The 57,671-nt window shown below is 43.9% G+C and carries 42 protein-coding genes, 2 tRNA genes and 2 pseudogenes (1 of these 46 running past the window's edge); 21 read left to right on the top strand and 25 right to left on the bottom strand.

Annotation, left to right across the window (positions count from 1 at the left end):
• Positions 1-310: the 3' portion of a hypothetical protein gene (locus QO187_RS07885; RefSeq protein WP_102094303.1), read on the top strand. Its footprint begins 410 nt before the window's first position; the window shows 310 of its 720 coding nt (coding positions 411-720); its start codon lies beyond the left edge, outside the window; it ends in the stop codon at positions 308-310.
• Positions 311-402: 92 nt separating this feature from the next.
• On the opposite strand, the gene QO187_RS07880 is transcribed toward QO187_RS07885, so the two are convergent.
• The 8 genes from QO187_RS07880 to rsmH all read right to left on the bottom strand — a co-directional run bounded on the left by QO187_RS07880 (position 403) and on the right by rsmH (position 10,817).
• Positions 403-639 carry a hypothetical protein gene (locus tag QO187_RS07880; protein ID WP_145990555.1) on the bottom strand — a complete coding sequence of 79 codons (237 nt, stop codon included), beginning with the start codon at positions 637-639 and terminating at the stop codon, positions 403-405.
• A gap of 659 nt (positions 640-1,298) precedes the next feature.
• A complete protein-coding gene (locus QO187_RS07875; RefSeq protein ID WP_102094305.1) occupies positions 1,299-2,246 on the bottom strand; it encodes a putative RNA methyltransferase in 948 nt (315 codons plus the stop codon).
• A gap of 135 nt (positions 2,247-2,381) precedes the next feature.
• Positions 2,382-3,500, bottom strand: coding sequence for a phospho-N-acetylmuramoyl-pentapeptide-transferase (mraY, locus tag QO187_RS07870; protein ID WP_057762045.1), 1,119 nt, complete (start codon positions 3,498-3,500; stop codon positions 2,382-2,384).
• A 3-nt stretch (positions 3,501-3,503) separates the two neighbouring features.
• On the bottom strand, positions 3,504-4,949 hold the full coding sequence (gene murF, locus QO187_RS07865; protein ID WP_371547921.1) for a UDP-N-acetylmuramoyl-tripeptide--D-alanyl-D-alanine ligase: 1,446 nt from the start codon (positions 4,947-4,949) through the stop codon (positions 3,504-3,506).
• A gap of 82 nt (positions 4,950-5,031) precedes the next feature.
• Complete coding sequence (locus QO187_RS07860; protein WP_371547919.1) at positions 5,032-6,747, bottom strand: UDP-N-acetylmuramoyl-L-alanyl-D-glutamate--2,6-diaminopimelate ligase; 1,716 nt, start codon at positions 6,745-6,747, stop codon at positions 5,032-5,034.
• A gap of 66 nt (positions 6,748-6,813) precedes the next feature.
• Positions 6,814-8,904, bottom strand: a complete 2,091-nt coding sequence (locus tag QO187_RS07855; RefSeq protein WP_371547917.1) for a peptidoglycan D,D-transpeptidase FtsI family protein — start codon at positions 8,902-8,904, stop codon at positions 6,814-6,816.
• A complete protein-coding gene (locus QO187_RS07850) occupies positions 8,901-9,383 on the bottom strand; it encodes a cell division protein FtsL (RefSeq protein WP_102092109.1) in 483 nt (160 codons plus the stop codon). The genes QO187_RS07855 and QO187_RS07850 overlap by 4 nt, the downstream gene beginning before the upstream one ends.
• 432 nt (positions 9,384-9,815) lie before the next feature.
• Positions 9,816-10,817: a 16S rRNA (cytosine(1402)-N(4))-methyltransferase RsmH gene (rsmH, locus tag QO187_RS07845; RefSeq protein WP_371547958.1), complete on the bottom strand. Its 1,002-nt coding sequence runs from the start codon at positions 10,815-10,817 to the stop codon at positions 9,816-9,818.
• Between the two features lie 400 nt (positions 10,818-11,217).
• Here rsmH and gltX point away from each other — a divergent pair, with 400 nt between their 5' ends.
• The 6 genes from gltX (at position 11,218) to QO187_RS07815 (ending at position 16,365) form a co-directional block, all read left to right on the top strand.
• Positions 11,218-12,741: a glutamate--tRNA ligase gene (gene gltX, locus QO187_RS07840; RefSeq protein WP_371547915.1), complete on the top strand. Its 1,524-nt coding sequence runs from the start codon at positions 11,218-11,220 to the stop codon at positions 12,739-12,741.
• 158 nt (positions 12,742-12,899) lie between these two features.
• Complete coding sequence (locus QO187_RS07835) at positions 12,900-13,265, top strand: hypothetical protein (protein WP_371547913.1); 366 nt, start codon at positions 12,900-12,902, stop codon at positions 13,263-13,265.
• A 122-nt stretch (positions 13,266-13,387) separates the two neighbouring features.
• Positions 13,388-13,463: transfer RNA gene (locus QO187_RS07830), tRNA-Ala, on the top strand.
• A gap of 159 nt (positions 13,464-13,622) precedes the next feature.
• Positions 13,623-13,698, top strand: a tRNA-Glu gene (locus QO187_RS07825).
• Between the two features lie 271 nt (positions 13,699-13,969).
• Complete coding sequence (locus QO187_RS07820) at positions 13,970-14,623, top strand: LysE family translocator (RefSeq protein WP_371547911.1); 654 nt, start codon at positions 13,970-13,972, stop codon at positions 14,621-14,623.
• A gap of 233 nt (positions 14,624-14,856) precedes the next feature.
• On the top strand, positions 14,857-16,365 hold the full coding sequence (locus QO187_RS07815; RefSeq protein ID WP_371547910.1) for a DUF5677 domain-containing protein: 1,509 nt from the start codon (positions 14,857-14,859) through the stop codon (positions 16,363-16,365).
• Between the two features lie 264 nt (positions 16,366-16,629).
• Here QO187_RS07815 and QO187_RS07810 read toward each other — a convergent pair whose 3' ends face one another.
• Together QO187_RS07810 and QO187_RS07805 are read right to left on the bottom strand one after the other, a co-directional pair.
• On the bottom strand, positions 16,630-19,467 hold the full coding sequence (locus tag QO187_RS07810) for an aconitate hydratase (protein ID WP_371547908.1): 2,838 nt from the start codon (positions 19,465-19,467) through the stop codon (positions 16,630-16,632).
• Between the two features lie 297 nt (positions 19,468-19,764).
• Positions 19,765-20,835 carry a DUF3025 domain-containing protein gene (locus tag QO187_RS07805; protein WP_371547906.1) on the bottom strand — a complete coding sequence of 357 codons (1,071 nt, stop codon included), beginning with the start codon at positions 20,833-20,835 and terminating at the stop codon, positions 19,765-19,767.
• A 126-nt stretch (positions 20,836-20,961) separates the two neighbouring features.
• Here QO187_RS07805 and QO187_RS07800 point away from each other — a divergent pair, with 126 nt between their 5' ends.
• Together QO187_RS07800 and QO187_RS07795 are read left to right on the top strand one after the other, a co-directional pair.
• Entirely contained in the window at positions 20,962-21,678 is a 717-nt protein-coding gene (locus QO187_RS07800) for a hydrolase (protein WP_371547905.1), read from the top strand.
• A 59-nt stretch (positions 21,679-21,737) separates the two neighbouring features.
• Complete coding sequence (locus QO187_RS07795; protein WP_371547903.1) at positions 21,738-22,328, top strand: YchJ family protein; 591 nt, start codon at positions 21,738-21,740, stop codon at positions 22,326-22,328.
• A 24-nt stretch (positions 22,329-22,352) separates the two neighbouring features.
• Here QO187_RS07795 and QO187_RS07790 read toward each other — a convergent pair whose 3' ends face one another.
• From QO187_RS07790 to QO187_RS07780, 3 genes are read right to left on the bottom strand one after another with little or no spacing between them, the layout of a single operon-like run.
• A complete protein-coding gene (locus QO187_RS07790) occupies positions 22,353-23,273 on the bottom strand; it encodes a class II glutamine amidotransferase (protein ID WP_057762068.1) in 921 nt (306 codons plus the stop codon).
• Positions 23,274-23,603: a hypothetical protein gene (locus tag QO187_RS07785; protein WP_227526709.1), complete on the bottom strand. Its 330-nt coding sequence runs from the start codon at positions 23,601-23,603 to the stop codon at positions 23,274-23,276.
• 60 nt (positions 23,604-23,663) lie between these two features.
• Positions 23,664-24,827 carry a homoserine kinase gene (locus tag QO187_RS07780; RefSeq protein WP_102094318.1) on the bottom strand — a complete coding sequence of 388 codons (1,164 nt, stop codon included), beginning with the start codon at positions 24,825-24,827 and terminating at the stop codon, positions 23,664-23,666.
• A 185-nt stretch (positions 24,828-25,012) separates the two neighbouring features.
• Here QO187_RS07780 and hisF point away from each other — a divergent pair, with 185 nt between their 5' ends.
• The 7 genes and pseudogenes from hisF to glmS all read left to right on the top strand — a co-directional run bounded on the left by hisF (position 25,013) and on the right by glmS (position 32,807).
• The gene (hisF, locus tag QO187_RS07775) at positions 25,013-25,795 is read left to right on the top strand and encodes an imidazole glycerol phosphate synthase subunit HisF (protein ID WP_101205985.1); all 783 of its coding nucleotides are present in this window, start codon (positions 25,013-25,015) and stop codon (positions 25,793-25,795) included.
• Between the two features lie 185 nt (positions 25,796-25,980).
• Positions 25,981-26,499 (top strand): 6,7-dimethyl-8-ribityllumazine synthase, encoded by a 519-nt coding sequence (gene ribE / locus QO187_RS07770; RefSeq protein ID WP_102094319.1) that lies wholly within the window; start codon positions 25,981-25,983, stop codon positions 26,497-26,499.
• 215 nt (positions 26,500-26,714) lie between these two features.
• Positions 26,715-27,551, top strand: a pseudogene (nusB, locus tag QO187_RS07765) (transcription antitermination factor NusB); the annotation flags it as partial.
• Between the two features lie 29 nt (positions 27,552-27,580).
• Positions 27,581-28,612 (top strand): thiamine-phosphate kinase, encoded by a 1,032-nt coding sequence (gene thiL, locus QO187_RS07760; protein ID WP_102094321.1) that lies wholly within the window; start codon positions 27,581-27,583, stop codon positions 28,610-28,612.
• A gap of 3 nt (positions 28,613-28,615) precedes the next feature.
• Positions 28,616-29,197, top strand: a complete 582-nt coding sequence (locus QO187_RS07755; RefSeq protein ID WP_102094322.1) for a phosphatidylglycerophosphatase A — start codon at positions 28,616-28,618, stop codon at positions 29,195-29,197.
• Between the two features lie 206 nt (positions 29,198-29,403).
• Entirely contained in the window at positions 29,404-30,780 is a 1,377-nt protein-coding gene (glmU, locus tag QO187_RS07750; RefSeq protein WP_102094323.1) for a bifunctional UDP-N-acetylglucosamine diphosphorylase/glucosamine-1-phosphate N-acetyltransferase GlmU, read from the top strand.
• Positions 30,781-30,962: 182 nt separating this feature from the next.
• The gene (gene glmS, locus QO187_RS07745) at positions 30,963-32,807 is read left to right on the top strand and encodes a glutamine--fructose-6-phosphate transaminase (isomerizing) (protein ID WP_102094324.1); all 1,845 of its coding nucleotides are present in this window, start codon (positions 30,963-30,965) and stop codon (positions 32,805-32,807) included.
• A 305-nt stretch (positions 32,808-33,112) separates the two neighbouring features.
• On the opposite strand, the pseudogene QO187_RS07740 reads toward glmS, so the two are convergent.
• The 6 genes and pseudogenes from QO187_RS07740 to recG all read right to left on the bottom strand — a co-directional run bounded on the left by QO187_RS07740 (position 33,113) and on the right by recG (position 43,456).
• Positions 33,113-34,114: pseudogene (locus tag QO187_RS07740) on the bottom strand (NAD(P)-dependent alcohol dehydrogenase).
• Between the two features lie 279 nt (positions 34,115-34,393).
• Positions 34,394-35,329, bottom strand: coding sequence for a DMT family transporter (locus QO187_RS07735; RefSeq protein ID WP_371547898.1), 936 nt, complete (start codon positions 35,327-35,329; stop codon positions 34,394-34,396).
• Positions 35,330-35,418: 89 nt separating this feature from the next.
• Positions 35,419-36,129, bottom strand: coding sequence for a helix-turn-helix domain-containing protein (locus QO187_RS07730; RefSeq protein WP_371547897.1), 711 nt, complete (start codon positions 36,127-36,129; stop codon positions 35,419-35,421).
• 84 nt (positions 36,130-36,213) lie between these two features.
• Complete coding sequence (locus tag QO187_RS07725; protein WP_371547895.1) at positions 36,214-39,303, bottom strand: efflux RND transporter permease subunit; 3,090 nt, start codon at positions 39,301-39,303, stop codon at positions 36,214-36,216.
• Positions 39,300-40,607 carry an efflux RND transporter periplasmic adaptor subunit gene (locus QO187_RS07720; protein ID WP_371547893.1) on the bottom strand — a complete coding sequence of 436 codons (1,308 nt, stop codon included), beginning with the start codon at positions 40,605-40,607 and terminating at the stop codon, positions 39,300-39,302. The genes QO187_RS07725 and QO187_RS07720 overlap by 4 nt, the downstream gene beginning before the upstream one ends.
• A 497-nt stretch (positions 40,608-41,104) precedes the next feature.
• The gene (recG, locus tag QO187_RS07715) at positions 41,105-43,456 is read right to left on the bottom strand and encodes an ATP-dependent DNA helicase RecG (protein ID WP_371547892.1); all 2,352 of its coding nucleotides are present in this window, start codon (positions 43,454-43,456) and stop codon (positions 41,105-41,107) included.
• Positions 43,457-43,736: 280 nt separating this feature from the next.
• Between recG and QO187_RS07710 the strand changes: the two genes are divergently transcribed.
• The gene (locus QO187_RS07710; RefSeq protein WP_371547890.1) at positions 43,737-44,747 is read left to right on the top strand and encodes a patatin-like phospholipase family protein; all 1,011 of its coding nucleotides are present in this window, start codon (positions 43,737-43,739) and stop codon (positions 44,745-44,747) included.
• A 153-nt stretch (positions 44,748-44,900) separates the two neighbouring features.
• Here QO187_RS07710 and QO187_RS07705 read toward each other — a convergent pair whose 3' ends face one another.
• Complete coding sequence (locus tag QO187_RS07705) at positions 44,901-45,488, bottom strand: hypothetical protein (RefSeq protein ID WP_102093477.1); 588 nt, start codon at positions 45,486-45,488, stop codon at positions 44,901-44,903.
• 398 nt (positions 45,489-45,886) lie between these two features.
• Between QO187_RS07705 and argA the strand changes: the two genes are divergently transcribed.
• A complete protein-coding gene (gene argA, locus QO187_RS07700) occupies positions 45,887-47,209 on the top strand; it encodes an amino-acid N-acetyltransferase (RefSeq protein ID WP_102093478.1) in 1,323 nt (440 codons plus the stop codon).
• 138 nt (positions 47,210-47,347) lie between these two features.
• On the opposite strand, the gene QO187_RS07695 is transcribed toward argA, so the two are convergent.
• Positions 47,348-48,079 (bottom strand): FKBP-type peptidyl-prolyl cis-trans isomerase, encoded by a 732-nt coding sequence (locus tag QO187_RS07695; protein WP_057762133.1) that lies wholly within the window; start codon positions 48,077-48,079, stop codon positions 47,348-47,350.
• Positions 48,080-48,535: 456 nt separating this feature from the next.
• On the opposite strand from QO187_RS07695, the gene QO187_RS07690 reads away from it, so the two are divergent.
• Entirely contained in the window at positions 48,536-50,200 is a 1,665-nt protein-coding gene (locus QO187_RS07690) for a mechanosensitive ion channel (RefSeq protein WP_102093480.1), read from the top strand.
• Between the two features lie 132 nt (positions 50,201-50,332).
• Here QO187_RS07690 and QO187_RS07685 read toward each other — a convergent pair whose 3' ends face one another.
• Entirely contained in the window at positions 50,333-51,781 is a 1,449-nt protein-coding gene (locus QO187_RS07685; RefSeq protein ID WP_145990540.1) for a hypothetical protein, read from the bottom strand.
• 298 nt (positions 51,782-52,079) lie between these two features.
• Here QO187_RS07685 and QO187_RS07680 point away from each other — a divergent pair, with 298 nt between their 5' ends.
• Positions 52,080-52,862: an SDR family NAD(P)-dependent oxidoreductase gene (locus QO187_RS07680; protein WP_102093483.1), complete on the top strand. Its 783-nt coding sequence runs from the start codon at positions 52,080-52,082 to the stop codon at positions 52,860-52,862.
• Between the two features lie 179 nt (positions 52,863-53,041).
• Here the strand turns inward: QO187_RS07680 and QO187_RS07675 are convergent, their stop codons facing one another.
• The 3 genes from QO187_RS07675 to QO187_RS07665 all read right to left on the bottom strand — a co-directional run bounded on the left by QO187_RS07675 (position 53,042) and on the right by QO187_RS07665 (position 56,568).
• A complete protein-coding gene (locus QO187_RS07675) occupies positions 53,042-53,737 on the bottom strand; it encodes a lysophospholipid acyltransferase family protein (protein ID WP_228153185.1) in 696 nt (231 codons plus the stop codon).
• A 165-nt stretch (positions 53,738-53,902) separates the two neighbouring features.
• Positions 53,903-55,789, bottom strand: a complete 1,887-nt coding sequence (gene parE, locus QO187_RS07670; RefSeq protein WP_102093485.1) for a DNA topoisomerase IV subunit B — start codon at positions 55,787-55,789, stop codon at positions 53,903-53,905.
• Between the two features lie 110 nt (positions 55,790-55,899).
• Positions 55,900-56,568, bottom strand: coding sequence for a YqiA/YcfP family alpha/beta fold hydrolase (locus QO187_RS07665; RefSeq protein WP_102093486.1), 669 nt, complete (start codon positions 56,566-56,568; stop codon positions 55,900-55,902).
• A gap of 187 nt (positions 56,569-56,755) precedes the next feature.
• Between QO187_RS07665 and QO187_RS07660 the strand changes: the two genes are divergently transcribed.
• On the top strand, positions 56,756-57,016 hold the full coding sequence (locus QO187_RS07660) for a DUF1289 domain-containing protein (protein ID WP_102093487.1): 261 nt from the start codon (positions 56,756-56,758) through the stop codon (positions 57,014-57,016).
• Positions 57,017-57,671 lie beyond the last annotated feature (655 nt).

Here is a 57,671-nt window from a genome sequence, read left to right as displayed (position 1 = left end):
GAGTATACCTAAGATATCTACGGTGGGCGACTCAAGTCAACTCATCACTGAAAACGTATATGCTGACAGCAGTATGCGTCAGAAAACCGCCACCTATAAGCAGGACTGGTCGCTCACACAAGATACAAATAATACGGCGTGGCTCTGTATAAAAACCTCAGGTAATCTACTTTTAACTTCTGATGCTGCAGGTACGTCCTCAGAGTGCTATAAAATCAATGCCAAAGGCGATGTTTTGAGTAGCAAAGTCACACTCACTCAGCCTAATAAAAGCGGTACATCCAAATCAATGACATTTATCAGTCAGTAGCATTTACTCAATTAGTAACGATCAATAGTGTCATATAAACAAAAAAATAGCGCCTAATTAAGGCGCTATTTTTGGATGGTAGGATCATATTTCTACGAGCGACGGTCATGGTTGTTTTTATCGTGGCTGTTTTTAGCATGGACATTTTTGGCTGTTGCTTTGTGTTTAGCAGCCACTACATTCGCTTTGTGATGTGACTTTGCTGCCTTAGCTTTGGCATGCTTATAGTTATTACTCTCTTTATTGCTGCTGTGTTTTTGTTGCTGTACTTGAGCTGAATGATGCTTATCAAAATTAGGCGCGGCATTGGCCTGACCAACCATCGACAAACAAGCAGTAACGGCTAGAATCGAGCTAACTAGGGCGTGTCTTCAATTCACTCGATAGTTATCTAAATGGGCTAAAAATAGCTAAATTTTGCCAAACATCGTCAAATCGCTAGTTAATATCCCGATATTATCTGCACCATTTTCCTCGCTTGACGGCAATTTATCTCATTTTTATCACCATTTTTGAAATGAAGACACGCCCTAGTATCTTTTTCATAATTTTATTCCTTTGAATTCATATTTAGAGTAGTTATAGATAATTCACTTAGTGTTAAATGAACTATCGTGATAAAGCTTTACTCTATCGACAAAGAGAATGATAAATGATTCTAGTATTAAGTAGATTTATGAAACTTGAAGAAAGGTTGCGATTGTTACGAGGGCATGCGCAATCAAAGGCATGTTAGGTATTGGCGTAATGTTTGGTTAAGTGACAGCGTATTTACGCTTTATCGGTAAGCATCGTAAACAGGATATTTATAAAAACGCGAACGACTAGCTGATTGATAAAGAATGCAAATACGGAAACGGTTAGCTAAATTTCCTGATATCAATATTTCTGGTATTCGAAAAACCTAACTCATTAGAAGTTTCTGGTTAATGTTTAACACGAGCATAGCAATACCCCATACTGCTATGCTCTAAATGTGCTAAATGTGCTAAACAGACGTTTTCTGCAAAATATAAACCACAAACTTTGCCTCTGTGCTAAATGCTTCTTTCTCTACTGCTGCCAGTAGTGCTTGTCTTTTCTCACTGCGGGCACGGTACGCATAAGGTGTCATCGTCATCAAATCAGCCAAATCCTCTGCGGATAACGTCAGCTCTGTACTGACACGGCAGGTCTCAACCAACGTAAAATATGGTGCCAATTCTTGTAAGAATTTATCAGAATCATGCTCACGCACATCATCAAATAACGCATCACGCATCGTTGCCAAATGCCCGACATCAGGCTTGGCAATGATCAGATAGCCACCATCCATCAATACATTATCAAACGCCTCGGGCAAAATAGGGCTAAAAATACTGCTAATGCCCGTCATACTGTGCGGGCGTAATGGTAAATGTGCAGCACTGGTCACTAATGGATAGACTGCTGTCGTTTTGGCAGTATCTTCTTGGCGCGGCTGATACCAGAGACGACCTATCGCTTTGCTTACTTTAGCCAACTCAACCACTGCAGGCTTACTGATGTCAGCGGCTATCAGCGTATCTATAACATCCGAGCCCATTTGCGCCATTGCCTGCGTGTAGTAGCCTTCTCCGCAGCCAATATCAAGCCAACTGACTGGCTTGCTATCTTGCTTGTTTATGAACTCATCGTTAGACAGTAACTCTGCCATTTTTTGACTAATTAAGTTTTGAAGCGGTGCATAGTGCCCATGATTCAAAAATCGTTTACGCGCAGTGATAGATTCTTGGCTATCTCCGGGGGCTTTGGACTTTTTCTGTTGTACTGGCAGCAGGTTGACATAGCCTTGACGCGCAACATCAAAGGGATGTGAAGTCTGTTTAGAGTGCAAACTACCATCACAGCGCCAAGTATCTGCAGCAGGCTGTAGCGGTGACTGACAAAGTGGACAAATAAATAACGACACGGGCATCTCAAAGTGATAGCAATATGCTTCGCATTTTAACAAAATTCATGGGTCCTGAGCGACAAAAAGCCGCCTCAATCACGATTGAAACGGCTTTTTGGAGTTTTGCAAATATCTATATAGATATTTGGCGGTTATAGCTTAACGCAGTTTTAGCGTCATTAGCCCAAGGATGACAAGAATAATGGCAATAATCCAAAATCTAGCTACCACTTGCGTTTCTTTCCAGCCAATTTCCTCAAAATGATGATGCAGCGGTGCCATACGGAAGACGCGTTTTTTGCGCAGTTTGTACGAGCCAACTTGCAACATCACTGATAGCGCTTCTGCGACAAACAAACCACCCATAATCGCAAAGGCAATCTCTTGACGGGTCATCACGGCAATAGTACCTAGCATCGCGCCCAGTGCTAGCGCGCCAACATCACCCATAAATACTTGTGCTGGATGCGCGTTGAACCATAGGAAACCAAGGCCTGCTCCCACCATTGAGCCACAGACGATGATGACTTCGGAGTTATAAGGAATATAAGGCACATGCAAGTAATCAGCAAAGCGTACATCACCTGATACATAAGCCATCGCACCCAAACCTGCAGCGACGAGAACGACTGGCAAAATCGCCAAACCATCCAAACCATCGGTTAGATTGACTGCGTTAGAAGCGCCATTAATCACAAAGTAGGTAAAGATGATGAAGCCAATACCAAATGGCACCGCTGAAAATGGAATCATCCAGTCTTTGAATACTGGCAATAGCAGATCCTGCATCTCACGCGTGGTGTTGATATCGGGTTGTAGCGTGGCGATATAGTACAAAGAAACACCGACAAATAACGCACCCATGGACAGCCAAAAATACTTTTTGCGAGCTATTAAGCCTTTTGGATCTTTATACTTAATTTTCAGCCAATCATCAGCCCAACCTACGGCGCCGAAGATAACCATAACCACGAGCAAAATCCAAACATAAGGATTGTTTAGTCGTGCCCACAGCAGCGTCGATATGCCAATCGCGCTTAGGATCAATACCCCGCCCATAGTTGGTGTACCAGTCTTTGCCAAATGCGACTGAGGCCCATCATTACGAATGGCCTGACCGTATTTGAGCGATCGCAAGTGCCGAATGACACGACCACCAAACATCATGCTAAACATAAGGGCGGTAACAACGGCAAGCAATGCTCGCAGTGTCAACGAAGAAACCGCAGAAAACGGCGTATAATACTGGCCAAGCCAGCCGAACAACCAAACTAACACCGCCTACTCCTCTACTAGCGCATGAATAAGTGTTTCCATTCCCATGGAACGAGAGCCTTTGAACAACACAGTACAAGGCTTAGCTTGTTGCGCTTGCAAATACGGCTGTAAATACTGTAATAAACTGTCTTTGTCAGCAAAGGCATGAGCACTGATATCAGACACCTCTTGCGCACCCGCAACAGTATAAGGGGCATATTCGCCAACACAAAGCAGCACATTGATACCTGTGGTTGCGATAGTACGGCCCAAGCTTTGGTGCTCACTGATAGCCGCATCTCCTAGCTCACCAATGTCGCCCAGCACCATAACTTGCGTGCCTGTTTGCGCAGCCAGTACTTTGGCGGCAGCACGTACCGAATGAGGGTTGGCATTATAAGTATCATCAATGAGACGATGCATACCAAGTATCTGGCTATTTAGACGACCTTTAGCAGGACGCGCATTTTCAAGCCCAATGACGATATCACTCACTTCAATATTTAGCGCATGCGCGCAGGCAGCAGCAGCCAAGGCATTATTGACATTGTGTTCACCTGCCAATGGCAAGTTGATATCATGGACTTGGTTACCGATATGTAGCTTAAATTCGCTACGTTCAGGCTCTACGTCTAGATGGCTTGCACTCACATCCGTATTACCAAAGCCAATCACATGTGAGGTATGCTTTTCAGCGATACGGCGTAGCTGATTGGTAAAATCATCCTTATCAGGAACGATTGCAAACTGCGCGTCCGTCAAAGTATGGTAAATCTCAGCCTTGGTTTGGCAAATACCTTCACGGCTACCAAATTCACCCAAATGCGCTGTACCGATGTTTAAGATACAGGCCACGTCAGGCTGAACGATTTCAGTCGTATAAGCAATCTCGCCAATATGGTTTGCACCCAACTCTAAAATAGCATAGCGATGATGATCTGATAGCTCAAGCAGCATCATTGGTACACCCAAATCGTTATTGAGGTTACCACGAGTGATTAAGGTCGGTGCCAATCTACCAAAAATACTGCCTAGCATTTCTTTGCAAGTGGTCTTGCCGCTAGAACCCGTAATAGCAATCACGGTTAAATCTGTATGCTGCTGACGACGATACGCTGCCAATTGACCTAGCGCCAAACGGGTATCGCTGACCACCAATTGCGGAATAGCATTTGGGCCGGAAAACGAAATAGGACGCGAGACGACAGCGGCAACTGCGCCTTTTGATATTGCTGTCTCGATATAATCGTGACCATCAAAATTATCGCCGCTTAGCGCCAAAAATATATCACCTGGCTTTATCGTGCGGGTATCGGTGGCTATACGTTTACTGGACAAGGCCGTCTGTTCTGCATGGCCTTGTGGTAGTTGCCACTGCCCATCGAGCGACGTGGTCGCTGCGAGCAGATTGTCCATTTGCCAGACATAGAGCCCTTGCGACTGGGCAGTATTATCGGTGTCGGCTGTCATAATGATTACCTTATATGATGACTACTTAATTTTTATATTTAATGATCAATTTTTACTAATACATGTACCGAGGGCCAATCAACTACACACGTCCAGCTTGACTCAATGCCTGCTGCAAAATAACACTGTCATCGAAATCATAACGAACGTTATTAATCTCTTGATAGGTTTCATGACCTTTGCCTGCGATGACCACGATATCATCCACACCTGAGTGACTAACTGCATATTCAACGGCTTTTTGGCGGGCAGGCTCGATATGGGTTCGTTGATATTGCTCAGCGGTCATACCAGCCTGCATATCTTGCAAAATTACATTTGGGTCTTCGGTACGTGGATTATCCGCAGTCAAAACAACTTGATCAGCACCTGCCAGACCTGCTTGCGCCATCAACGGTCGCTTGCCTGCATCACGATCTCCACCGCAACCAAATACTGCCCATAGCTGACCTTTACAGTGGGTTTTTAAACTTGCCAGCACTTGGCTTAGCGCATCTGGAGTATGCGCATAATCAACGATAAAGCAGCCATCATTTGACGGTACGCGCTGCATACGCCCAACCGCACCTTGCAACTGTGCAACAGCAGGCGCAATACGCTCAATATTCATAGCCAAGTCAACATCGAGTGCTACGACAGCTGCTATCGCTGCGAGCAAATTGGCAACATTAAAACGGCCCAATAATGGACTGGCAATCTCTATGTTGTCAGCTTTGTCATCACCAAAATCAGTACGCAGATTTATTTTGACGCCTTGTAGACTGGGCGTGATATCAGCGGCAACAAAAGTAGCAGTTTTTGATGAATCTAAACTGTATGTCCATACCGTCAAACCGCTGGCGTTTGCCGTATCTAACATAACCTGAGCGTGCTCATCATCGATGTTGATAATGGCATGGGTCAAATCTGGGAAATGGACTTTATCAAACAGCTTAGCTTTGGCAGCAGCATATTCTGCCATATCAGCATGATAGTCTAAATGGTCACGACTCAAATTGGTATAAATCGCTACAGTGACTGGCATCCCTTGTAGACGTTGCTGATCCAACCCATGAGAGCTGGCCTCTAATGCCAATATTTCTGCTTGCTCTGTTCCCATTTGATATAGGAATTGCTGGACAGCTAACGCATCGCCCGTGGTATGACTTGCTTGTACTAGAGCGCCAAGTCGACCATTACCTGCCGTACCCATCACTGCGCTACTCTGACCCATCAACTGGGTAAGCTGTGCCACTAATTGACTGATGGTTGTTTTACCATTCGTACCAGTCACCGCAACCACGGTCGGTAGAGTCACTGGCTGCTGATATTGCAGGCGTGCTTGAACTAAGCTACCCAAAAAGTCGCGGATATTAGAAACGTATAAGACAGGGCATGGCAATGCTACTAGTTGCTGCTGTGCATTAGCAATACTATCTGTCTGCGGTTCATTAGTGGTATTTGAGGAATTATCTGCTTCGCTAAGCAAAACAATAGGGTCAATTTCTGAGAGAATAAACGCGGCTTGCTCAGCGGCTTGTAGTAGATAATCGCGACTTTTTTGAGGGTTGGCTGTTTGACTTTTTAAAAGGATAAATACGTCGTTCGCTTCCAGTTGACGACTGTCTAAGCGAAACTGCTGAAATGGGATATGGGCAGTAGATTGAGCTTGTTCTGACTCTGCCTGCTTGAATACTTTCTGAATCGATGTTTCTATCATCGCTGTAAGTTGCTCAGCCAGTTTTTGCTGCTGGCTTTTATTGGCATCTATAAGCTGTTGTAAAGTAACAGTAGCGCTATCTAGCGATGATATAGTCATAGATAAATCCTAAACAGTTAAAACGTGTCAGCTCAGTAGAACTGGACATTTAAAATAATTGAACGCTTACTGCGCTTCCGTTTTTAGTGGCTTATCCAAAGGCACATTATACAATCGTAATGCTTCTTTCATCACATTATGGAAGACAGGGGCGACCGTTAGACCAGCATAAATCTGACCGCGCGGGTCTTCGATAAGCATTACGCCTACCAGCTTTGGATTGGATGCAGGTGCCATGCCAGCAAAGACGTTACGATACTGATCCGTATAATAACCACCATCTGGATTGATGCGGCGTGACGTACCTGTCTTACCTGCCACGCGATATCCGTCAATGGCAGCAGCTTTTGCCGTACCACCAGGTTCAGTCACGCTCTCAAGCATCTGTACAATCGACATTGCCTGCTCATGCGCCATAATACGTTTGCTTGGCTGTGATTTGTCATCTTTAATTAAAGTTAATGGATGCATGACCCCACCTGCTGCTAGGGCTGAATACGCCTGTGCAACCTGTGCCAATGTCACTTGTAGACCATAACCATAACTGACCGTCGCGCGGCGCGAGGTTTCTTTTTCTTTTGGCGTGACGATCAAACCGCTGCCCTCACCTGGGAACTGCAAAGGTGTTTTTGAGCCAAAGCCAAACTGTCGTTGCATATTACTAATAGCATCGGCTGGCAGTGATAGCGCAATCTTGGTCGAAGCAACGTTACTAGATTTCTGTAGTAGCGTGGCCATGTTAACCATGCCCAAATTATTATGATCTCGAATGGTATAGCCACGTACGCGAATCGAACCGGGATTGGTATCAATCAAGGTCGTTGGCGTATATTTACCCGAGTCTAGCGCTGCCGCCACGGTAAACGGTTTCATCACCGAACCTGGTTCAAACACATCTAACAGTGCGCGGTTACGCTGATTTTCACCCGTCATCTCGTTAAGGTTATTCGAGTTAAACGACGGCCATGTTGATAGTGCTAATACTTCACCAGTTTGTACGTCAACGATCATACCCGTGGACCAACGTGCTTTTTGCAAACGCCCAGCTTTTTCTAGCTCTTTATACAGCAAATACTGTAAGCGCGAATCAATCGTCAATGCCACATCTTTGCCGGGTACTTCTGGCTCGATTTGCTTAATTTCTTTTAGGCTGTTTTGTTTGGCGTCTTTTAGAACTAAAACTTTTCCGTCATCACCTGCCAGTTCTTTTTCGTACTGACGCTCAATACCAGCACGGCCTTCGTAGCCGCCTTCGGGATCCTTGGCGTTTTGACCCATAAAACCTAGCAGCTGGGCATTGGACTGTGGCTGTGGATAATAACGCTGAAAGAAATTCTTTTCGTAGACGCCTGGGAAATCAAGTGAGCTGACGCTTTGGGCAATCTCAGGTGTGACCTTATTAAGTAGTGGCAAATAGTGTGAGCCCGCACCAGATGGTAAAGCAGCTTTTACGGCTTTCTCATCGGTCACATCGATACTGTCATCAATAGCAGTGACTTTTTTCAACTCATCGACCGAGATATTGGCAGCAGCGGCTAACTTTGTCAGATCCATATTATCTAGACGCTTTTGCATACGCGCCTGTAATTGTGGACTGCTAGGATTGGTAATGATAATGCGCTTTAGCTCGTAATATTCACGCGAATAATCATGCGGACTGAATGAAACCGTCGCGAGCGGTGCACTGACCGCAAGCGGTAGATTATTGCGATCGGTAATCATACCGCGATAAGACTTTTGGGTACGCTCACTGGTAATGAGCTCATTACCTTTGTCTTGATAAAACTGTGCGTTGGTAACCTGAATATAATAGGCGCGGCTAATCAGTAGCGCTAATATGACCAGCGCTAGACCCCAGACCATACGAAAACGGTTTTTGTCTTGTTCGAAACCACCGAGAGCAGAAGCACCTGACGCTTTGCTCGAAAAAACCATTTTGCTTTTGCGGTTTTTTACACTGGTATAAGCGCCTTGAGTGTCGCTTTTTTTGATGCGTCCAAACAATTTTGCCTTACGATTGCTTGCAGCTTTATCGGGCTTGCTGCTCGTCTGACCAGATTTAGCCGCACTGGCTCGGCGGAGAGGTTTGGTTACCTTGCCGCTGGCTGGTTTTTTGCTGGTGTTTTTTGCGGTGGATTTAGGCTTTTTCTCACTCATTGTCCTGCCTCCGTCGCTGGTTCTTCAGGAGAAATATCGGTAGAGACACGTGGCCCGATGACGTCAGATGCATCCTCATCTGAGTCTTCTGTAACCACTGGCACCAATGCAGTTGCGACGCCAGGTTGGATAATCAGCTTATCCTTTAATGTTGGCGAATACATACCCAATTCAGCAACCGCTCGACTGGCAATCTGCGGCGTGGCGCTAAAGGTTTGTTGCTCAATTAATAGACGCTGATGCTCTACTTGTAGCTTACGTTCTTGTTTTTTCATGTCTTGCAAAGTTTTGTAGTCCTGATGATATTGCTGAACTTCTTCGGCAGTTTTGATACCACTCCATACAATCGTGGCTGCCAATAGCAATAGCACGACCACATAAATGCTCACCACATTAAACCGGCGCACGAACAGCTCGCCGACATCGGTATTATAAGGTGTAGCAGTGCGGCGATTCGCAGGTTTGTCAGATATTGCCATGACGATCTCAAAAAGGTGAACGTAAACGATAGAGTAGATAACGGATTGCGAAAGATGAACGTGTCATTATTCGGTCATACCATCGATAAATATAAAACCAAAGACACTTATAAATGTACAAACTAAACTTAAAAAAACGAATGTAAAAAACATATCCAATAGCTAATATATTTAGGCGCCACAAGTCATCACAACTCATGGCTATCAATATGCCATACCACAACCAAACACATTGTATGGCTATACTACATATAAATCCGTGCAACTATCATGCAGATAAAAACCAACTGCTGAGCCTAACAGACAATATTTACAGATTTTTAACAGTGGCGTAGCCATTAGGACATTTGCGCATCATTTAGACAAACATTAGCAATCTTTGACAACTCACCAATCTTATTCGACTATGACTTGTGGCATCATGTTGTTCTTCTATAACCCTGTTGTCTGCTCATAAGCTGTGTCGGTGCGAGTTGCCATACGCAACCATGCACTGCGCGCACGCGGGTTTTGACTCGTCTCAGCTTTGCTTGGGCCAACACGTTTTGGCTTGCTAAAATAGCGCGGACGATTCGGCGGCATTGGCAGGTTTTCGTCTTCTGGATATTGCCCTTTGCTATGTCGCTGCAAAAACTGCTTGATACGGCGATCTTCTAATGAGTGAAAGCTAATGACCGCAAGCTGCCCGCCTGATTTTAAGATAGGAATACTTTGCGCTAAAAAATCGTCAACATCGCCCAGCTCATTGTTAATAAAAATACGCATGGCCTGAAAGCTTTGTGTGGCTGGATGTTTGCCGCGCTGCCAGTTGGGATGCGCTACCTTGATGACTTCTGCCAGCTCAAGTGTAGACTCGTAGCTCTCCATTTGTTTGATAGCGCGGGCAATACGGCGACTATGACGCTCTTCGCCAAACTCATAAAGCACATTGGCCAACGTTTCATCATCGACTTTCTCAAGCCATTCGGCAACTGACTGGCCACGACTGGTGTCCATACGCATGTCTACTGCCCCATCACGCATAAAGCTAAAGCCACGACTACCATCATCAATCTGCGGTGATGAAATACCCAAATCCGCCATTAACCCATCAACTTCAGTGATGCCCATAGCAGCCAGACTGTCGGTCAACGTCGCAAAACTATCATGCACCACACGCACACGGCTGTCTTTGCTTGCCAGCTCTTGCGCCACGCTGATGGCTGTCGGATCTTTGTCAAAGACAATCAGTGTGGCGTCATCTGCGAGTTGACTTAATAGCAGTCGGCTATGGCCGCCACGACCAAAAGTCGCATCAACGTAGATACCACTTATATTTAAGCTATTTTGGTCACCTTCTGTTTGCTTGGGCAAGGATTTTACACCGAGCACCGCAGCGACAGTCTCTTGCAGCAGCACCGCATCATGGACAAAACTTAATTCATCAGACGTGATCTCGCCCTCATGACGGGCGTGAGTAACATCCAGATCGACATCTTGCGTAGACGCATCCTTTATAACAGAAGGATTGGACACTGACTCAGAGAGATCAGCGGCGGCAGAAGGACTGGCTTTCGATTTTGGCTTAGACTTTGATAGGGACACAAACAACTCAATAGATGACGACCGTACTGGCCAGTAATTAGATGAAAATAAACAAGTTATGACTTGCTTAGCATTATTATCGCAAGGATACACCTGTAGTCAAGCACTAGAAGGGCTTTTCATTAAAAATATCACATGTCTCTGTTATACTAGCGCTATATTTTACGCTATTTCTTAACATCGACTTCATATCTTTCATCGCTATTTATACTAATAGCTTATATCGATAGCAAACTTTGAGACTTTTACCATGCAAACCTCTACTGACAGCACGCGCCCTGTGCGCACGCGTATCGCCCCATCACCAACTGGCTTCCCACACGTAGGTACTGCCTATATTGCCCTGTTTAACTTAGCCTTTGCCAAAGCTCACGGCGGCGAATTCATCTTACGCATCGAAGACACTGATCAGACGCGCTCGACTGAGCAATCAGAGCAAATGATTTTGGATGCCTTGCACTGGGTTGGCCTAGACTGGAGTGAGGGGCCAGATATTGGCGGCCCGCACGCCCCTTATCGTCAGAGCGAGCGTAGTGATATCTACAAAAAACACGCCGAGATACTCATAGAAAAAGACCATGCGTTCCGCTGTTTTTGTACCCCTGAAGAGTTAGATGTTATGCGCGCTGAGCAAATGGCCAATGGCGAGACGCCGCGTTATGACGGTCGCTGCGCACATCTTGCTCCAGAAAAAACCGAGCAATTAGTAAGCGAGGGCAAACCACACGTGATTCGTATGCGTGTACCGGCCGAAGGCACTTGTCAGGTACAAGACATGCTACGTGGCACCGTTGAGTTCCCTTGGACTCAAGTCGATATGCAAGTACTGCTAAAAACAGACGGCATGCCAACGTATCATTTAGCCAACGTCGTCGATGACCACTTGATGGAAATTACCCATGTCATGCGTGGTGAAGAGTGGCTGAACTCTGCGCCTAAGCATCAACTGCTATATGATTATTTTGGTTGGGAAATGCCGACCCTTTGCCATATGCCACTACTGCGTAACCCTGACAAATCAAAACTGTCTAAGCGTAAAAACCCAACATCGATCACCTACTATCGTGATGCAGGCGTGCTGCCTGAAGCGTTGCTCAACTATCTCGGTCGTATGGGCTACTCAATGCCTAATGATGCTGAGAAATTTACCTTAGATGAGATGATTGCAAGCTTTGATATCCAACGTGTGTCGCTTGGTGGTCCGATTTTTGATATCGAAAAGCTCAACTGGGTCAATAGCGAGTGGCTACGTGCGCTTAGCCCTGAAGAATTAAAGAATAAAATCCTTGAGTGGGCCAGCAACAGTGACAAGCTAACCGCTATCGCAGCGGCGATTCAGCCACGTATTGAGCTATTGTCTGATGCGGTTAATTGGGGTGGTTTCTACTTCCAAAACCTACCTGACATCAATGCTGAGAGCTTCACTCATAAATCACTCACCCCTGAGCAAATTATCGAGATGCTGCAATTAGCGCTTTGGCAATTAGAAGTCTTGCCAACGTGGTCAGAAGAAAACATTTATGCCACGCTAAAAGGCCTTGCTGCTCACCTGGATATTAAGATGCGTGACTTTATGGCGCCGTTCTTTATCGCTATCGCTGGTAGCACCTCATCGACGCCAGTCATGAACTCTATGGCGATTATCGGCGCTGACATGACTCTGACTCGCTTGCGTCACGCCGTTGATGTATTAGGCGGCCTCGGCAAAAAGAAATTGAAAAAACTTGAGAAACAAGCGGCAGAACTGCCAGACTTTTTGGCTGCTGCTGAGTAGTTTAGAAGCTGAATAACTTATCTACTAAACAGTTAACTAGCTAAACTTGTCGAATGTAAAAGGGTCAGGCCATCTCTGATCCTTTTTTCGTTGTTAATAAGTACTACTACTCTCAGAATATAAAAACCTCTTACTCAATATTTTAATCGGAAATAAACATGGCCGCCAAAACCGTCACAATAGAAAGCAAAGACTATGTCTTTAACACTTTAAAAGAAGCCCAAAAATATTATGATGCCATCATAAAGGAACTGTTTGATGCAACTTTGACCCTGACCAAGGGCCAAGACTTCGAAGATTTAAAATGGATATACAGCACTTACTGCGGTTACACCAAGCACAATCTAGATAAATTGGGCGAATATGACATCATTGGCGTCAAAGGTATAAGAACGATCCGAGAAAAAGGCGGTCAATATATGCCAACTGAATGCTGTGCGATTATTTTTTCTGATGGCAGCGAAGAAGAGTTTTATACCGATAAAGCCATCAAAGAGATCGCGCTGAAGCAAAATCCACGCTAATTTGGGCTTATTGAGCCTTTAAAATAGGCTAAATCACTTTTTTTTGCATATTTATGCATTATTTTTAAAATAGTTGTTGACAAGACTGCCGCTCTTACATAAAATACGCACACTCTTAGCGAGGGGCTATAGCTCAGTTGGTAGAGCACTTGCATGGCATGCAAGGGGTCAACGGTTCGACTCCGTTTAGCTCCACCATACTTATTTATAGCAACGCTCAGTATTACTGAAACGTAATAATAAATACTCGCTAGTAGGACGATATCAGCACCTAGGCAATGCTTGCTCTATTATTAATAGATAAGCTATCTGATATTGTGAAGTACCGTTGTAACCACTGGTTATAACACTCTATGCGTCCCCATCGTCTAGAGGCCTAGGACACCGCCCTTTCACGGCGGTAACGGGGGTTCGAATCCCCCTGGGGACGCCACTATTCGGCGTCACTTACTAGCACTTTTGCTTAGCATCAGGTTAGACTAATAAGCGAACAATAAAAAAGCCCAGTCATCATACGGTGACTGGGCTTTTTTATGTCTGTCATTTCTCAGCATCCTCTATTCTGTTGTCGTTAGCTTACTGTTAATAGCGCTATTGCCAACCTATCTGATACTCGTTAATATCGATCTGACGAGCGTATTCATAAAGTGCAGCCACATGGTATAAATGATGGGGCTTGGCGTGATTAAAGGGAAGTGATTGCGATGTTTGGTATCGAGAATTATCTGGGGTTTATCTTGGCGGCTATTTTGTTAAACCTAACGCCAGGTACGGATAGCATGTACATCATCACCCGTAGTATTTCACAGGGACAAACAGCAGGATTTTATTCTGTTCTTGGCATTATTTCGGGTATTTTGGTACATACTTTATTGGCGGCGCTAGGACTGTCAGTGCTGCTCGCCAACTCCCCTACCGCTTTTATGATTGTTAAATATATCGGTGCGGCTTACTTGTGCTATTTGGGTCTAAAAATGCTACTGAGCAAAAACTCGAGCTCGATAGCAAACAATTTGTCCAAAGATCAGAACGTGACTAGCCGAAAGGCTGTAGATGGTTGGCAAATATATAAGCAAGGTGTGTTGACCAATACTTTTAACCCAAAAGTCGCTTTATTCTTCTTGGCGTTCTTCCCTCAGTTTATCGACGCTAGTTATGCTTATGGCATGCTGTCATTTTTGATGTTGGGACTGACTTTTGCCACCACAGGCTTTATATGGTGCTTGTGTTTGGCACTTCTGGCGGCGCGATTTAGTACACGCTTGCGGGAAAACCCCTCTATTGAAACAATGTTAAATAGAGTCAGCGGTATGGTGTTTATTGGGCTGGGGATTAAGTTATTGACTGAAAAAGCGTAGAGTAAATATGCTTAAATTATTAAGTCAGATTAGACTAGGATATATTAATACTTACTGTATCATTCATCTTTGATAACTATGAAGATGCAAGCTTATATTTACTTCAAAAACATAGTTTTATCAGTCGGTATAACATGGCCTAATCAGTTTGCATTCCTTTTGAGATCATTAGATAGTATTGAAGGCAGATGAATAAATGTTAACATTCTATTTAACGAACAGGAGTTCAATTGATGTCTCAAAAAAGAGTAAGGCAAAAACAAAAGAATAAGAGCAAAGGGAAAATTGATTCTCATAAAAAGGAAGGTTCTAAACTAATATCTCCTTTTAATCAGATTCCAAATGCAGCTTATATCTCTTGGATGAATGATAGGCTTCCCTGCATGATTTGGGCTGCATTGCTAATGAATGCAATAGGTAGAGAACAAGCGATTGAAACCTTTAGACAAATAGGACTACATGTTGGAAAGTTATTTCAAGAGATAGAAAATAGGAATTGTAGTTTACCTCGTGTAGGGATATATGGTTTATCTATTCTAGATTGTGATCTGCAAGATAAATTTTTTGAAGTGCTTTTTTCAGATAAAAGAGTAGTTAATGCTTTAAAGCCATTAATATTGTTTAAAGATTTACCTTTATCCAAAAAGTGGGGCGAATATCTTGGAGAAGTGCCGGAAAATGAAGGAGAACTTTGGACTAATCTAGCGGATGCAGTCGCAATTCTTTTAGATCATCAATCTCAAGAAGCTACTGATTGTCGTTGGGCTTATATGATACCCATTATTTATTCTGGAAAGCTTCAACTCCAAACTGAAGAGCAGTATAGAGAGTATACTGAATATCCCAATTACGAAGACCAACGAAAGGTTAGGCCGTTTATTCGAGCAACTGAAATGCAATTTGGCGGTGACACGTTGGATAAAGATTACTATCAAGGAAAAAAGGCTTGGACAGAAAAATTCTGGAATGAATGCAAAGGTAATACAGAGTGTATTTCGCCCGTACCAAACAAAAGCAGTGTTGATTTTGATTTAATGGAAACTGTCTCTTCAGTCCGAGACATTTGGAATGATTTATTTGATCATTTCTTAAGAACTGATAAATTCACCCATATTCAGCCCAAACGTGATGCATCCTTTGGTTTTTGTTTTTATGCTCTCACTGTAACACAAGAAGGGTTGGCATCATCAGGGAAGTTAGTAACTGCAAAGTTAGCTTTAAGAATGCTGGCTGAAATCTATATCACTTTTAATTACCTAATAAGTGTAAGAGATGAAAAACTTTGGGATATTTATAGAAGCTATGGTTCAGGACAAGCAAAGCTTACATTTCTAAAGCTGGAAGAGATTCTAGAAAACCAACCTGGCTACATTAAGAAAGAAAATGTTGAAGCATTAGCGAATGAAGATATCTACATGGACTTTCAAAATATTAGTTTAGGTAATTGGGCAAACATAGACTTACGTAAAATGTCTCAAGTTGCAGGCTGTAAGAGTATATACGATGCTTATTACGCTTGGCCTTCTTCATATGTACATGGTCAATGGTGCGCAATTAGGGATGTTGTTTTTACTACTTGCCATAATCCACTTCATCGGCTTCATAGAATTCCAAGACTAGCACCACGATATGAAGATGGTGCAGAAAATGACCTAATTCTTCTATTCAATAAAGTCTTAGATTTATTAAATGAGATTTATCCAAGCTTCGATAAACGAGCAGAGTTGGTTCAGAAACTTTAGGCTAGTGCTAAAAATGTGTTTAAATTGAAACAACACTTACAGTAGGTTGTTTTTATTGAACTCTTTAAAAGAATACTAATGAAACGCAACTCACCAGTTTGAATAGTTATTCCTGCTTATTGAGCCGGTTACGTTTGCACTATCCCAAACTTGTATTTTGTCTTGATGTTCAAGCAGCTAAATTTTCAAAATGCCGCATAGAAAAGCCCAATCCCCTACTTTGACGGAGATTGGGCTTTTTATCATATAAAGCTTAACTAATTGCTAGCCAGCTTCTTTGCTCTCAGCAGCCAATTGACGTAGTACATAGTGCAATACGCCGCCATGACGCACATATTCGCGCTCTTTTGGCGTTTGTAGACCAACATTTACCTCAAAGGTTTCTGCCGATCCGTCAGCACGCGTAGCCGTAACCGTGGCCGTTTTACTCTCGCCATTGTCCAGACCTGTGATGCTGAGCACTTCAGAACCATCTAGTTTGTAGGTTTCTGCATTTTGACCGTCTTTAAACGTCAATGGCAGTACGCCCATACCGACTAGGTTTGAACGGTGAATACGCTCAAACGAGCTGGTCAATACCGCTTTTACGCCTAGCAAGATAGTACCTTTGGCTGCCCAATCACGGCTCGAACCAGAACCATACTCTGCCCCGCCCAGTACCACTAGCGGACGCTTATCTTCTTTATACTTCATCGCTGCGTTATAGATAGGCATTTCTTCACCATCTTGTAGCGTAGCGCTGTCATCCTTGAAGTAATAAGTATAACCGCCTTCTTTACCACCCATCATGGTGTTTTTGATGCGGATGTTGGCAAAGGTACCACGAGTCATGACTGCATCATTACCACGGCGTGAACCATAGCTATTGAAGTCTGCTTCCATCACACCGCGCTCTTGCAAATACTTACCTGCTGGTGAGTCCGGATCGATATTGCCTGCTGGTGAGATATGATCAGTGGTGATTGAATCACCGAATAGACCTAAGATACGCGCGCCTTCGATATCAGGGATACCTTCTGGTTCCATGGTCATACCATCAAAGAACGGTGGGTTTTTAATATAGGTCGACCCTTCATCCCATGGATATAGTTGGCTATCCGCTGAACTAATTGCGTTCCACGCTGCACTACCGTCAAATACTTCGCCGTAGTTTTTGCGGAACATATCAGCATCAATATTGTTGGCAATTAACTCGTTAATTTCTTCCGAGGTCGGCCAGATGTCTTTTAGGAATACATCATTGCCATCTTGATCCTGTCCTAGCGGATGAGTCGTCAGATCGATATCGACTGTACCGGCTAGTGCATAGGCAACGACCAACGGTGGTGATGCTAAGTAACTGGCTTTGACATGCGAGTGAATACGACCTTCAAAGTTACGGTTACCAGACAGTACTGCAGCAGCAACCAAATCATTCTCTTCAATACCTTTTTCGATCTCTTCTGATAATGGTCCTGAATTACCGATACACGTCGTACACCCATAGCCGACTAGGTAGAAGCCTGTTTTTTCTAGCTCATCCATCAGATGGGTTTTTTCTAGATAGTCGGTGACCACTTTAGAACCGGGTGCGAGCGATGTCTTAACCCAAGGCTTGGCTTTGAGGCCTTTGGCTGCCGCTTTTTTGGCCACTAGACCTGCACCAATCATTACTGCTGGGTTTGAAGTATTAGTACAAGAAGTAATAGCAGCAATAACTACCGATCCGTCTCGTAGTTTGTGTTGCTTATCATCGATACTGACATTTGAAAAGACATTGTTTGCTGGCGCATAACCTGCAATGTCATCACTGGTATCAACTTCGATATTCGGTTCAGCCGCCAAGTGTTCAGCTTGCTCTTGCTCGCCGCCTTCTTGATCAAAGCGTACTTTGCCTTCTACTTCTGACTTACGATCTTTGGTCATTTTTTCTAGCGTTTCGCCAAACTTCTCATGCATATCAGATAAATTGATACGCTGCTGTGGCAAGTTTGGACCAGCAAGTGCTGGCTGTACTGACGATAAATCTAGTTCTAGCTTGCTCGAATAAGTTGCCGCGGGTGTATCGGCATCATGCCATAAGCCTTGCGCCTTGGCATATTTTTCAACCAGCTCAATCTGCTCTTCGTCACGGCCTGATAGACGCAAGTAATCAATCGCCATTTGGTCAATTGGGAAAATACCACAAGTCGCACCATACTCTGGTGACATGTTGGCAATGGTAGCGCGATCCGCTAGCGGCATGCTGTGTAAGCCTTCGCCATAAAACTCGACGAACTTACCAACCACACCATGTGCACGTAGCATTTCAACCACACGTAATACCAAATCGGTCGCCGTGACGCCTTCGGTTAGCTTGCCTTTTAGCTCAAAACCGACCACTTGTGGAATCAGCATCGAAGACGGTTGACCTAGCATCGCAGCTTCAGCTTCAATACCGCCCACACCCCAACCAAGCACGCCAATACCATTAATCATCGTGGTATGGCTATCTGTACCAAATACTGTATCTGGATAAGCTATCAGCTCGCCATCGACGTCTGCTGCCATCACGACACGGGCTAGATACTCAAGGTTGACCTGATGCACGATACCTGTCGCTGGCGGTACCACGACGAAGTTTTCAAAGGCTTGCTTGCCCCAATGCAAAAACTCATAGCGTTCATTATTACGCTTAAATTCAATTTTTTCGTTCAAATCTAGCGCATCTTCGCGGCCATAAGCATCGACCTGTACAGAGTGATCGACAACTAGCTCACTAGGGATAAACGGATTGATCTGCTCAGCCTTACCACCAAGCTCGACCACTGCATCACGCATCGCCGCCAAATCAACTACTGAAGGTACACCAGTAAAATCCTGTAATACCACACGCGCTGGCATAAAGGCAATTTCTTTTGACGCCTCAGCGCCTGCATCCCAGTTGGCAACCGCTTCGATATGGTTTTTACCAACTGACTGGCCGCCGTCTTCGTTACGCAATAGGTTTTCTAATACCACTTTCATACAAAATGGTAGTGTCTTGATATGCTCATAAGTTTCGGTCAGCTTTGGCAGGCTGTAGTAGGCATGTTCCTTGCCAGCAACCGAAAGGGTGTCTTTTACATCAAAAATATCACTCATGATAGCTTCCTTATCGTTGTTATAAATCCTGGACATAAATTATTATAAGTCTATGTATGACTGGTGGCTCAATAAATGATTGATCTGTCTTGAATCAATATCGCAGTTTCGCAAAACTGTCTGATAGAAGTCAGTGTTAACAAAAGAGATAATCATATCTGTAGTGATTAACAGAAACTCCCTTTTACCATAACAAACATACAAGGCTTTGTTAACGTCTGGACGTTGTCGAATCGTGGCACAATCGTAAACGTAACAACGGTTTAGCGAGCTATTCTCAAGCAATCCCCTTCCTATTTATTTTTTGTCTTTTTTACGTCGTCCACTGCGGAACACGTAGCTGTCCTCATAGAAGTCAGTATCTGCATTTTCTGCCCAAAAATGCGGCACCCCTAAAATCGGTAGCGGCGCAAGCTGGCGCGGTCTGACGTCATCATTTGATAATAATGTGTCCATGTATTCGGCAACTTTGTCATCCAAATAGCGCATACGTTCAGCTAACGATAAGGTAAAGAATTCTTGTGCAACGTGAATGACAATGCTGTGAGCGCATAGAGGTTTGCGTGGGTGTACCAACTGCTCAAGCAGGGCATGCCCAAAGATATAAACTGCGGCTTGAGCGCTGTTATCAGGCTGGGTTGGGTTGTCCCATTTAGCACGTGGTTTCACCAAACTTGCCTGCCAGTCAAAATTGACTAATGCCTCACCGATACTAGCATCAGAAGTCACTAGCACTGCGCCATTCTCATCAAAGACAGTAATAGTGTCGCGCACACGCCCTCGACGCTCACTAATACCTTGCTTAGCGATTTCTAGCATATGGTGATAGTTTAACACCGCTTTGGTCTTTGGAAAGGTCAGCCAAATACTGCCATTAAACAAGTCATGTAAGTTATCACGCGTCGGGATATTGCCAGTTGTACCGATGAAATGTTCGTAAGCTTCCCCTTCAGGCAATACATTTTGAGAAACGAATTGTAGCGTCTGAGATTTGTGGTCATGAGTAGGTTTGGTATGCGGTAACGGCTGCTCTAAATGATTGGCCTGCTGCGTTATTGCCGTTTTTAAGACCTTGGCAATCGTGTCAGGCGTATTGATGTCAGAAGCATTTATATCGTGCTTATTTGGGCTTTTCACATTATCCAAACTTTCTGAATCACCCAAATTATCTAAGCTATTCCTCTGCGGTTCTGAGCGACTAAGGCGTTCAATCGTGTTGCTGATATAACTCAATTGAGTAATATGCGATAACCAAGGCACTTGCCAATCAATCTCAGCAAAGCTGTTATCAAGCTGACCTTCTGCTACTGGCAGCTGCTTAGTATGAGTATCAGAGTTAAGTGTGGCGGGTAAATCATTGGCGGGCATAGGCGCTATCTCTTAAAGGCTATCTCTGTTAGACGTATGGACGGTCTATGGTATCATGGTGCGCTTTTTTACAGCTAGATGCACCGCTCAAAAGGACTTTTTGAGCGCTATGGATGAATGAGTTTTATGGCAAATTTTAATACCCACCTAAATGTCGCTTTTATGGTAAGCGGCACCCTGAGTTTGACGGTTTATAAAGCAGGATTGATTGATGATTCAGGGTTTTTAGTATGTGTGGCGCTTGGTACCATCGGTGGATTGCTACCAGATTTGGATTCGGATAACTCAACACCGATTAAGCTGGGTTTTAATATTACCTCGTTTGTCTTTGCCTTTGGCCTGGTCATGCATTGGCGCAGTGATTTGAGCTTGCTCGCATTGATCGCATTATGGCTGGCGGGTTATGGTTTTATGCGTTATGTGATCTTTCATATCTTTACCACGATGACGGTGCATCGCGGCGTTATCCACTCTGTGCCTTATATGGCGATACTTGGACTGGGGTTAACCTGTCTAAGCTATTATGGTCTGCATCTACCGCTGACGACCAGTTGGTTTTATGGTCTGTTTTTATTTGGTGGCGCGATGGTGCATTTGTCATTAGACGAGCTGTATAGTGTCAATTTATCCAATATGAAAATGAAGCGCTCATCGGGTACGGCGATGAAGTTTTATCAGCCAAAAGACAAATGGTGGTATCTGCTCTTATATACTATTCTTGCGCTACTGGTATACGCCGCCCCACCTTTTGAGATGTTTTGGTCACGATTGAGCGACCCTTCTGCATGGGCTCAGCTCAAAGTCGGCATATTGCCAGAATTAATAAAAAGCATGCTGCAATAAAGTTATCAAAAGACCATTAAGCCTAAACGAATAAGCCCCAACAAAAATTAGAGTAAAACATGCAATCTTACCCAGATACCTGCCCTTGCCAAATCAATCCAACAGCAGAGACGACAGACGCTCCACTATCCTATCAAGACTGCTGCCAGCCTTATCATGATGCTTTTTATAATGGTGCTTTTTATAATGATGAGGTTGACAAAGCAGGTGGTATAAAAGCGGAGACAGCCGAACGGTTGATGCGTACGCGCTATAGTGCCTTTGCATTGGTGAAACCAGAGTATATCGTCAAGACCACAGTACCTGCGCAGCAAGCATTACTTGATGTTGTAGCGATTGAAAGTTGGGCAAAAGAGACGGATTGGGCAGGATTAGAGATAGTAGAGCACACGCCAAAGCTTGGTAAACGTCATGCACAGGTTGAGTTTAAGGCTTATTTTAAAAGTCCTGAGGAAACATCAGGTGGTTTAGACGAAAAAATACAGGCGCATCACGAACTGTCTACTTTCGTAAAGGTTATAAACAGAGCTAATAACGATGCGCGCTGGTATTTCTTAGACCCGACGGTTGCGATGATAGTCAGCCAAAAGCAACCGTGCATTTGTGGGTCTGGTGAGAAGTTTAAGCGGTGTTGTGGGAGTTATATTTAAACAGTATTGGATATTCATTAACCGCTAAACACTCGCCCCAACGGCTCGTGCAATCGCAATGCCTTCGTCCACTGTTAAAAACTTGCGCTGGCTTGGGCTGTCTTTATAAATGACATCGCCATCTTGAAAGATTAAGCATTCATTGACAGCCAATTGCTGCCATTTCTCATTTTCAGTCAATGGCACAGTGACCAAAATCGTGACTTTATCTGTGTCTGTAGTCACATCACCAAAGTTAATCGCCATATCATCATCAGCCAGTTTGGCTTCACCAAATGGCGCTTTACGTGTGAGATAAAACAGCAAGCTACCCGCATAAGCCAGTTGCCACCTGCCATTCGATATTAAGCAATTAAATAACCCATTGGCAGAGAGATAGCGACACTGTGTGGTCAAAAAATTAAACAGCGTTTTGTCATCAGGACGCGACTTAAAGCTGCTTTTTAGACGATTGACCAAATAACAGAATGCCATTTCAGAATCAGTTGAACCGACTGGCTGACAGTGTGAGGCATTGCCGTTGTCTTGTAAGCGCTGACAGCGTTTGATAAATTCGCTATTCATCTGCCCATTGTGCGCAAATACCCACTGTTCGCCCCATACTTCACGGACGAATGGATGGGTGTTTGCCAAACAGTTCTGCCCTTGCGTCGCTTTACGAATATGCGCGATGACATTCATGGCTTTGATTGGGTAGTTATTGACCAAGTCAGCGACTGGCGACAGATGGCTTGGACGATTGTCATGAAACAAACGCAGACCCGTTGAGTCATTTGCCGTCTCATCGTTGGTTTTGTCGTTATTACTGCATTCGCTGCGCTCAAAAAAGGCAATACCAAAGCCATCTTCATGACTGTCCGTCATCCCGCCGCGCTTGCGAAATCCTGCAAAGCTAAAGCCAATATCCGTTGGGGTATTACAGTTCATTCCTAAGAGTTGACACATTTAATCATTACCGCCGTTATTATCGTCTATTATCGAGTTACCTTGAGTAGCATTGCTTTGAGCGGCAGATAGCGCATCAAAGTCAGCATCACTCATCTCATCCAGTAAGGCGGCACCATCAGTTGGGATGGTATCCAAAATGCGCTGAGCTTCTGCCAGATCGGTACTTTCTACCCAAAGAACGATACCCGAGTTCATACCTGGGATAGCGCTTAGCGGTTGCAAGGACACGGTAATGCCGTTATTACGTAGTAGGTTGGCGTGTAGCTCACCTTGCATATTGGTATCGTAGCGCGCCAGTTTGTGCCAGTTATCAACTTGATCGGTCATGGGGTCGCCTCTAAGGTTTCGGTACTAAAATTAGTACTAGAATAAATGAATAAGCAATACTTAAGACAATTGATCTAGCGTATATTCTTTGATTGCAAACTCACTACTATTTAATGTTTCCTGCGCTTGCTCAGCTTGCGAGATGCTGCTAAATACACCAACTATTTGATTGTCTGGTTTGCTTAATAGTACAAATACGGTATTTTGCGACTTTTCAACATGCGCCCAATGATAAGCGGCCAAGCGTTTCATCAAGTCAGGATTTTTGACCATGATGTTATCACCCGTACGGCCTTCGGTACGATTGTAGTGAATCACATTTAGGCGTAATAACCAGAAAATCACTGCCGCTTTTGCCAGCATAACAGGTAGTGCACGGTTTTCATCGTTATTTAACGGGCGTATCGATTCATAACCTTGTAAGAACGCCGCCATTTTACTGCGGTCAAAGTTAACGGCTTCGCCTTGTTCTGCAACGCCCCACGTGGTACAAAAATCATTGATAGTAATGGCAATATCCATCACATAATGCTCGACACTGACTTCGGTGAAGTCCAACAGACCCGTCAAACGCGCTTCGCCTTTTTGTAGATTCCATAAGGTATTGTCGGCAAACATGTCTAAATGGCATAAGCCTTTTGGCAAGGTTGTCAGTGGCAATTCCGAATAAGAGCGCCAGATATCGCTCATCAGCTTAGCTTCGTCACCTGGCATAAACTGCATTTCACGGTCGCGCACATCTGCCCATGGGTACAAAGGCACGCCATATTGCTCACTTGGTTGTAGTGCTTGTAGCGTTTCATGCAGCATCGCTAATGCCGCGCCAATATCATGACACATTGCTTGCGTGGTTTGATCTGGATGTGAACCTGTTAGACACGGCACTAGCGTAATCGCTTTGTCTTCATAATGGATGACATAACGCTTATCATCGTTATCCGTTTGCGAACCATTTGACTCAACAACGGCTAGCGGCGCGGCAACTGGTAATTTGCCATTTAATTGATTAAGAATAACGGCCATTTTTTCGATATCAGCAGGTGGACGCTCTTCAAATAAAGTGAATACGTAAGAGTACGTGCCATCTACATCGTCAGTCGTTTGAATAAACCAGTTTGAGTTTTTAATACCTTGAGTGATCGGAATCGCGCGGGCAAACGACACGCCAAAGCTTTGGCAAAAGGTGGCAAACTGATCATCGGTTAACTGGGTATAGACGGACATGACATCTCACTTATAGCAATTGGATAAGAAGTTAAATAGGATAAATTTATGCGGTAATGACAGCAATTGTACCGCGCATGATAAAACTATGGTGAAAAGCGTAATAATCTTGCGAAAACCTGCCTGAAATAGCAGTGATTTTGCTAGACTAGCGCCTATGAATTGATTATAAGGTGAAAGACCCTATGTTAGCAAAGCGTATCATTCCTTGCTTGGACGTTGACAATGGCCGCGTGGTCAAAGGCGTGCAATTTGTCGATATCAAAGACGCAGGCGATCCTGTCGAAGTAGCCAAACGCTACAACGAACAGGGCGCTGATGAAATTACTTTTTTGGATATTACTGCGACCAATGATGAGCGCGATACCACTTATCATACTGTTGAGCGCATGGCAGAAACGGTATTCGTTCCGCTGACTGTTGGCGGCGGCGTACGAAAAATCGCTGATATCCGCAATTTGCTCAATGCTGGCGCGGATAAAGTGGCGATTAACTCAGCAGCCGTATTTACGCCAGAGTTCGTTGGTGAAGCCGCTCAGAAATTTGGTAATCAGTGTATCGTCGTTGCTATCGATGCCAAACGCGTCGCTGATATCAACGTCGATGGTATTGTCGTGCCACGTTGGGAGATTTTCACCCATGGTGGCCGTAAGCCAACAGGTATCGATGCCGTTGCTTGGGCGAGCAAAATGGCAGAGCTGGGCGCTGGTGAATTACTGGTCACCTCGATGGACGGTGACGGTACCAAAAAAGGCTACGACTTGGCGCTCATGCAGCAAATTACGAGCCGCGTTAATGTACCCGTTATCGCTTCAGGCGGCGTCGGTAACCTGCAACATTTAGCAGAAGGCGTACTAGAAGGCGGCGTAGATGCCGTACTTGCCGCCAGTATTTTTCACTTTGGCGAGTACACAGTATTGGAGGCCAAAGAGTATATGGCAGCGCAAGGAATACAGATGCGTCTTTAGCACGCTCGTAATATACAAATAAAACCCAAAAAAATGCTATCATAGCGCTAACCATTTATTTTCGTTCAATTAACTAGGGTAACGCCAAAATAATAGGCGACCGAGTCGATTGAACGCATCAGACTATTTAGCTATTTATTGACGCCTATATTTCAATTGAACGCTTATTAAGCAAAGGATTTTTTATGTCGAATATACAACAGCAGCGCAACGACGTGACTCATATCGATGGTAACCTACATCAAAGCGCTGATGCTCGCATTGGTATCGTTGTTGGTCGTTTTAACGGTTTTGTCGTTGAGTCATTGGTTGATGGTGCAATCGATGCCCTACTCCGTCATGGTGTATTGGGTAGCAACATTACTGTTATTCGTGTGCCTGGCGCATTTGAGCTACCACTTGTGGCCCAACGTGCTGCTGAATCAGATCGCTTTGATGCGATTGTGGCACTGGGTGCAATCATCCGTGGCAGCACGCCGCATTTTGATATTGTAGCTAGCGAGTCGGCCAAAGGTTTGAGCGCTGTGGCAATGGATTATAATATCCCTGTTGCTAACGGTATCATCACTACTGATAGCATCGAGCAAGCTATCGAGCGCTCTGGTACTAAAGCGGGCAACAAAGGCTCTGAAGCTGCGATGGTTGTACTAGAAATGATCGCTGTTTTGTCACAACTTGATATTGATGATATCGATGAAGCGTAAGCTTTAAAGCTCAAATTTATTAGTTTAACTGGTGCTGCTATTTAGTAATAACAGCACCTCATAGCACTAGCCAGCTATCAAAACAATTGGCTACTTTTTGAATTTTCGCCGTATTTCTATACTCTTTGAAGTTTTAAATAAACAAAGCTAAAAAGCTACTTTGTTATTTATATTTTGACTGGGTACCATCTCAAAAATTTAGGTACAGACCCCCTATGACTGACCAACTCAAGCGCGCTATTAGCGCTGCGAAAACCGCACAAGCCAATGATGGACAAGCTGAAGCTACCCGTATAGCGAGCAGTAGTGCGGGTGATCAAACATTCGATATGAGTGAGTCTTCTTACAAGACCAGTCACACTGCTATCCGTAAGGCACGTCGCTTTGCCATGCAAGGCCTATACGAATGGCTCGTCACTGATCGCCGCTTTGATGTAGATGGCAAGCTTGGCTGGAAAGCCAATGCTCCGCATGATATTGCTGCTCGCACGCGTGCAACCAATGCCATGCATACCGTCCATATCGGTTATTATCATGAAATGATGCGCGACATTCCAGAGCAGATTGAAGCTCTCGATGCGCTTATCAGTCAGCATCTCGATCGTGAGGTTGATAAGCTAGATACGGTTGAGCACGCTATCTTGTTGATTGGCGCGTATGAGCTACAGAACCGTGTAGAGATTCCTTACAAAGTCGTGCTTGATGAAGCGATGAAGCTAAATAATCACTTTGGGGCGACTGACGCTCATAAATTGATCAATGCAGTACTGGATAAAATGGCTGGTGAGCTGCGTGCTTTAGAGGTACAAGCAGATACCAATGCCAATCTACGTACGTCACAAAAAGCGGCGGCTAAACAATCTGAAGCGAGTTCGGCTGAAGTAACGGTAGCTGACAATATCGAAACTGCTGCTGAAACAGAAAGCACGATCGTCGATGAGCCGACTGCATCAAATAAGCCGCGTATCAGTGCTAACAAAGCCAACGTTAAACGCAGTAGTGCCAGTAAAGCCAGTGCAAATATCAGTGACTTTAAGGCGAGTAAGAAAAACGCTAACGATACCAAAGACTAAGACTAGCCATGAACGAGTTTGAGCTGATTGAGCGTATATTCTCACAGATGCAGGCCACGCATGCACCATCAACTGGTATCGAAAAAGGTATCGGTGACGATGCGGCTGTGATGGCATTGCCAGCAGGATCACGCTTGGTTAGCTGTATTGATACACTGGTTCAAGGTCGTCACTTTCATGCTGATTGGCAAAGAGTTGACGAATTAGCATTTGCGATTGGCTATAAAGCCGTGGCCGTTAATGTCTCAGACATTGCAGCTATGGGTGCGACGCCGCATAGCATTATGCTAGCACTGGCATTACCTGAACGTTTGGCAAAACACGAATGGCTTACTGAGTTTGCCAAAGGGCTGTTTCATGCGTGCCAGCTGTTTGGCGTAACGCTGATAGGTGGTGATACCACGCGCAGTGAGCGTTTAGTACTCAGTATCAGTGCTCAGGGATTGCTGTCCGCAGATACACCTGCCATTTACCGCTCAGGTGCGCAAGTGGGTGATAAGGTTTATGTTTCAGGCACCCTTGGTGATGCCGCTTTCGCCTTACAGCATCCTGACAGCGCACAAGGTATTGAGTTGGCGCATCGTCTACATATGCCAACGCCGCGTATTGCACTAGGTGCAGCATTGGCAAAGATGGGTGCAACAGCGATGATAGACATCTCCGACGGTCTTTATCAAGATCTTGGTCATATCTGTCAGCAAAGCTCTGTAGGTATGCGCATCCACTTAGACAAGCTACCGAGTAGCGAGTCATTGTCTACTGTCGATTTGTCTGATCGCTTATTAGGTCAGCTAGCGGGCGGCGATGATTATGAACTGGCATTTACTTTGCCTGCGCATATCAAACCGCCTACTGGCAACACACCTGTCACTTGTATCGGCGAGGTAATTGCACTATCAGATCCGATAGCGATAGATACCAAGTCTCCTGATAACTCACGTCTTGAACTGTTTTATCAAAATCAGCCAGTGACGCCTACTCAGCCCGCACCGTTTTCAATATGGCCCAACCTTACTGGCTACCAACACTTTACAGGCTAATCCATGACTGATCACGACTTATCTAAGCCTGACATCCGTAAAGCAAATGACTGCCCACCCTTACCGGTCGGTGCTAACGCGCTTGACCGTGTGGTTTATTGGCTCGGTATCGGTTTAGGTAGTGGTTTGCCGCGCCGTGCACCTGGCACTTGGGGTACCGTTGGTGGGCTGATCATTGCAATACCATTGTTGAGTTTGGGCTTTATACCTTTTCTCATTTTGACAATTCTATCTTGTATTTTGGGCGTTTGGATTTGCGGACGCACTGCTGAGCTAATGCAAGGTCACGACGATCCGCATATCGTTTGGGATGAGTGGGCTGGTATTTGGATTACCCTACTACCCTTGTCTTATATGGGGATTGCTGACGATAACTTTTGGCAAAATGTGTCTCAAGAGCTTTCTATTTTCGCCATTGTTTTCGCTTTTATCTTATTTCGATTTTTTGATATCGTTAAGCCGCCACCGATTGGATGGGCTGATAAAAGGGTTGCTGGTGGGTTAGGCATTATGCTTGATGACATCATCGCCGGTATCATGGCAGCAGTAGTATGGGTAGCGGTTATGTTTGGCGTGCTGTTATAAGCTACCCTAACTACCACGATACTGAGCTAACTACTCTACAACCGCTAATCCCAGCAACGTTATCAATTTGAACGCTACTCTTCTGCATAGATGATTGATTTATTGTCAGCAGGTTGCATTACAAAGCCTGCACATCACAGTGTTTTTCTAACTGAACATTTGCGCTATAATCCAATATTATATTTTGTTACATTTGCGAGCCTATTATGACATCTCCTCTTTCTGTAATTATTTTAGCTGCCGGTAAAGGCACACGTATGCAATCGGCAAAGCCAAAGGTATTGCAGACATTGGCTGGGAAGTCTTTGTTAGGCCATGTACTAGATACTTGTCATCAGTTAACTGTTGATGAAACTATTATTGTTCATGGCTTTGGTGGTGATCAAGTAAAGTCAGAAATTACCAATCAATATACACAAGCATCGATTACTTGGGTTGCTCAAACTGAACAATTGGGAACTGGCCATGCGGTCAAGGTAACACTGTCTGATTTGCCCAAGTCAGGACAAAGTCTTATTCTTTACGGTGATGTGCCATTGGTCAGCTGTGAGACATTGACAGCATTAAAAACTGCCAATACTGATGGTATGTCGATGCTGACATTGACTGTTGATAATCCATTTGGCTTGGGTCGTATTAAGCGTGACCAAGCAGGCAATATTGAAGCCATCATTGAACAAAAAGATGCTGATGCTGAAGAGCAAAGCATTAGAGAAATTAATAGCGGTATTTACTGTGTCGATAATGCGCTACTGCACAAATACTTGCCTGAGCTCTCTAACGACAATGCACAGCAAGAATATTATCTGACGGATATCGTTAAAATGGTAGTTGCCGATGGTATTACTATCGCGGCGATTGAGCCTGAGCATACGTTTGAGATTGAAGGGGTTAATAACCGCCAACAGCTTGCTAGTCTAGAGCGCACTTGGCAACGTAAGCTAGTTGCTGACTTACAAGAAGCTGGCGTACAGTTTGCCGACCCTACCCGTGTCGATATTCGTGGTACGTTAAGCGCTGGTCAAGATGTGTTTATTGACGTTAATGTGGTATTTGAAGGTGACTGTACCTTAGGTGACAACGTCTATATCGAAGCGGGCTGTGTTATCAAAAATGCCAAGATTGGTAATGCCTGCTACATCAAACCGTATTGCGTGATCGATCGTGCCGATATCGGTGCCGGTGTTGATATCGGGCCTTTTGCGCATTTGCGTCCTGATACCGTACTATCTGATAACAGCAAAGTTGGTAATTTTGTCGAAATTAAAAAATCGACTATTGGTCAAGGCAGTAAAGTAAATCACTTAAGCTACGTCGGTGATGCGACTGTCGGTACAGGCGTGAATATCGGTGCTGGTGTCATTACCTGTAACTATGACGGTGCTAATAAATCGCAAACCATCATTGAAGACAATGCTTTTATCGGCTCCAATGCTAGCTTAGTTGCGCCTGTGACGATTGGTAATACTGCGACTGTGGCGGCAGGTTCTGTGGTTACCAAAGATGTTGATAACAATGCTTTGGCCTTTGGCCGTGCGCGTCAGGTGCAAAAAAATGATTTTCAGCGTCCGACGAAGAAGTAGCCAGCTCGTTGCTAGTGTGATCAATGACCATCACTCTTGAGCAACCCTAAGCAGTACTTCAATCTTTGTGATGCTGCTTCATCATATTTATATGTTGATGACTCATCATTAATGTTCAACCAAATTTTTGATCTTGTACCATTATATATTGAACTACTAAAATTTGAATCTAAGGAATAGCCATGTGTGGAATTGTAGGCGCCGTTGCTGAGCGAAATATCGCTAATATCTTACTTGAAGGCCTAAAGCGTTTAGAATATCGCGGCTATGACTCAGCTGGTCTGACGGTTATTCGTGATGGTGAACTACACCGTGAGCGCCAAGTGGGTAAAGTACAGGCACTGGTTAATGCCGTTGCTATCAATCCAGAGTTTTTTGATGGTCATATCGGTATTGCTCATACACGCTGGGCAACTCATGGTGAGCCGGCACAGCGTAATGCGCACCCACACGTATCAGGCAAGATTGCGGTCGTTCATAACGGCATCGTCGAAAACTACGCTGAACTAAAAGAAGAGCTAATAGCCAAAGGCTACGTGTTTACTTCACAGACAGATACTGAAGTTGTGGCTCATCTGATCCATGATATCTACAAAAAGACACCTGACTTGTTAGAAGCGGTCCGCACCATTATTCCGTTATTGCACGGTGCTTTTGCATTGGGTATTGTCCACGTAGATTGCCCTGATGAGCTCATTACTGTACGTCTAGGCTCACCTTTGGTTATTGGTGTCGGCATCGGTGAGAATTTTATCGCGTCAGATCAGTTGGCATTGCTACCAGTGACTAACCGCTTTATGTATCTAGAAGAAGGTGATATCGCCAAATTAACTCGCAATAGCATTCAGGTTTATACAGATGGTGTTGAAGTCCAACGTCAGATACATGAAATTGATGCAACCCAGCACAATGCCGATAAAGGCGAGTTCAAGCATTATATGCTCAAAGAGATTTACGAGCAGCCAGATGCTGTCGCTCGTACGATCGAGATGGCTTTGGATAATGGTGAAACCACCAAATTACGCGACGATTTTTTACAGCGTCATGAGACACTGTTATCAGGTATTCGTCATGTACAAGTGATTGCTTGTGGTACCAGTTATCACGCTGGTATGGTCGCAAAATACTGGTTTGAGAGCCTTATTCGTATACCTTGCTCGGTCGAGGTTGCCAGCGAATTCCGCTATCGCAATCCTGTCGTCGTCGATAATACTTTGGTCATCTGTATTTCTCAATCTGGTGAAACGGCCGACACCTTATCGGCGTTACGTGATATCCAGAAGCAAACACCAGCAGGCTTAGTCAGCTTGGCATTATGTAATGTACCGACGTCATCGCTGGTACGCGAAACAGATATTTTCTTGCCGACGTTAGCAGGGCCTGAGATTGGCGTCGCCTCTACCAAAGCATTTACCACTCAGCTTGTGGCATTGATATTATTGATATTAAAAGTTGGTGTCACGCAGAAACGCATGACTGACGAACACTTAAATACGTTATTAAGTGAGTTACATCAATTACCAGGACAACTCTACGCCAGCTTAAACCTTGATGCTCCTATCAAGACCATGAGTGAAAGCTTTGAGGATAAGAAAAGCTGTCTATTTTTAGGTCGCGGGCTACAGTTCCCGATTGCGCTAGAAGGCGCGTTAAAGCTTAAAGAAATTTCTTACATTCATGCAGAAGGTTATGCGGCAGGTGAACTCAAACACGGTCCATTAGCATTGGTCGATAAAGACATGCCTATCGTCGTACTAGCGCCTAAAGACAGTATGTTTGATAAATTAAAAGCCAACATGCAAGAAGTTCATGCGCGTCATGGCGAGCTATTTGTGTTCGCTAGCGAAGCCAGTCAAATGGTCGCAGAAGATAGACTACATTTAGTATATGTGCCTGATGTTTGCGAGACGCTTGCTCCTATTGTCTACAGCGTGCCTGTGCAGCTATTGTCATACCATGTAGCAGTAATGCGTGGCACAGACGTCGACCAGCCACGCAATTTGGCAAAATCAGTCACGGTAGAATAAGCAAAGTTACTCTACGACAGCTCTGAAAAAGATAAGTATTTACCCCTGCTATTGTGAACTCAGTAGCAGGGGTTTTTTATAATTTTAGAATGATTAGTCTGTAGGTCAGAGAAAACTAGTAAGAACTGCCTGAGCAAAAATTAAATAAAGATACTTAGATCCAGCTCCAAATAATCCGCATATTTTAAAAATTGGTGAAAAGCAGAATTTCGATACAAAAAAAATAGTGACACTCTATCTATTCACTAGAGTATCACTATTATTGTGCTTATTTGGTGGCTACATTTAGTTGCCTGTAACGACGTTTAGTCTCTTTCTAGGACAACTCTATAGCGAGCATTGCCACTCTCTAATCGCTCAAACGCTTCATTAATCTCAGACATTTTGTATGTTTCAGTGACTGGCTGAATATTATGGCGCGCAGCAAAATCTAGCATTTTACGTAGCGTCGATGGTGAGCCAACTGGCGAGCCTGATAGACTATTCTGAGCCATAATCATTGGTGCAGCCGATATCTCTAGTGGCGCTTCTAACAGTCCAACAAAATGCAGCTTACCTTTTGGTCTTAGCGTCTTGATCACGACATCCCAGTTCATATCAACGTTCACTGTTGAGATGATTAGATCGAAAGAACCTGCGGCTTTTTCAATTTCGCTATCATCTCTTGAGTTTAGTGAATGGTGAGCGCCCATCTCTTTTGCTTCTTCCATTTTTGATTCACTGGTAAATGCTGTCACTTCACAGCCCCACGCATTGGCAAACTGCAATGCCAAATGACCCAAACCACCAATACCAATTACAGCCACTCTAGAAGTTGGTTTGATGTCGTACTGCATAAGTGGGTTAAACACTGTGATACCACCACATAACAGTGGTCCTACCGCGTTAAAATCAAGCCCTTCAGGTATCTTGATGACGCTAGTATCTTTTGCGCGTACTTTATCTGCGAAGCCGCCGTGGTTACCAATGATCGTACCTTCTTGCTCAGGGCATAGGTTGTGGTCTCCATCAATGCATAGATCGCAGACGTTACAGTATCCTTTATGCCAGCCAAGTCCGACTTTATCGCCCAATTCTAGATGCTTGACTTGCTTGCCTTTATTGAGGACTTTACCTGCAACCTCATGCCCACCGACAAACGGATATTGAGTCATACCCCATTCATTTTGCCACATTCATAAGTCACTATGGCAGATACCGCAGCTATGTACTTCGATTTCTACTTCGTGATCGCCTAGAGCACCTGGGTCATATTCATAAGGCTCAAACTTGCCACTTTTTTCTTTTGCTGCGTATGCATTAATCATAGTTATTCCTTATTTTCTAGTTTTTTAGAGATTAGTTTGTAGAGATTGGTTTATCGTTCTAGCAGCTACTCACCTATTAGTAAAATTAAAATAGTGCTATAAGATATAAACAATTTCTTCAATTAATTTGATTGGACAGACTACAGCAAAGACTAACCCAACTAATCCATTCAACTTACCAGTTTTAGACTAACGTCATACAAAGAGTCATACTTAATAGGCAGTAACTCATCAAAAATACTGCTTATTATCAGCAACATTGTTTTGCTAATTGTTTGATTACTTATATAGTGCACGCCTTCCTCGATAACCTGTCAGTTTTGGCGTCTTTATTACTTGCAGCAAGAGACAGATTATCATGAGTGACATTCCTAGCCAGCCGATAGGAGAGAATGTTTCACCGATTATAATGATAGCCAATATAGTGGCCACGATAGGTTCTAGTAACGTGATAAGCGTCGCTTTGCTCGCCTCGATCTCTCTCAACGCTTGACCAAAAAGTAAATAACCAAAGAACATCGGCGCAATTGCCAGATATAGGGCAACGCTTATATGTTTTGCATCCAAAAACAGGTTTTCCCCTGTTAATAATAATGATGGCAACAATAAAATCGCCGACAGACCAAACATACTGGCCATCGCTGATTTCGAGTTTACCCCGTTCTCTATCATCTGACGTGCTGTCCATGAATATGTGGCATAGGTCAATCCTGCGACTAATCCTAATAAAATGCCTAATATTCGATTATTCGCTTGTGCGTTTATATCTAAATATTGGGTTTTCCCTAAAGTCAGTAAAATAACGCCAACCACACCAAATATAAAACTTACCACCCATCGACTAGTGACTCTTTTATTGCTAATCAGACGCTCCATGACGACAGTGAAAAATGGCGCGCTGGCAATTGAGATCACTGTACCAATAGCGACACCTGCCAATCTCATAGAGGAATAAAAAGCTAAAGGATAGATAGCAACGCATAGGCTACCGATGAATAAGAGACTGGGTTTAGAAAGTAGTTTCTGTCTATCGCTTAATAAATTATTCTTAGCATTCAATACTAGCAATACACCGCCTACCCCCATGGAAAATGCACCAACGGCTAATGGACTAACGTCAGGTATAAAAGCAGAGGCTGTACCTGTCGTTCCCCAAAGGACACTGGCAGCTATCACACATAAAATAGCACTTAGACTAGATTTATTCTGCAGCATAGTAGCTACCTCTAACGTTATAATGAATAACATTATTATAGATAGTTGTATACTACTGTTTTTGCAGATTAGACGGTTTGCATGTCTGGTTAGACGTGTTTTAATTTGGAAGGGGCAATACCAAAATATTTAGAAAAGCGGCGGCTAAAAGCACTAACATCCGTATAACCAACCAGTTCGGCTATGATAGCGATAGGTGAATCAGTATGTAGCAACAAAGCTTGCGCCTTTTGCATTCTGATCTTTGTGATGTACTCAGTGACGGTTTGGTTTGTTTGCGATTTGAAGTTCTTTTTAAACTGCGTAGCACTGAGACAAGAGATATCCGCCAACACTTCGACAGAAAGGTTTTTAGCAAAATTGTGGTGAATATATGCGACGACTTCTCTAATTCGAGCGTCATATTGCACAAATAGATTTTGTTGTTCTAGAAGTTTATAAAAGGTATCAAACATCAACTTCTCGACTTCAGGGTTGATTTGATACCTTAACTGACTTTCTGAAAACTCCAAAAATGCCAACAATGGCGCACTTATAGAAAAGACAATTTGTGATGAATGAAGCACATTTTCTGGCAACAGATCTGTATCCACAACGACAAACTTTGCATTCTCCTCAGCACTAAAGTAGTGCTTTTCATTTGCCTTGACGACAACACATTCGCTCGGGATAACTTTTCCAGTATAGCTCCCAACTTCGATATTGATTGCCCCTCGCAAAGGCAAAACAATCTGATGAAAGTCATGAGAATGCCCTCTAGTTTGACGAGTATATGACCTAATTGAGAGCGTGTTAATCATTCAGCATTTTCCACATTGCTACTATTGTGTCGTGTCTTGGCTCACTATTTGGTTAGCTATTTGGCTCTCTATGAGAAGTGACTATTAGAGGTCACTAGGTTTCCCATGTGGAGCCAGCCATTTAGCAAACCATCCTGATAGATCATCCATTAAGGTATAGACGACAGGAATAACAACCAAGCTCAATAGCGTAGAGGTCACCAGACCACCCAGTACCGCTGCTGCCATCGGTCGCCTAAAAGTAGGATCTGCATCGCCCCAACCAAATACCAATGGCAACATACCTGCACCCATCGCGATGGTCGTCATGATAATAGGCCGTGCACGCTTGCGACATGCATCTACGATAGCCTCAAAGCGTGCCAGCCCTCGGCGCTGGGCAATCAATGCATAATCGACTAATAGAATAGAGTTTTTGGTCGCAATACCCATGAGCATAATAAAGCCAATCATCGAAGGCATCGATAAGCTGCTATTGGTAATAACCAAGCCGACAAACGCCCCACCGATCGACAGAGGTAACGCCATCAGAATGGTAAAAGGCTGCAACAAACGACCAAATAGTAGAATCAGCACGCCTAAAATACAGACCACACCGACGGACATCGCAATGATAAAGCCACTAAAAAGGTCTGCCATGTTTTCGGCTTGACCTTGATCGATGATGGTAATAGAAGGCGGCAGTTGCTGCATGGTCGGCACTGCTTTGACCGCTTGTACCAAATCGCCAAGCTCGCCACTCGCAGGTTGTACCGTGATACTAATGGCACGCTCTCGATCCAATCTACTAATCTGCGCAGGCCCAGTGCCAAAGTCTAGCGTAGCAACCTCACCGACGCGCACGCCTTGACCGGCAGGCATGGTACTCGGCACGTACAAACCTTCTAGTTGGCTAACATTTTGCTTAGCCACATCCGGCAGACGTACAACGATTGGTACTTGGCGCGTATCAAGATTAAGCTTGGACAATTGCTGCTCGTAGTCGCCTACAGTCGCCACACGTAGAGTCGTAGCAATATCTTGCGTGGTCACCCCTTTGTCCGCCATTGCCAATCTATCTGGCGTTACCGTTAGCTCTTGGCGTGGCAAACTGCGATCACTGGTCACAGCGCCTGCGCTTGGCAGACCTCGAATCTCAGACATGATTTTTTGTGCAGTTTGTTCAAGCAATTGCGGGTTAGTACTGGTTAATGAAAAGTTATAGCCACTCTCACCACCACTCGATAAGCCAACAGTAAACCGTGCTCCTGGCACTTCTGTCATCAGTTTGCTAATTTTGCGCTCTATCTCTTGCTTGGTGCCTCGTTCTGCACGCGGAGCAAGTACGATATCCAAACCTGCGATGTTTTCAGCCTTGCCGCCGCCGCCATCTGACTCACCCATCGACGCCTGCGCCTCTCCCACTGAGGTAAAGATATTAGTCACCTCAGGCATGGCCAAGATACGTGCACTCGCTAACGCCGCCACGCGCTCAGTATCTGCCAATGACACGTCAGGTGTCAGCTCAATAGCCACTCGAGTTTGATCGATATCATTGTCAGGTATAAATGACGTCGGTAGCAGCTTAACCAGAGCTAGCGATGCCACAAATAAAACAAGTGTTGCACCCATGGTTATCCAGCGATGATGTAGAGTCCAAGACACAATCTTAAGATAGTATTTCATCATCGCGCTTTGTTTTTCGACGTGCTTTTTCTCAGGTCGCAAGATATAAGCTGCCATCATAGGGGTAATCAGGCGCGCTACCATCAGCGAGGCAAAAATTGATAAGGCAGCCGTCCAACCAAACTGACGGAAAAACTGTCCAACGATACCGCCCATAAAGGCCGTTGGTAAAAACACCGCAATTAAAGTAAACGTAGTAGCGACAACGGCGAGACCGATTTCATCAGCGGCTTCCATCGCTGCTTCATAAGGCGTCTTACCCATGCGTAAATGGCGTATGATGTTTTCGACTTCAACGATTGCATCATCAACCAGCACTCCAATGACCAATGATAATGCCAGTAGTGAGATGATATTAAGACTAAAGCCAAACAGATACATACCTAAAAAGGTTGGAATCACTGATAATGGCAAAGCAACCGCAGCAACGATAGTCGCGCGAATATTGCGCAAAAACAGGAAGACTACCACTACAGCCAACAGACCACCCTCGATGAGCATTCTTAACGAAGCTTCATAATCTTCTGCAATGGGTGTGGCTCGATCATAGACTTTTTCAATACTGATGTTACCGACATCAGCAGTCAGCTTGGCAAGCTCTTCATCAACCAGCTCCATCACATCGACCTCACTGGCACCGCGCGAGCGAGTGATGTTAAATGCCACTACGGTTTGACCGTCTAGCTTGGCAATCGAGCTTGGATCTGCTGCGCCGTCAGTGATTTCTGCCATCCGACCTAAAGCCTGTGTACCCCCTGTAGGGACAGCCACTTGCAAGTCGTTTAGCTCATTTGCTCGCTCAACAGCACCGAGAACACGGATGGTCTGAGTCGTATTACCAACTTCTGCCTCCCCGCCAGAGCTGTCTTGCTGGATACCAGCTATTTGCTGCGATAATTGCGAAATAGAAAACTTTAGACCACTTAACTCAATTGGGTCGGCAGCAACCGTGATTTCACGCTGCAACCCGCCAACACGGCTCACGGTACTGACGCCTGGTATATCAGATAGTCGTTTGGTAACGGTATCATCGACAAACCACGATAGATCCTCCACGCTCATATTTTCAGCAGCGACAGAGTACGTAACCACTGGAAACCCTGCGGTAGATACTTTGGTAATGATAGGATCGTTGGCTGCAGCTGGTAGATCACCACGTACTTCGCCGACTGCTGACCGCACATCGTCTACCGCTTCTTGAATGTCTTTTTCTAAGGTAAATTCAGTGGCAATGGTCGCCGCGCCCGTCTGTAGCGTGGTGCGAATATGACTCACGCCTTCGATACTGGTCAGTTTGTTTTCAATCTTTTTGGCGATATCGTTTTCGAGCTGTGAAGGCGCAGCACCCGGTAGCGTGACCGTGACTACCACCGCTGGCAAGTCTATGTCGGGAAACTGCTGGACTTTCATTTTCATGAAACCGTAAATACCGCCCAACGTCAGCAGCACAAATAGCAAGATAGCGACGAGCGGGTTCTTTATAGAATAAGCGGAGACGTTTAAGCTCATGGCTGTGCCTGCACTGGCTTACTGGTTTGAGTTACACCATTAACAACACGCACTAAGTCACCATCATTTAAGAAGCTACCGCCCTGTTTTACGATACGACTGTCATTTGGCAAAGGCTCTAGCACTGCTACGCTCTCGCCCAATCGCTCACCTAACGTGACTCGCTGCTGCTTGATACGTCCCATCGACCGATCATCTCGAGTAGTCGATTCGGTAACGAGCATCACATAATCATAACCATCATTGCTGACCACGGCGCTATTAGGAATCGTTTGCGTACTGGTACTTCCCAATAGAAACTCGCCTGTTTGATACATGCCTGCACGTATCTTTGAGTTGGCAGCTAGGCTGGCATAAATCGTAATTTGACGGTTGTTGTCTGCGGTGGGTGCGATGCGGTTTACTTGCCCCATCACTGTATCACCACCCGGCAGACTGACTTGTACAGGCGTACCGACATTTATATCCCCGACAAGCTTAGGATCTATATCTGCTCGCCATTCCAAAACGCCGCCTTTGATAATCGTAAATAATGGATCTCCACCTGCCAACCTGCCACCTGCCACCTGCCCAACTTCTACCATTTTTTCACTGATAATACCGCTGACAGGAGCGACGACTTTTGCGTTCTCTAATGTTAAACGCTGATTGCTCAAACGGGCTTTGGATGCTTGCAAAGAAGCTCTGGCACGGACTTCCGAGGTACGGTAGCGGTCGGCTTCTTGTTTGCTGATGGCATCGATATCGATCAATGGCAGCACACGTGCAGCATCAGCGCTGGCATTGGCAAGGGTGGCTTCCGCTTCTGCGACATCTGCTTGCGCCTGTAGTACTTGCTGCTCCATAGCATCCGTATCGAACACGGCTAAGACCTGACCCGCTCTAACTCGGTCACCTTCTTCAACCAAAATACGCTCGATAGCCACACCATTGACTTTTGCACTGACGTTCGCAGTATCCTTAGCATTGATGGTTCCATCGGCACTGAGCGTGCTGCCGATATCATCTTGGCTTGGACTGACTGTTTCTACTGAGAGTACCGATTGCTCAATACTGGCATCGCTACCAGTTGCCTGATCGTTTGCGACAGAATTAGAAGTTGCTGACTCATCTATAGCTGCATTACTATCATTGCCCCAATACTTGCCAAGCAGCACCCCAATCACTAGTACGGCTGCCAACACGGGCCACAACCATATTGGTGGTTTCGCAGATGGCCTTTTAGATACAGTGTCAGTTTGACGATATGGCGGCAACTCAGCTTCAGCTGACGGCTTAGAATGGGTTTCTTCAAAATCGCTCATGATAACTCTCTGTAGGTACAGTCAATATTGAAATACTCGATATGGAATGACTAAAAATATCAATCAGTCATAGCAATAATAAAAAGTGGCACGCAATCGAAGCAATTTTTGGATAGTCTGATATAGGGCTATGAGCGTTACTTACAGAGAGTATTACGATGTTCTCTAAAGCACTGTTTATTATTATAATAGTTCATCAAATTATCGAGAATAGCATATATTTAGTCATCATCTTATTTTTATATATAGTGTCTAGCGTTCATAAATTTAATTGAAACTTAGACTGAATATCTGTGCAACGTTCAAGGCATATCGACCGATTTAAAGAAATAAGAGCGCGTATAGTCAGTCGTTGAATCTTTGATGTATTCAACGACTGACTATGGATGGAGTATCGTTTATAAAGAATGTTAACGTTGTGGCCATGCTGTTTGATTATATCCAGAGCTATATTCAATGACATATCAAACCCATTTGCCGATACTAAGCACTAAAAACTAAGCATTGGTATAACGACTTGCCTCAGGCATCCAGCGATGAATCAATTGACTGACATCTGCTTTTCGCGCAGGGTCTGCTATCAAATGCTTCGCTAACCGCTGAGCAATGGCAAATAATTGCTCATCACGGATCAGATCAGCCAAATAGTAGCCAACATTACCCGTTTGACGTTTGCCTAACAGCTCTCCTGGCCCACGTAGCTCTAAGTCTTTTTGAGCAATGACAAATCCATCAGTACTATCGCGTAGGACATTTAGTCGCTCAGTACCTGTCTCCGATAGCGGCTTTTGATATAACAGTACACAGAAGCTTTTGGTCGAGCCACGTCCGACTCGCCCGCGCAGCTGATGCAATTGTGATAGCCCTAAACGCTCCGCATTTTCGATAACCATCAATGACGCATTGGGCACATCGACCCCTACCTCGATGACAGTTGTCGCAATCAATAAGTCCAGATTACCTGCTTTGAACTCCTGCATGATGGCTTGCTTATCAGCAGACTTCATCTTGCCATGTACCAGTCCAATACGAATATCTAGACGTTCATTTAAGTCCTCATAAGTAGCTTCGGCTGCCTGCGCATCCAATACGCTAGATGCCTCTACCAGTGAGCATACCCAGTACGCTTGCCTGCCCGCTTCGCAATTAATCGCAATACGTTCTATAACCTCGTCGCGTCGATTGCGATCGATAGTTACCGTCGTAATTGGCGTGCGCCCCGGTGGCAACTCATCAATAATTGAGGTATCCATATCGCCATAAACGCTCATCGCTAAGGTTCTTGGAATCGGTGTTGCGGTCATGATCAGCTGATGCGGGGTACTATTCGCCACGCCTTTATTGGTCAATGCCATACGCTGCTCAACACCGAATCGATGCTGTTCATCAATGATAACCAAGCCTAATTTAGCGAACTGAACTTGCTCCTGAAACAGTGCATGAGTACCGACCACCACTTGCACGGTATTTTCTGCGACTGCTTCCAATGCTTCGCGGCGCTGTTTGGCCGTTTGCTTACCGGCAAGCCAACCGACACCAATACCTAATGGCTCAAACCATTGCTTAAAATTCAGTAGATGCTGTTCTGCCAAAATCTCAGTCGGTGCCATTACCGCGACCTGCCAGCCACTATCGAGCGCATAGCCTGCCGCCCCTGCTGCCACCAACGTCTTGCCAGCACCCACATCACCCTGTACCAGTCGTAGCATCGGAATTGAGGTTGCCATATCCGCAGTGATGTCTTTCATCACTCTTTTTTGCGCACCCGTTAAATCAAAAGGCAATGCAGAAAATAGCTTGTCAGCAAGAGGACTATTGGTAGTGCATTTGGGCGCTTTATGCTGATGTAGCTGCTGGCGACGATATAGCAAACTGAGCTGATGCGCAGTCAATTCTTCAATAATCAAGCGCTGGCAAGCAGCATGCGTACGAGCACTGAGTTGAGTGAATAGCTTGTATTGCTGAGACGCACTGGTATAAGTAGGCGGCGTATGCAGCAGTACCAATGCTTCAAATATCGTTAAATTATAGACATTATGCTGAGCAATACTGGCAGCGACGTTATGTATATCATTATCTGCCTGATAGGTAGAAGGGTTGGGTTTATATACGCTATTGCCAATCGCATTATCAGGCACGCTGCGTGCTAACGTCGAAAAAATATCTTCGGTATATTCGGCCTCTGATACTGTTGATTTAGATGGCTCAAAAGGCACTAATGGCAAATCGGATACAACTGCAAAATCTTCAGCCGTAAACAATGTCATAGGCAGACCTTGGCTCCGAACCGTTTGCAATGCCAGTTTAATTAAAGTACGCAGCTTGTTTTGATGTAAACCTTTGACAGTAGGATAAATAGGCTGCAATCCCGTATCGGTCATGACTGTATTGTCAGTGATAATTTGATATTCAGGATGATGTATTTGCTTGCCGTAGCGGCTGACTTTGACTTCACCAAATAGCTGTAAGCGTGTTCCCAAATTCATGGTCTGTACCAGACCACGATAGACCTTAAAAAACCGCAACGATATCGTACCCGTATCATCGTCCACCGTCACAGTCATCCCACTGCGCTTGGTATCGACATGGACGATGTGACCAGTAATTAGCGCTGATTGTCCATGCTCTACATCGGCGATTGATACCAGTCGACTACGATCTTCATAATCACGGGGCAAATGTAATAGCAAATCGAATATCCGCTTGATATTCAATTGCGCCAACTGCTCTGCGACTTTTACCCCCACACCTGCTAGCGCAGACACTGGCATATCTAGTGCTGACAACGGCATGTCAGATCTAAAGTGATCTAATGAGTTGGCTGAGGCATGACTCTCCGATATTGGCATTAAAGATCCTAACAATATTATTTTTAATTTTTGTATGCTAAATCGAGCATTTTTAGTAGGCTGCATATAATGGCTTATGCCATAAAATAGCGATAACAATAGTATGCATAAAGACATCGACTCATTTCATTATAGCTGACAATACAATTGCTTATGCTAGGCTATTTAGTAAAATAGCATCTATACAGTCCATCTACTATAGATAAACCGCTTCTTCTCATCATATCAATAACTGATGTCTTATTTTTTGAGTTCTGGCAATTTCGTAAGGTGTTTTTCTATGCTTATTTCTATTTTGCCTCGTCAGTTTCGTCACAATCTGATTCGTCATAATCTAAAACTACTGAGGTTGAGCTTAATACCTATTCTCGGTTTTTATATTAGTGCGTGTAGCACGTTGACATCGACTTCGACTATTCCCGCCACACCAGCGCCTGTTATTAAAGCCCCTACTGTCGCACTGGTGTTGGGTGGTGGCGGTGCAAAAGGGTTTGCCCATGTGGGCGTCATCAAAGCTCTAGAGGAAAACGGTATCAAACCAACATTGGTGGTCGGTACGAGTGTGGGTAGCTTGATTGGTAGCTTATACGCCAGTGGTTACACGCCGGCACAGCTTGAGCAATTATCACTGACCACTACAGATAGCCAGCTCACAGATTTCACATTGTCCAATCAAGGTTTCATCGAAGGTATTAAGTTAAAAAACTTTATTAATAGCAAAATAAATGCGCGAGCCATAGAGGATTTCCCTATTGCTTTTGCGGCAATCGCAGCAGAAAAACACACACTAAAGAAAACAGTCTTTACCACTGGCGACGCTGGGCTTGCCGTACAAGCATCCTGTAGCGTACCCAATATTTTTATTGCCCCACGCATTCCTGAAAAGGTCGGTAAAAAATATATCGACGGCGGTGTGGTCAGTTTAGTACCAGTAGATAGCGCCTATGACTTAGGTGCTGATATTGTCATTGCTGTAGATGTGACGGGAGCTCAAGGCAGTGATAGTACTAATAATCAAATACCGACTATGAACTCATTGAGTGACTTTTGGGGCTTTCTCGAGACCAATATTATGGCTACTAACCTGACTACTAATCGCTCCGCATCAAATCAGAGCGAACGAGATCGAGCGGATGTTGTTATTACTCCCAATGTCGGTCGTAACAGTTCAATAGATACTAGGCAGCGACGCAATTTAATACAAGCAGGCGCCCAAGCTACAACGCCACAAATCAATGCTATCAAACAACTTATTCAAGAGAAATCTAGTAGCAAATATGCCACGCTATAGCTCAGTATTTTTACTTACTTATCAGTAAAATCATCAAACGTCCTGACACACCATAAAAAAGCACCGCAGCTATAAACTGTGGTGCTTTTTTATTGATAGTTTTCAGTGCTCGCTATATCAATGCTAGCTAAATTCTAATCCAAAAATTCAGGACTATTTTACACGAGCGCGATATTTTACAGCGACGGTATCATTTAGACCTACGCCTTCTAAGTCCCAACGTACCGCTTTATAGTACTTAAGCGCGACATCTTTTAGTTGATTATCAACCTTGGTACGTAATGGCATACGAGCAAAGTTATTGCCATCTACACTGCCGTACGGGAATTCAGGAGCAACCGTTTTTAATAGTTCTACCTGCTCTGGAATGCTCATCGTAACGGTCATTTTACGGACGCGATCTGCATTGGTATTGGTAAAGTACCCTTGATACTCCAATACATTACCTGACTGCAAACGAGTATTGGTATCTACAGGGACAAGCACTTCTTGACCATTGGCATCAACGCTGACCAGTGACGCTGTAATTCTACTATTAACGGCTTGAGCACTTGAGTTGCTGCTCTTGTTGGCATTTGCTTGAATAGCCATTGAGCTATCAACCGCTTGCTCTGGTGTTGGCAGCATCGCTGAGGCTTGTGTAACGACCATTGCACCGATAAGCGTACCGGCAACAACGTGAAATAAGCGGTGGCCGCTCCAAGCACTGAACGGGCTAGCAAACTGGTTACTTTTTTTCATGATTTTCATTATCCCTGGTTGATATATCGGTAAAACACAGATGGTGCAACTTAAGTTATTTTTATAATTTGTTCAACAGATAAAAAGCATTACGATGTATATAAGATATCGCTGTGAAATAGTTCATGCAATCTATGAAACACATGAACTCACTTATCCAACCTGATTATCTTCGCTCAGCATCTGTAAAGCAATAGCGCTTAGCATAACAAAAAGCATTTGTGCGTACATTAACCCAGTGTTGAGGTTGTGTATATCAGCGATTGGCAATAAGAATGCTTGAATACAGCTGAAATAAAAGATAGCTCATAACCGCGTTTTTTGCTATGGTAAATCTTTAGCGTTAGGCATTTTTTTGCTGCGCCCCTTTTCTTATTCTAACGACTACTGCTCCCATTATGACTACTAGCTCCATGCCCCAGATCAACCCTGAATACGTCCATTGGTTCCGTAACTCTGCACCCTACATTAATACCCATCGCGGCAAAACTTTCGTGATCATGTTTGGTGGTGAAGCGGTCAATCATGCGAACTTCAGCACACTTATTCATGATTTTGCCTTGTTGCATAGCTTGGGTATCAAGCTGGTACTGGTACACGGGGCACGACCGCAAATCGAAAAGAACTTAAAAGACGCTAATATTGAATCGCCGCTACATCAAGACATCCGTATTACGCCACGTGCAGCGATGCCATCTATCTTACAAGCCGTTGGTGCTATTCGTTTACAGATTGAAGCTCAGCTATCCATGGGACTGGCCAACTCTCCGATGTATGGTTCGCGTATCGATGCGATATCGGGTAATTTCGTGACAGCTCGCCCATACGGTATCCGTGAAGGTATTGATTATCAAATGACGGGTGAAGTGCGTTCTATCGATGTAGAAGCCATCAAAAACAACCTACTTCATGACCATATCGTTGTACTAGGATCGATGGGCTACTCTGCGACTGGCGAAGTATTTAACTTATTGGCCGAAGATGTTGCACTTAGCGCTGCTGTAGCACTGGGTGCTGATAAGCTTATCTTCTTAGGTGAAGAAGCGGGTATCAACGACGACGATCGTTTATTACGTGAAATGATTCCAAACGAAGTTGATCGTTTCTTACGTGATCGCGATTTAAATTGCGAAATCAATTATTTCTTGAATTGTGCAAGCTTGGCCTGTCGTCAAGGTGTCCATCGTACGCATATTATCTCGTATGCCAAAAACGGCGCGCTACTAGAAGAGCTATTCACGCGTGATGGTTCTGGTACGTTGATTAGCCACGACCCTTATGAAGAAATTCGCCGTGCCAATATCGATGACGTGGTTGGTCTGATTGAGCTGCTGTCACCTCTAGAAGAGCAAGGCATCTTGGTCAGTCGTTCACGTGAGCGTTTAGAGCAAGAGATTGATCACTATAGTGTGATTGAGCGTGATGGTATGATTTTGGGCTGTGCAGCATTGCATACGCTAGATTCAGAGTCAGCAGAAGTCGCCTGTGTTGCCGTACGTCCTGAGTACCGTAGTGGTAGCCGCGGTGCAGATTTGTTAGCGTTTCTAGAACAGCAAGCGCGTAGCCATGGTTTGTACAAGCTGTTTGTTTTGACCACTCGTACTGCGCATTGGTTCGTCGAGCAAGGCTTTGCTGAAGTTGAAGCCAGCGCTTTACCTGAAGCACGTTTAGAAAAATACCATAACGGCCGTAACTCTAAAGTCTTTCAAAAGAATCTATAATTTATCGCCAATTTGATATTTGCTTTGTAAGCTCGGTATCAGTCTGAGATAAAATATTAGTCGTAAAAAAGCCTTCATAATTATATGAAGGCTTTTTTGTAGGCTAAGTACCTAAACTAATAATTTTGCTTTAGATACTTATTTTACTTTTAATAGCTCAACAGTAAAGATAAGCGTGCTGTTTGGCTCGATACCAGCGTTACCCGCTTCACCATAAGCGATGTCTGATGGGATATAGAACTCGTATTTTCCGCCTTCTTTCATCAACTGTAGACCTTCAGTCCAGCCAGCGATTACTTGGTTTAGTGGGAATTCGATTGGCTCACCGCGCTCATAAGAGCTGTCAAATACTGTACCATCAAGCAATTTACCTTCGTAGTTTACTTCAACCACGTCAGTTGCTTTTGGCGATTTACCAGTACCTGCTTTGATAACTTTATACTGTAGACCAGACTCTGTTTGCTTCACACCTTCTTTTTTAGCGTTTTCTGCTAAGAATGCAGTACCAGCGGCTTTATTTTCTGTCGCTTTGGTTTCCATGTCTTTAACGAATTGCTCTTCTTGCTCTTTTTGATAGTCCATCAATACTTGTTGCATTTGCTCTTGGGTCAATGCTGATTCATTGCCTTCGTAGCCATCACGGAAGCCTTTTTCAAAAGTATTTAGGTCTAGATCTTTGACAGCGTCTTTATTGCCTTCTGCCATCATGAAACCTAAGCTATAACCTACTTTTTCACTAGCTGAGCTTTGTTCAGTAATGGAAACGCTTTGAGCGGCTGTTTCTTGATTGCCATTGTTGGTGCTACAGCCTGTTACTAACAACATAGCGCTAGCAAGTGCACTAACGCCTAAAGTAGTGATTTTTTTCATAAAGTACTCTCTAATTGTAAGAATAGTGGCGAGATGTCACATTCCTCTATAATAACAAATCTTAGTTTTGGGAACCACGTTTTGCACGAAATTATCGGGCCAATGTATAGTCTATGTTAATATCTTCTATCATAATAACAAGTTATCACACAAATATAGTAACAGGTAAAGCTTTCTGTCTTTAAATCCATCAATACATCAGCTAAGCTGAATTAGTTGAGGAGATAAGTAACCGAGCGTTAGTTTTTATCAAAAATAAGCAGATATCGATAGCGAAGTCACTGTAATATAAATAAGAGATACTGCTGATAATAATTTATGTTCAAAAACGATAATATCTCTATATAACTGATTCTAAAAATACTATTTATGACAACCATCTGTATGTCTTGCTCATTAATCGCTGTATGAACATTGTTTTTGGCGAGTTATATAAGATGCTTCAAGGAGGATAAGATGAACCCAATGTACACATCTTTTAACGGCTATCTCGGTGGACCTATCGGTTCCATCATTGGTGCTATTTTGATATTCGTTATTGGTTGGTTAGTAGCCCTTGGTATCGCAGCACTGGTACGCGGCGTACTCTCTAAAGTTAATCTAAATCAACGTATGAACTCTTCAACTGGTAAGACCTACGACCTTGAAGGTATCATCTCCAAGATTGTTTTCTGGTTTATTTTCATCATTGCTATCTCAGGCGCACTTAGCCAATTAAACTTAAACTCTATCTCAGCACCATTCGCAAATATGGTTAATCAAGTATTGGCATTTATCCCTAATCTTATCGGCGCTATCGCACTTGGTGTGATCGGTTGGGTCGTGGCTACTGTTGCACGCACAGCGATCAACGCAGCTCTTGCAAAAACCTCTATGGATGAGCGTTTAAGTGCACAAGCTGGTGTAAAACCAATGAGCAGTACGATTGCTGATATGGTTTACTGGTTCATCTTATTGGTTGTGTTGACCATGGTACTTGGTCAATTAGAGCTTGATGGTTTGTTTGCACCACTGACTAATATGGTCGACAAAATCTTTAGCTTCATCCCTAATATCTTGATTGCTGGTGTGGTCTTCGTCGTTGGTTATATCATTGCCAAAGTCGTACGCGGCATCGTAACCAACCTTGTTTCTACTTTTAATGTACAAGAATTGGCATCAAAAGCAGGTTTAAGTGAGCAAAACAGCTTACCTAACATTGCAGGTTCGCTAGCATTTTTAGTGGTTATCATTCCAACCATTATTGCTGCTCTAAACGCATTAAAAATTGAAGTAATTGCTCGCCCTGCGACCAATATGCTTAACAAAATCATGGAAGCATTGCCAAACATCTTCATGGCAGTCGCTATCCTAGTAGTGACTTTCTATGTTGTACGTATGGTTGCCAACATCATCAAGGGTCTGATTGAGAACACTCAAATCAATCAATTACCTGCGAAAGTTGGTCTACAAGAAACCATGGGTGATAAGAAAATCTCTGACCTAGTTGGTTATGCGATTATCTTCTTCGCTATGCTATTTGCCGCTATTGCAGCTGCTGACTTGTTAGGTTTCGAGCCTATCTCAGCTATTATTACGATGTTTATCGCATTCGGTGCAAATATCATCCTAGGCGCAATTATCCTATTCATCGGATTCTGGCTTGCCAATATCATTGCAGGTGTGGTTGAACGTTCTGAGCAAGGTTCACAATTCCTAGCAAACATCGTACGTGTATTGATCATGGGCCTAGTATTAGCAATGGGTCTAAAAGCGATGGGTATTGCCGATTCAATCGTTAACCTAGCATTTGGTCTGACACTAGGCGCGGTAGCCGTTGCCTTTGCCCTATCATTTGGTCTTGGTGGTCAAGAAGCTGCAGCGCGCTTCCTACGTAAAATGCAGGACAAGATGGATCATGAACGCACTGAAGCGAAAGCAAAATCTGCGCTACAGCCAAGTTCATCAACTCAAGAAAAAGTTGCTGATTCAGTTCGTGAAAACACACCATCTGCTGCTAGCACACCTACCACTGACTTACGTACCGATGTAATTGATACACCACGTGTTGATACTAATGACATCTACAACAGTGATGACGTACTTCCTGATAGCGGTCTCAATGACGACCTCAATAAATAAGTATTTTTTGATTGTTTAGTTTAGATACGAAAAAGACAGCCTAGGCTGTCTTTTTTTATGTCAGTAAATATATTAATAAATTTGTCGTTCTTATTATTAAGAAACGGGTAGAAAGCTAACTACGTCTATCTACTACTTATCTTTTCGCGCTGGAATCGTCAAGCTCATCTGTACTTGAGGTAATTTTTCTTTTTGCGCCTTCGCAGGTTTACCATCTTCCACGCTACTAGCAGGTGGCATATTTTGCTTATCTAACTCCTGTTGCTTTAGCTTTTGCATTTGCTTAGTAAGTTGGCGCTCCCTTTGAGTCATCGCATCGACTGGCTGAATCCATAAATCAATATCGAAAAAATTCTCATTATTCTCAGTGATAAAGTCGATACCAAGCACGACTACATGATGTAGCTCAATAATTGGCAAACGTGTGGCAACGTCTTGTGCGATCTTTGCTAGCTTTGGTTGGACAGCTGCTTTGCTATTAGGCCCTTTTGACTCCTGACCATAAAACACCAGTACATAATGTCGTCCCAAACTTTCATAAGAATGTTGATGTACCACATAGCCATCTTTTTGCAGCGCTGCGCTTTGTTTAGGGTGTCTATATAGCGTACGGATAAGCTCGTGACGTGAAAACAAAGACTCATCTAGGAGTTGTTGTTGCCAGTGAGCGAGTGGTATTTCTGTCTGTTCGTCACTGTTAGTTATGTGCTTTTTACCATACGTATCTATCATCTGCATACTTAGCTGAGACCATATCGTGGCTGCTTGTATCATATGCTGATGGTACATTTGAGCAGTTGAACTTTGGTTTTTGTAGGCAAGTGTGATGGCGACCAGTGCTGAGTTAGGTTCGTCTTGTACTTCATTTTTGATGAGCGCATTGTCGACTACAATGGCAGGAGCAAACAGGTCTGGACTTTGCAAAAAACGCTCAACCAAAGCGTCTTCCGATTCAAAACTTGGAATATGGTTTACAGCCGATTGATGTAGCTGCTCCAGATGATAAGCTAAGAAACGCCATAACTCACATGGGGTTCGTACCGCTGCTGCTATCGAGTACCAATCATCCCAGCTAAAGACTTGCAGCTGCCGCATGCTTTCGCTCATGTCGACAACTAAGTCTTCTAAAAAGTAACGAACCCCAAAATTGTGTTTAAGTCGTTGTAGAGCACTGTTTGAATTGTTTGCACTGTCACCGTTATCATCTTGATTGAGACTGCTACTTCCTCCGACAAGCTGAATGTCAAAAATCATAGCTTCATAACCAGCTAAGGCATTTTCTTCATTTTGAGACGATAATGATTTGTACCATGTAAGTGCTGACTTTACCGCAGTCATGCGTACAGCCTCCATATCAACTGACTCTGTATCATAGGGTAAATACAGTGTTAGCTCCAACAGCTGTAGCTTGCCAAGTGGCAACTGATATTGATAGTGACGAGCGATATATTGAGCATTGTATTCATGCTCAATCGTATGCATGCCTGCTAAAGTCACTGCCATAGCATCTGCTTGTAAATAACTGACTAGCTCGGTCGTCAGGTAGCCCCAGTCGGGCATGGTAGTAATCGAATGGGACACAAGTTCCAACCTTCTATTATCGTATGGTGAATATCGCACAGGCCAGCTCGTAATAATAACAACATGATTATCGCGTATTACAAATATCTGAATGATGCAAAATTATGCTACATAAGCACTATCAGAGACAGTCGCTTTCAAAGCGATCACTTGTTATGATGATATCAAAGCAGTATTGCTTGCGTGCAAGTTTATGGATGACAAACTGTACTGAGTTGTATTTATCGAAACCGTAGTCATTGAAATTTTAATCATCGAATTTTTAATGACTATTATATAATAATAAGGATTAAACATTATGAAGCGTTTTAAAGAAAAGACCGTCGTTGTAACGGGTGCAGGTTCTGGTATTGGCCGTGCGGCTGCTATTCGCTTTGCCGAAGAAGGCGCTAGCGTGGTTTTAGTAGGACGTACAGCGGAAACACTAGAAGAAACTGCCAAAAAGCTACCCCAAGATCGTACTTGGATTCACACCGATAATTATCTCATTATTACATGCGATATCAGTGTCCAAAGCCAAGTACAAGAGATGGTTGAGCGCGCTATCGATAAATTTGGCAAAATTGATATCTTGGTAAATAATGCTGGCAAAGCCACCCAAGGAAAAATTACAGAACTATCTGCTGATGATTGGCGCTCTGCTATCGATGTGAATCTAAACGGGACTTTTTACGTCTCTCAAGCGGCTATGCCTCACTTGATTGCATCAAAGGGTAATATCGTTAATATTTCATCGCTCTCAGGTGTGGGTGGTGACTGGAATATGGCTGCTTACAATGCTGCTAAAGCGGGTGTAACCAATTTAACCCGTACATTAGCATTAGATCATGGTTCAGATGGTGTTCGTGTTAATGCGGTTAATCCAAGTGTCACCAAAACCGATATGACGACGGCTATCCAAGACAATGAGTCTAAGACGGATAAGTTCTTAGCTCGCTGTCCGCTTGGACGTTTGGCAACCCCAGAAGATATCGCCGCTGCCATTACCTTTTTAGCAAGTGATGATGCCTCCATGATTACTGGTGTCAATCTACCTGTCGACGGTGGTGTTAGCGCTTCTAACGGCCAACCACAGTTTTAGACTTTTGCACTGATAAACATTCAAATATTACTCAAAAAAAGCCCCTGATATCATCATATCAGGGGCTTTTTCAACATCAATTATCAGAACTTAGTTGTAGGTAGCTGTTAGCCTGCGTACCCGCAATACAACCAGTTCTGTTAACTTAACTAATTGAACTATTATTTATACCATTTAACTTATTCAGCTGCATTATTGATGTCTTGTAGTGGCTGTGACAAACGCTCAAGGTGTCTTGGCAACACCCCTTTATACTGAGAATATATTTTTGGCAAATCTGCTTCGATATCACCTGTAGGATAAACCAGCGACATAAACCGTATTTCTTTAGTATTGTAGTCCATCGCTACTGGCAAAATCGGTACACCAGCACCCACCGCTAAATAATAAAAACCTGTCTTCCACGACTCAGTATATTGCCGTGTCCCCTCTGGCGATAACCCCAGAAATAATGGTTCACCAGTTTTGAACTTATCAATACTGGCTTGCAGTACAGAGCCTTTATTACCACGATCGATAGGAATGACCCCTATCCAATTTAATAACTGTGCAAACACAGGCACTTTAAATAGCGTGTGCTTGCCCATAATGCTGATTTTAACATCTAATGCAAACAAACTTGGAATCGCATAAATACCATCCACATTAGAAGTATGTGGCAGCGCAAGCACTACAGCTTGTGAGATATTTGGAATCTCGCCTACCGTACGCCAACCTGACGCCTTTAACAGCGCGGATGCAATAACAGGCGCAAACTTATTGCCACGCTTAGGCACCTTGTCTCCCAAATGTTTTTTGCTAAGTTCTGGGAGTACTTTGGAGCGCGCAGGTTTAGAAACAACAGACTTAGAACGGTTAAAAATCTTCGGTATCATGACAGCACAATATAATGAAAGGTACTGACATAATACCATTAAGCCTTTGTGACTAGGCTGAATTTTGCGTGCTTTTATTATGCGATAGATCGTTCAGCCATAAATATAAGTAATGACCTATTACGATATTCTGCACCCATATTTCTTTAGATTCATTGCTAATTCTTAAGAAATATCGGCCAAATCACCTTTACTCTCAAGCCATGACTTGCGATCAGAGGCACGTTTCTTAGCCAGTAGCATATCCATCACGCTATTGGTCAGTACCATGTCGTCCATATCTAACTGTACTAAGCGGCGTGTATCACGGCTCATCGTCGTCTCACGTAGTTGCTCAGCACTCATTTCACCAAGCCCTTTAAATCGTGTGATCTGAGCTTTTTTGTTACCTGGCACATTGGCTAAAATATGTGCAAGCTCCGGCTCATCAAGTGCATAATGAACTTCTTTACCCACATCCACTCGGTACAATGGCGGCATGGCCACAAATAAATGACCCGCATCCACTAGCGCAGGGAAATGCTTCACAAACAAAGCGCAGATCAATGTCGCAATATGTAGTCCATCAGAGTCAGCATCCGCTAAGATACATATCTTGTCATAACGCAGCTCGGACAAATCATCAGAGGCAGGATCGACACCGATAGCTATGGCAATATCATGAATCTCTTGGCTTGATAGCACCGTATCTGATGATACTTCCCACGTATTTAGGATTTTGCCACGTAGAGGTAGTATGGCCTGATAATGACGATCTCTTGCTTGCTTAGCACTACCACCCGCAGAGTCACCCTCTACTAAGAACAACTCAGCGCCATCACGCAAATCACCACGGCAGTCTGCCAATTTACCAGGCAATGCGGGCCCTTGAGTAATCTTTTTACGAGCGACTTTTTTGGCAGATTTCAGACGACGACCTGCTTTATTGATCGCCAATTCAGCGATTTGCGTACCCATGTCCGCATGCTGGTTTAACCATAGGCTAAAGGCATCTTTTGCCAATGTCTGTACAGCGCCCGCAGCCTCGCGACTAGATAAGCGCTCTTTGGTCTGTCCAGAAAACTGCGGCTCAGAGAACTTCAGAGACAGAATATAGTTCACCCCGTCCCAGACATCTTCTGCAGTTAGCTTCACACTACGTGGTAGCAAATTATGAATATCGCAGAATTCACGCAGCGCTTCTAAAATGCCCGTGCGTAGTCCGTTGACGTGCGTACCGCCCTGAGCTGTTGGAATCAGGTTTACATAGCTTTCTTGAATCGGCGTACCACCATCAGGCAACCAAGACAAGGCAAAGGTAATAGCCGCTCGTTCGCCCGCTTTCGCATCATAATTATAATAAAACGGCGCTTCAGGCAATGTTTCCAAACCATCTAATTGTTCGCTTAGATACTCGACTACCCCATCCGTAAACTGCCAAACGACCTTTTCATCATTGATATCGTCAGTGAATTCAATCGTCAGTCCAGCGGCCAAAACAGCCTTTGCTTTTAAATTATGCTTGAGCTGTTTTACATTAAATTTGGGCGTATCGAAGAAACTACCATCCGCCCAAAAGTGTACTCTAGTGCCACGTTTACGCTTATTTGAGCTAACTGCCTCCGTCAATGGCGTAACTGGTGCACCATTTTCAAATGCCATATCAAACTGTGTGCTATCACGCCATACCGTAACCTCAACGCGGGTTGATAGCGCATTGACGACAGAGATACCCACACCATGCAGACCACCTGACACTTCGTAATTAGAGGTCGAGAACTTTCCACCTGCATGTAAGCGAGTTAATATCAGCTCAATACCAGATTGACCAAACTCAGGGTGAATATCAGTTGGCATACCGCGCCCGTCATCTTCGACAGACAACGACCCATCACTATGCAATTGCACCTTGATGGTTTTCGCATAACCAGCCAACGCTTCATCAACCGAGTTATCAATGACCTCTTGCGCCAAATGGTTAGGGCGCGTGGTGTCGGTATACATACCTGGACGACGACGGACTGGCTCAAGACCTTCTAAAACTTCTAACGATTGCGCATTATATTGACTCACAAATGCATCCTTAACTGTTCGCGTGCGTTTAATTCTATTAAACCATTATAACGAAAAATAGCGACGTTAACGTTAATACTCCATCGCTTACGTCATATAATGTCGTCTATTTAAGGCTGTACTAAACTCTGTAAGATATTCATCACCATGGGCAACTGCTCATCAAAGTCACTGAACCGATGATCGCCACCCTCTTGCACCGTTACCGATGCGCCCTTACCTTGATAAAAAGCTTTAGACAATTCAAAATTTAACAGCTCGTCGCCTTCTTTTAATAGCACAGCAACTTTATCGGGATAATTTACCGATAACAGCTGATGATCTGCAAACAACTGTAAATCTGCAGGCGTAATACTCCAGCCGCCCGCTGTTGTATGCAGGACTTTGCTAGTAGATGACTCATTTAAGTTATCTTGACTTGATACTGGTTTATTAGAGAAACGCTGTAAGGTGATATGGGGCTGGACACTAGGGTTAAGCAATAAAACTGGGCAACCTATCTGATTGCTTATCACAGTAGAAAAATACCCACCTAGCGAACTACCGATTAATACTGTATTTGACAACTCAGTCTGCTTATCTGCTGATTTTCTATCTGCACTATTATTTAGTGATTTGATTAAAGACAATAATTGCTCACAAACTTGAGCAGGGGTTTTATTTAAATCAGGACGCAGTACATTAATATCAGGATGATGAAGCTGGCAATATTTTTCTAACAACACGCCTTTGGTCGAGTTGGCATCACTGTCCAATCCATGGATATAAATCAAGTTCACGTATCATCTCACTTATTAATTTTGTTATGATTATCTTATAAAGGCTATCAAAGCTAAGCATAGCACCCGCTAGACGGAAATAATAACAATAAAATGGCACACTATTAGTCAGTATTTGCGACATAATAATGTTGTACAGTGATTTTATGCAGGTCAAAGGAATGACGGTAGTCATTATGGAGGAGTCATGAATCAACAGTTTGAACTGTTCGAGATTGCCAATCCATGTATTGGTCTTTGTCAAAGCAATAAGAAGGGTTATTGCTTTGGTTGCCTGCGTAGTCGAACTGAGCGCCAGCGATGGCATGACATGACGACAGAGCAGCAACGCGAGGTGCTAAGGCTTATCGCAGGACGTAAGCTGCGTATTGAGCTTATGCGGCTACGTAAAAACGAGCAGTTAGGTTTTGATTTTGAAGAAGACGTTGAGATGGGTGAGTTGTTTTGAGAAGTAATTAATCAGGCCAGACATGCTAATAGCATCCTCAAAATGCGTTAAATTTCGCTAAAATATATGCCCAATAACCTAACAGTAGAATCAGTAGTCCCCACGGTATGGCGAAACACCAATAATATAAATTGCTAGTAGTAAATACGTAAAAATAAACAGCCATTCCAACACTGATTACAAGTGAAGCTGCATATCCAATCAACAAGGTAAAGAGAACATTATTCTCAATTTTGGTTAAGCTTGGGCTTCCCTCTGCTTGGGCTTCCCTCTGCACACATATAGAAAAGAAACCCGAAGGCAAAAGCCCCGCCAATAGTAATATGCATAAATGATATTAGAACTAGCAACCAAATTGACACACATACTTCCTTACTAGTTTAATGACGGCTTTGTCTTTAATACAGTGCTTTTTACAAGTTAGAAGCGTTTTCAATAAAAAATAGCATACCTTCAAGTTTTTCTATAATCAATACTGCAATACGCTTGCTAGAATAAATTAGGCTGAAATCAGTAGATCTGGCACCAAACTGCTGACAAAGAAAAGCCCCCTTTGGGTTAGCAAAGGGGGCTTTATCTAGAATAGAGAGCTGACGATGACCTACTCTCACATGGGCGAACCACACTACCATTGGCGCTACGATGTTTCACTTCT

It is taken from the genome of Psychrobacter sp. Arc9 (assembly GCF_041431295.1).
Taxonomy (GTDB): Bacteria; Pseudomonadota; Gammaproteobacteria; order Pseudomonadales; family Moraxellaceae; genus Psychrobacter.
The sequence above is the reverse complement of the archived record's forward strand: the minus strand, read 5'-3'. Positions and strand labels throughout refer to the sequence as shown.

Bases quoted from the DNA above. Each gene is read 5' to 3' on its own strand.
- QO187_RS07875 (WP_102094305.1), bottom strand. From the start codon at position 2,246: ATGCCCGTGTCGTTATTTATTTGTCCACTTTGTCAGTCACCGCTACAG.
- murF (WP_371547921.1), bottom strand. From the start codon at position 4,949: ATGACAGCCGACACCGATAATACTGCCCAGTCGCAAGGGCTCTATGTC.
- QO187_RS07860 (WP_371547919.1), bottom strand. From the start codon at position 6,747: ATGACTATATCATCGCTAGATAGCGCTACTGTTACTTTACAACAGCTT.
- QO187_RS07855 (WP_371547917.1), bottom strand. From the start codon at position 8,904: ATGAGTGAGAAAAAGCCTAAATCCACCGCAAAAAACACCAGCAAAAAA.
- QO187_RS07850 (WP_102092109.1), bottom strand. From the start codon at position 9,383: ATGGCAATATCTGACAAACCTGCGAATCGCCGCACTGCTACACCTTAT.
- gltX (WP_371547915.1), top strand. From the start codon at position 11,218: ATGCAAACCTCTACTGACAGCACGCGCCCTGTGCGCACGCGTATCGCC.
- QO187_RS07835 (WP_371547913.1), top strand. From the start codon at position 12,900: ATGGCCGCCAAAACCGTCACAATAGAAAGCAAAGACTATGTCTTTAAC.
- QO187_RS07820 (WP_371547911.1), top strand. From the start codon at position 13,970: ATGTTTGGTATCGAGAATTATCTGGGGTTTATCTTGGCGGCTATTTTG.
- QO187_RS07815 (WP_371547910.1), top strand. From the start codon at position 14,857: ATGTCTCAAAAAAGAGTAAGGCAAAAACAAAAGAATAAGAGCAAAGGG.
- QO187_RS07810 (WP_371547908.1), bottom strand. From the start codon at position 19,467: ATGAGTGATATTTTTGATGTAAAAGACACCCTTTCGGTTGCTGGCAAG.
- QO187_RS07805 (WP_371547906.1), bottom strand. From the start codon at position 20,835: ATGCCCGCCAATGATTTACCCGCCACACTTAACTCTGATACTCATACT.
- QO187_RS07800 (WP_371547905.1), top strand. From the start codon at position 20,962: ATGGCAAATTTTAATACCCACCTAAATGTCGCTTTTATGGTAAGCGGC.
- QO187_RS07795 (WP_371547903.1), top strand. From the start codon at position 21,738: ATGCAATCTTACCCAGATACCTGCCCTTGCCAAATCAATCCAACAGCA.
- QO187_RS07790 (WP_057762068.1), bottom strand. From the start codon at position 23,273: ATGTGTCAACTCTTAGGAATGAACTGTAATACCCCAACGGATATTGGC.
- QO187_RS07785 (WP_227526709.1), bottom strand. From the start codon at position 23,603: ATGACCGATCAAGTTGATAACTGGCACAAACTGGCGCGCTACGATACC.
- QO187_RS07780 (WP_102094318.1), bottom strand. From the start codon at position 24,827: ATGTCCGTCTATACCCAGTTAACCGATGATCAGTTTGCCACCTTTTGC.
- hisF (WP_101205985.1), top strand. From the start codon at position 25,013: ATGTTAGCAAAGCGTATCATTCCTTGCTTGGACGTTGACAATGGCCGC.
- ribE (WP_102094319.1), top strand. From the start codon at position 25,981: ATGTCGAATATACAACAGCAGCGCAACGACGTGACTCATATCGATGGT.
- thiL (WP_102094321.1), top strand. From the start codon at position 27,581: ATGAACGAGTTTGAGCTGATTGAGCGTATATTCTCACAGATGCAGGCC.
- QO187_RS07755 (WP_102094322.1), top strand. From the start codon at position 28,616: ATGACTGATCACGACTTATCTAAGCCTGACATCCGTAAAGCAAATGAC.
- glmU (WP_102094323.1), top strand. From the start codon at position 29,404: ATGACATCTCCTCTTTCTGTAATTATTTTAGCTGCCGGTAAAGGCACA.
- glmS (WP_102094324.1), top strand. From the start codon at position 30,963: ATGTGTGGAATTGTAGGCGCCGTTGCTGAGCGAAATATCGCTAATATC.
- QO187_RS07735 (WP_371547898.1), bottom strand. From the start codon at position 35,329: ATGCTGCAGAATAAATCTAGTCTAAGTGCTATTTTATGTGTGATAGCT.
- QO187_RS07730 (WP_371547897.1), bottom strand. From the start codon at position 36,129: ATGATTAACACGCTCTCAATTAGGTCATATACTCGTCAAACTAGAGGG.
- QO187_RS07725 (WP_371547895.1), bottom strand. From the start codon at position 39,303: ATGAGCTTAAACGTCTCCGCTTATTCTATAAAGAACCCGCTCGTCGCT.
- QO187_RS07720 (WP_371547893.1), bottom strand. From the start codon at position 40,607: ATGAGCGATTTTGAAGAAACCCATTCTAAGCCGTCAGCTGAAGCTGAG.
- recG (WP_371547892.1), bottom strand. From the start codon at position 43,456: ATGCCAATATCGGAGAGTCATGCCTCAGCCAACTCATTAGATCACTTT.
- QO187_RS07710 (WP_371547890.1), top strand. From the start codon at position 43,737: ATGCTTATTTCTATTTTGCCTCGTCAGTTTCGTCACAATCTGATTCGT.
- QO187_RS07705 (WP_102093477.1), bottom strand. From the start codon at position 45,488: ATGAAAAAAAGTAACCAGTTTGCTAGCCCGTTCAGTGCTTGGAGCGGC.
- argA (WP_102093478.1), top strand. From the start codon at position 45,887: ATGACTACTAGCTCCATGCCCCAGATCAACCCTGAATACGTCCATTGG.
- QO187_RS07695 (WP_057762133.1), bottom strand. From the start codon at position 48,079: ATGAAAAAAATCACTACTTTAGGCGTTAGTGCACTTGCTAGCGCTATG.
- QO187_RS07690 (WP_102093480.1), top strand. From the start codon at position 48,536: ATGAACCCAATGTACACATCTTTTAACGGCTATCTCGGTGGACCTATC.
- QO187_RS07680 (WP_102093483.1), top strand. From the start codon at position 52,080: ATGAAGCGTTTTAAAGAAAAGACCGTCGTTGTAACGGGTGCAGGTTCT.
- QO187_RS07675 (WP_228153185.1), bottom strand. From the start codon at position 53,737: ATGATACCGAAGATTTTTAACCGTTCTAAGTCTGTTGTTTCTAAACCT.
- QO187_RS07660 (WP_102093487.1), top strand. From the start codon at position 56,756: ATGAATCAACAGTTTGAACTGTTCGAGATTGCCAATCCATGTATTGGT.